The following is a 55826-nucleotide window of genomic DNA, read 5'->3' on the forward strand; positions in this document are numbered from 1 at the left end:
TTCTTCGATACCACGGCCTGATCCCTTCAATCTGTGAAACTCGGTCAGACCGTGACACACAAATTGAGGATGACCCCATTTAAGGGCTACGCGACACCTCGCTGACCTTCGGATACTTCTTCCTTGGTCTCGACGCGATTCTGGGGTTCTGGCTGGCCTATATCTTCACACGGCTGCTCGGCGCATCGTTTGGTGATTTTCTGTCGCAGCCAACCCAGTATGGCGGCCTTGGCCTTGGCACAATTATCACCAGCGCCCTGTTTCTAAGCGCGATCATTGCAATCGTGGTCTGGATCAGCGCAACCCGGCGCGCTGAAGATCGGCTAGCGATGAATTAGCTAATCTGCTGCTGCCTTTTGTCCTTCAGTGAGGCAGCAGCAGTTCCGCATTTGAGTGATCTCGCATCGGCGAGTTTCAAGAGGATTGAAGAGATCATTTTTACGGCCTTTGAATTTGGTCCCCCTAGCGTTTGGACGCCGATGTTGCCAATCTGGGATCAAACAAGCAAATCAGGTGTTTTCTTCTGCACAGTGGCGGGGATCGTCAGGAATCGCTGCTCGGTCTTTGACAGTGTGCGTTCCCTGTGGCGCAGAACATGGAATGCGCGGTGCGGCAGATCAAATGGTACTTCAACCAGCGCACCAGCACGTAGCGCCTCTTGCACCACCAATACCGACAACAGGCTTGCCCCGGCACCCGCTGTCACGGCGGCCCGCACGGCCTCGTTGGATGGCAGTTCCAACGACATGACAATCTTGCCGATCGGCACGCCTGCACGCTGCACCACGTCTTCGAACAAAGCACGTGTGCCCGATCCGGGTTCGCGCAAAACCCACGGGCTCGCTGAGATCTCGCGCCCTAATGGCGGGCGTTGCGTCCAGGGATGTCCTGGCGCCACGACCAAGGCCAGACGGTCGCCGGGTATGGTGCTAGAGGACAAGGCAAAGTTGTCGACGGAGCCTTCCACAAATCCCAGATCAGCGGACAGATTTGCCACCGCTGCCGTAACCTGTGCCGTGTTGCCGATGGTCAATGTCAATGTGATGCCTGGGTAATCCTCGCGAAAGCGTTGCATGAGGGGCGGCAACCAATAGTTTCCCACGGTCTGGCTGGCCGCCAGCCGCAACGTGCCGCGCGTGGCACCGGCGAGATCATTCAGGACGCGCACCGCCGTATCGGCGCGGGCCAGCACGGCGCGCGCCTCGGCCAGAAATTCCCGTCCTGTAGGGGTCAGCACGATCCGGCGACCGATCCTGTCGAACAGGTGCACAACGTGCCGATCCTCAAGTGCTGCGATGGCCGCTGACGCCGCACTTTGCGTCAGGTTCAGGGCCACCGCCGCCCGGGTCATATGTTCGCGCTCGGCTACGGCCACAAAGATGCGCAACTGATCCAGCGTCATCATCTACACCCCCGCCAGCGTCACTAGCGCCAGACTGAACAGCGTGATGAACAGCCACGATCCGGCCCCCAGCAGCGCCGGGCGGATGCCCTCGGCGGCCAGTTTGCGCATGTCGGTCGAAAGCCCCATCGCAGCCAGCGCCACCGCGAGCAGGAACTGAGTACCGGTGGCCACGGGCGACAGTACCGCTTGCGACACCCAACCAGTGCTGGCCACGCCCACCATGCCGACAAAGCCCAGCACGAACCACGGGACCGGCGGAGCTGACCGGGCTGCGGATTTGCCGGGATGATGCCGCGCCTTGCGCACGGCCAGTGCCCCCAGCATCAGCACCATCGGGGCCAGCATCATTACCCGGGTCAGTTTGGCGATGGTGCCGAAATGGCCAGCTTCGGTACCACGCTGATAGGCAGCGGCAACCACCTGCGCCACTTCATGGATCGATGCTCCGGCCCAAAGACCGAAGGCATGAGGGCCCATGTTCAGCATCCCGGCCAACACGGGATAAAGCACCATCGAGGCCGATCCAAACACCGTGACACAAGCAACAGCATAAGCCACATCCTCATCTCGCCCGCGTGTCACGGTATTGGTTGCGATTACCGCTGAAGCCCCGCAGATCGATGTGCCCGCCGCGATCAACTCGGTCAGTTTGGCATCAACGCCCAGAAACCGCCCCAGCCAGATGGTGAAGGCAAACGTCGAAACCAGCGTTGCCACGATGATCAGCACGCCCATGCCACCCACCGCCATCACCTGTTCGATGGTCAGTTGCAGCCCAAGCAAAACGATCCCCGCCCGCAAGACCCGCTTGAGGCTGAACGCAACGCCGGCCCGCGCACGCATCGATGTGCCGATCAGGTTGTGAAACGCCATGCCAATCAGGATCGACAAGATGAGCGGACTGAGAATGCCAACCCCGGGCAGCAGTCGCAAGGCAAAGGCCGCGCAGGCGATCAGGGTGGTCAGAAGCAACCCCGGCAGAACCGGGTGTGCGATAGGAGCGGATTTGGGCGGATGGGTCAGCGTGCTGTCGGTCAAGGTCGGATACTCCTGTGCTGACATCGCAATACCGCGCACCAAACAAACAATCCAACTGATTGATATGATGATTTCCATCGAGATTACTTGTTGAAGTAAAAGCTGGCGCAAAGAACAGCGCCGCCAAGGTGGCCCCGGCGGCGCTTCTTTATCAATACTGTGCAGCCAGATAGGCGGTAATTGCCGCAGCGTCGCTCTCGGTTATCGGTGCGCCATACACCACAACCATCTTGTGCACCTCGGCCTCCCAGAACTTGGCACCTTTGCCGGGTGGCTGGTAATTGATGTAATCGGCGGAATGGCAGGTACCGCAATTCGCCTCGGCCACCTCCAGCCCGTCACCAGGTCGAAGAATAGCAGTTTCATTCTCATAGGGGATTTCATAATTGACGGGTTCCGCGTTGGCAGCACCACACAGCGCCAGTCCGGCAAACACAACGACTTGAAGCGTTTTCATCATCATCTCCTAAGCTGCCGTGACATGGGTGGTTTCCACGACATTTCGCATGTAGCCAGACGGGTTCCAAAGCGCATCCAGAGGTTGCGACTGACCGATGCGGTTGGTAGCGCGCACCATCAGGGCCACGTCACCTGCGCCAACGGGCAGCGCAATCGTCCATTCGCGGAACGAATACTTGCCCAGATCCTCACCCAGTTTGGCGCGGTTCCAGGTCTGCCCGCCATCAGCCGACAGGCTGACATCGCTGACCCCGTAGCCGCCATCGAACGCAATGCCGCGCAGGGCCAGCGGGGCATTTGCCGCGACCTTTGCCCCATTCACCACGTTGGTGATGAACGACCGCACGTTGAACCGCGCGATCGGCAACGTATGGGCGGCAATGGTACCGGGTTCAATACAGGCGCAGGTATTGGCCGGAATGCGGTAGGCCTTTGCCATCCAGAACGAGTCGAGTGCTGTGTCACGGACTGTGATCTGGTTCAGATGTTTGACCCAATAGGTGCCGTAATGCCCCGGTACCACCAGCCGCAGCGGAAAACCGTTCAGCCAGGGCAAGTCTTCGCCGTTCATCGCCCAGGCCAGCATCACTTCGCCGTCCAAAGCGTGCTCCAGTTCCAAAGCCTTGGTGAAATCCGGTGTCTCCACCAGAACCGGGCCATCCAGTCCATCAAAGGCGACCTCGATCGCACCGTCTTGAACGCCCGCCTTCTCCAATACAGATTTCAGCGAAACTCCGGTCCAGCGGGCATTGCCCATCAGCCCGTTGCCTGCCTGCCCACCCGCCACGCGCGGCATGGTGAAGCCACGGCTGTTGCCAGAACATTGATGCACCGCCACCAGATCAACCGTGTCGAACTGTGATTTCAGGTCAGACAGAGACAGTGAAAGCGAGGTTTCAACTTTACCACCAACTGCCAGCCGGAAGGTTTCCGGGTCGATCTCGGTTGGGATGTCTGCCAAATGATAGCGCACGAAGAAGGCATCGTTTGGTGTCAGCAAGCTCTCGTTGAAGACCGCGAAGGGCGTCTCCAGCTGCGGTGGGCGCGCCGACAAGCCCAACAACGGACGCTTGCCCGGATAAGTTACAAGCTGGCGATCCCCGTTCTCGAACCCCAAGGACACGGTTTCGGCCAACGACTGCGTGCCTCCAAGCATGGCAAAGCCAGCGGCGGCTCCGGCGGATGCGATGATCTGTCGTCTGTTGAACATGGTTTTCCTCCTCTGTGACACGGCGCTTTAGTTGCGGAGTTGGCCCCCGATTTTGGCGCTTAAGGTGAAAAGACGATTGTCAGGCCCAGTTTATTCCTTGCCACGCAGAATTATTTTGGCGCGGTCAGCCAAGACAGGGTTGCCGCGCCTCGGTCAGCGCCAGCAAAAGATCGGGATGTGTCTGATCCGGCGCACCCGTCGCACGACGCAGGGCCAGCGCGAGCGTGGCAAAACGGGCCGGATCCATCGACCGCGACACAAGCGTATACCGCGACCCGGTATCGGCCCATTGTGCCAGTAGGGTCTGGCCGTTATCGATGATCTGCATCGTTGGCGGCTGGCCTGCGACGTTGGTCCGGATGTAGAGACCAATGTGACAGCCTGAAGCGCCGGCGAACTTCCGCGCTACGGCTATTTCACCCGAGGGCAGCGTCATGCGGGTCACGGCGATTTGCCGCAGTCCATTGGACTTCATCAGTGGTGCAATCGGATCGGTCTGTTCGACCTGCTTAGGGTCAGAGCCAGCGGTCGGTACAACGGCAACACCCAAAGTAGCGTCGAAATCTGCGACCATCGCGGCGATGTCTAACTCTTGTATCGCTGCCATCTGCACCGAAGCTGCGCCGATACCCGGGCGCAAAGCATCCGCCCACCACATACCGCCGACCGTCAAAGCCACCATAGTTGCGGCAAGGGCTGCCCCAAGGCCAGCCCGCAAGTACCACGGGGCGGCGCGGTCGCGAATGGTGTCGGGAAGAGTGATGACCACAGTCTCAGATCCGATGGCCGCGACCTGCGCCCGCATCGCCTGATACTGCGCCACAGTCCGGGCCAGAACGGGGTCGCGCGCGATCTCGGCGGCAATGTCTGCCGCGTCGTGCGGCGACATCTCACCATCGACATAGGCGCTGATCCTGTCGGCACCGGACAAAGGTTCAGCCATGTCGCACTCCCTTGTCTTGCCCCGGAAAGGCCACCACATTCACATCCGACAACTGTACCTCCAATGCAGCGCGGGCGCGGCTGACCCGGCTCATCACAGTGCCACGGTTGATCCCAAGCATGATCGCCGTTTCGTCATAGCTAAAGCCGCCGATATCCACCAGCGCCAGCACGTCGCGGTGGTCGGGCGATAAATGGAAGAACGCTTCTCGCACAGCAAGACGCGCAACGGTGGCATCTATGCGCGCAGCGGCGGCATTGTTTGCCTCATCAATTGCGCCGAGCAGCGCCCGCTGACGCCGGGACGACCGAAGCTGATCGATCCAGACGTTACGCGCAATCGTGAACAACCAGGCCCGAAAGCTGCGTTCATTTTCTGGGCCGCCGGCGCTTGACAATGCGCGCACCACGCAATCTTGCACCAGATCTCTTGCCTGATCCCGATTGCGCGTGAGGGCCAGCGCATATCCGAACAGTCTGCTGCCCGCAGTGGTCAGCATCCGGCGTTGATCGGCGTTCAGCACAGTTGGCTCCTCCTCCGACCAACCCTAGAGCCCATCTGCGTCAAACGCACGAATTTTAGGACCGTCGCTGTTAAGGCGTAAAAAACCACCCTCATGCAAATTTATTTTGCGGCGTCGGGATTATTCTCTGAACGCCTGCGTCATTCCTTGCAGATGCCGCGAAAATCGCCGCATCCCTTAAACGGGAGTGACCATCATGAACCGCCTTTTGACCTCTGCCTTCGCGCTGATCCTCGCTGCTGGCAGTGCGCTTGCCGCGCCGACCATGACCGCCGAAAACGCTGGTGGCGCGATGCTGACCAATGCCGATGGGATGACGCTATACACCTTTGACAAGGACGCCGAGGGTGTTTCGAACTGCGCAGGCGAGTGTGCGGCGATCTGGCCGATGTTGGCCGCCACTGCGGATGACAAGGCCGAGGGCGACTATGCCGTGATTGACCGCGCCGACGGCACCAAACAGTGGACCTACAAAGGCAAACCGCTTTACACCTTTGCCAAGGACGCCGCCGCTGGCGACGTGATGGGCGACGGCGTAAAGGGTGTCTGGCATATCGCCCGGCCCTGATCTTTGAACGCCCACCTTCATCCCTGACAGAAAGCCCACCGCATGACGGTCCTGGACGACATCGAGGCCTCGATCCCGGCGCTGCGGCGCTATGCACGGGCCTTGGTGCGCGACCGCGACCGGGCGGATGACCTTGTGCAGGATTGTCTGGAACGGGCCGTTGCCAAACGCCATCTGTGGCGCGGTGACGGCCCGGTTCAGGCCTGGCTGTTCCGTATTCTGATCAACAGATACCGCGATCTGCAACGCCAGAACCCAAGCCCCGGCCATCTGGTCGCCATCGAGGATCTGACGCATGAGCCAGCACAGGGCGGCAGTCAGGAATCTAGCCTCGCCCTGCGCGAGGTGCGCGATGCAATGGCCCGCCTGCCGGGTGATCAGCGTGAGGCACTGCTGATCGTCGCGCTGGAAGGCAAAAGCTTTGATCAGGCGGCCAGCCTGCTGGATATTCCGAAGGGCACGCTGATGTCGCGGCTGGCCCGCGCACGCGCCACATTGCGCCTGTTGACCGGGCGAAATGTCGGACCGACACAAACAAAGGGGCCAAGCCAAGGGGCCAGACCATGAGTGACCAGACTGCCCTTACTGAAGCCGAATTGCTGGATTTTGCGGCCGGCCAGCTGCCGGCCGATGCGATGTCGGCCCTGGTAGCTCGGTTGGCTGATGATCCCGCTGCTCGGGCCACTCTGGCAGAATGGCAGCGCCAGGACGCAGCCATTGAGGCACTTTATCAACCTGTCGCGCGCGAACCCGTGCCGTACCGGCTGACCGATGTGATACGCCGAGCAGAGGCGGAAGATAGTGCCAAAGCCAATGGCCGACCGCAAACCAGACTTTGGCTGGTCGCCGCAACAATTGCCGCGCTGGCCGTAGGCACCGGGGCAGGCTGGTTCGCCCGCGATCTGACGTCGCCTGCCCCCATGTCCCAAACGCTCGCAGCCAACGCCATGCGGGCCTATGACACATATGTGGTCGAGGTAGCCCACCCTGTTGAAGTTGCGGCGTCCGATGCTGATCATCTGAACGCCTGGATGTCGAAACGCCTGGGGCATGAAACCCGACCCCCTGATTTTGCCGCTGCAGGATTTACCCTGATGGGGGGGCGGATTGTGCCCTCCGAACAGGGTGCGGCGGCGCTGTACATGTACGACAATGCGCAGGGCGAGCGCATCACGCTCTACATCGCGCCGCAAGGGGCCAGCAGTACGACGGCTTTTCAGTTTGCACAGGAAGGCGCCACCAGCAGCTTTTACTGGATGGACCGTGATCTGAGCTATGCGGTCGTCGGCACCGTCCCGCGAGAGGTTCTGCGAAGCATCGCCTTGGCCGCTTACGATCAGTTGATCTGACAGACCTTAAACACCCCGCAAAATTCTGCGGTCCCGGCCGGGGCTTCAGATATCCATCTAAGACAAAGGAACATCCCATGCAGATGAAACCATTCATTCTGACGACCCTGCTGCTTTCTGCTCCGGCATATGCTCAGGGAACGGCCCTTTACGATCCAACCATTGAGCACATGCCAAAAGACGGCATCGTTACCCTTTACGGGGCGGGCGGGCCGAATACGGCGTTTCAGAAGGTTGCCGATGTCTGGCAGGCCAAAAACGGAAAAGCGATCAAGATCATCGCCGGTCCTGAGGCCACATGGTCAAAGGACGCACAGGCCAACGCCGATATTCTGTGGGGCACCTCGGAGCAGTCGATGACGGCGTTTCTGGAAACCTACCTGACCTTCAAATCGTCAGAGGTCGAGCCGATCTACATCCGTCCGACGATCATTGCGGTCAAGGCGGGCAATCCCAAGGCAATAGCCGGATTTGACGATCTGCTGAAGCCGGGCATCAAAATCGTTGTCACCGAAGGCGCCGGCGTGTCCAACACCTCAGGCACAGGGACGTGGGAAGATATCGCAGGCAGGCTCGGCAAACTCTCAGATGTCACAGCCTTTCGCCAGAATATTGTGGTGTACGCCAAGGGCTCGGGCGCAAGTTTCAAGGCGTTTCAGGAAATGGACGCCGATGCCTGGATCACCTGGCCAGATTGGCCCATTACCCATGACGATGTCCTCGACCAGGTCAATATCGCGGCAGACCGGACAATCTGGCGGGACGTCAACGTCGCGTTGTCGCCGGATGCCGATCCGGAAGCCAAGGAATTTCTGACATTTCTTGTCAGCAACGAAGCGCAAGAAATCATGTTGACCGAAGGATGGGTGCGGTGATCAGCACTCGCACGCCACGAATGCGTTGCAAGACCGTATTGCAATACGGCAGACTTGATCGCTGACATCAGAGATTTTTTGGCTGTCGCCAGCAAAAGGAGTAACATGAGTGACCTATCCAACACGAAGAACGTTTCTGCTTACCCTCTTCGCGCTCACACTGACGTCCCCTGTGTTTGCCCAAGAAAATCTGCCCATTTATGTGGTTAAGGATCCGGGCTGTCCTTGCTGCAATGCCTGGATCGGTTACCTTCGTGAAAACGGTTTTGTGGTCAGCTTCGAAGAGCGCAGCACTGAAGAGCTTGCGGCGTTTAAGCGGCAGCAAGGTATCCCGGACGCGCTTGTGTCCTGCCACACCGCGACGGTCGGCGGCTACACTATCGAAGGGCACGTTCCTGCCGTTGATATCCGCAGACTTCTGGCGGACGCGCCGGATGCTATCGGGCTTACGGTCCCCGGCATGCCTTACGGCTCGCCCGGCATGGGATCCGAGGCTGAGCGAGAGGCGTATGACGTCATTCTGATCGGACGGGACGGTTCTGCATCGACCTTCTCGCGGTATGAGGCCGCCTGACACTTTGCATGGCTTTTTGCCGCGTTGGCACGGGCAGGTGAGAAACACACCCGCCCGTGTGGATGATGCTACATGCCTTTGGCGGCAAGCCAGGCGTTCATCTGAGCGATTTCGGTTTCCTGCGCGGCAATCACAGCTTCAGCCAGAGCGCGCATTTCGGGATCTTTCCCGAACTCCAACTGTACTTTTGCCATCGCTACCGCCGCCTTATGGTGCGGTATCATGCCCTTTACGAAATCAACATCGGCGTCCCCACTGTAGGGGATCATCATGTCTGTCATCATCTTGTCCATAGCCGCAGCGTAGGCCTTTGTGGCTGGATCATTCGCAAGTTCTGGCGGGATAAAGGAGGCGTGGCTCATCATCTCCATGCCCTCCATCCCGGCCATACCGGAATGGTCCATCTTGGTGTCGCGTTGTCCTTTAATCTAGCACACTGCGCGTTGGCCAGCATTTGTTGCCCTTAAATATGACATTCAGGCGCCCGCTAGTCGGAGTCTTTCCCTGTTTCGCAGTACGATCCGGTCAACTGCGTCAAGAAGGCGGGGCTCTTTTTCAAACGCACGAAGCAAGGCAACTCTTGCGTACCCATCGAGGCCAGTGCTGAACAGTGCCGCCTTGACCAGTGGACGTGACTGAGCTTCAACGATGGTGGCAAGGCAGAAGAGTCTCACGTCGGGTCTGGGACTTTGAAGGGCAAAGGCCGTATCGGCGCGAACGGACTTGAGCGCCTTGGCATAGGAGGCCGCCCGCATGGCGCGTCTAAGTTTGTTGGCGCAGTTGGACGTCACCGCACTTTCGAGCAGCCCTGCCCCGCTTCGAGCACGACGCACCAGCTGTTCGGATATTCGGCTGCGATCAGGCTTGATGAGGATAGAAATGAGTCGGTTGCCGCAGATCTGGCAGTCGAATGCCCATAATTTCCGCCATTGTTTGAGCGCTATGCCACGCCGAGAGCAGTCGGGACACGACTGGAACGCGACCTGCGCCGTCATCAGGGCTTCGGTTTCGGTCACCCGTTGCGGGCACCGCGCGTAACACCGAACATGACTTTCTTTTCACCCAGACCCTGATCGAGGCCATCACCACCGACCCGGGCTTCAAGAACGGCCGCTATGCTACCTCTGCTGATGTGGCCGCCGGGCTGCGCCGTCATGCGATGCTTTGGACGGTGATGGGCTGGTCAACCGAGTTCTTCCAGCAGGGCCGCCACAAGGCGCTTAGCTTCACCGACATGGACCATTTTGTCGATGCCTTCATGTGCGGGTATTTCGGGTCAATGGACCCTAACAACCTGCTTCGGATGGCATGGAAATGGCAGCGGGGCGATGTATCACGCGACACCGGCGGTGATCTGGCCGCTGCCTTGGCGCGAGTCACTGCAAAGATGTTGGTGATGCCGATCACCCACGAAATGTTCTTCCCACCGTCCGATTGCGCCCGAGAAGCTGCACTGGTGATCGGCTTTCCATTGGTGACATTGGCCGCGCCGGGATTATTCCCTGACACCCAAATCAGTCCCCACGACCTCGATCCTGCACTTTGTCTGGCCCTGGGAAACCGGCCCTGGAAGTTCAGCCGGAATGGTGAAGAGCTCCGCTTGCAGCCCCAAGGCAGGCTGCGGTCAAACAGCGGCACGTTTTTGGCTCAAAGCGCGGTGGCCGGTGCAGGTGCCATTCAGGTACCGTCATATTATGGCTCTCAGGATTGCGCTAAACGTCGCTTAATCCAACTATTTCCTGACTGAGTTGCATCAGAAGAGTTCGAGTTTTTCATCGTTTACCCGCAACAGAGATATGTACTGTCACGCCTGCGCGCACTAATAGACTATGTAGTTTCCTCCAGTCACTAATGTAACGATTCCGTTGGGTTAGAGCCAAAGTCTACGGGAATCAAACTGCTGCGCGCCACATCCGGTAGCGGCCTTGCCCTGTCACTTCACGGATCAACCCCCGCGCTTCCATCCAAGCAAGGTTTCGCTGGACGGCCGCACGACTTGCACCAGTCAGGGCTTCAGCCATCGGGGCAGAGACGAACGGCCATTCGGCCAGTACAGCGCTCAAAGCCAAGGGCGTGCGGCCCGAAAGCGGTGACGTCTCGGCTTCCGCCCTCGCCGACCACGCCTCGGTATCGTCCAGATGCCGCATTGCTGTCAGGCATGCCGTCTCCATTCCATCGAGCCAACGCGCAAGGCGGTCAGCCGGTAGGCCACCAGCGCGCAGCCCCCCTGCCCCGCCCATGGCTAGAGGCGCAAAGACCGCACCCTTTCCCTCACTGGCCGCGATCCGCGCGGCAGTGACGGCCGCTTCCATCCGGTCGCCGTGTTGCCCAAGGCCCGCCAAGCTCCACAGGTGAAAGCCGATGCAGGCGCGGGTGATCGGGTGCAGATCGGTGGCTTGCGAAATGAAATCAACCCAACCGCTTGCGCGATCCGCAAAGGGCTCCGCCTCATCCGCCAAGTTCGCGGTGTCACGGCGGTCGAGGAAGGCTGACAGGTCCTGCTCCGGTCCCGGCCCACCCATTAGTCGCCGCACCGCCCATCCGATACGCGCGAGGGCCGCAGTGTCGTCGTGTAAGCCAGACAGGCGCAGGGAAATCCAGAGCACTAGCCGATCCGGCCCGATGCGGTCGCCTGCGAACCAGCTCAGGTCGGCCGCTTCGATCAGGGCGAGCCTGTGGCGCCAACCCTCCGGCCCGCGCTTCAGCCGCTCGTCCAGCGCGCCAAGCCGACTCGCGACACGGGCGAGGCGTGCGGCATGCCCCGCCTCGGCCTTCCGCCAGTGGTCGAGAACCGCCGTCTCGCGAGATTCCGCGCCTGGCCCGGGCGGCAGATCGTCGGGCTCCTCTTCGATCGGACCGGGCAGGAACCACTGTCGCATTTGCTTCACGATTTCACTGCGTCCTTTTCACATTATTTCCGCATGGTAGGGGGAAAACAGGGGCCAACTTGTGCTTTGCGATTTCAATTTCATCACTGATTTCAATAGCGAGGCGAGGGCACAGAGGGATGACAGCTTCCTTCGACGATCGACCGCTGAACAGCAACAGCCAGGCGGCGTCCGATGAGGCTTGGAACAAGGCCGTCCGGATCGCGCGAGAACTGGATCAGGCCCTCGATGGGGTCGTGCCGATGCGGGAGGCCGTCACACGTGCGGCAACAGAGCTGCGCCTTTCCACCCGTCAGGTCTACAATCATCTTGCCCGGTATCGCGGGGATCGTCGTGTCTCATCGCTATTGCCCAGGACGAACGGATCGCGGCGCACGCGGATCGCCTCCGAGGTCGAAACCATCATTGTTGCAACACTGCGGGAGATGTGGCTCCGGCCGGAACAACCCGATCTCGCGCCGATCGTCGACGAAATCCGCGCGCGCTGTGCCAGTGAAGGTTTAAAGCCCCCGGCCTATGTCACCGTGGCCAAAAGGATCCCGCGCGTGTTCTCCCCCGAAGAGATTGCGCGGCGACGGCTTTCCGGTGGCAAACACTTGCACCGCCTGAAGCCGCGTCCGGGGTACATCCGCGCGACCCATGCCCTTGACGTCGTCCAGATCGATCACACGCCGGCCGATATCCAGTTCGTCGAGGTGATCGACGACCACGGCGTTTTCGTGGGCAGACCCTATCTGACCATCGCCGCCGATGTCGCGACCAGTGCAATCATCGGCTTTTGCCTCACCCTCGAGCGCCCTTCCCGACTATCAGTCGCACTTTGCCTTGCGCACGCGATGTGCCGAAAGGATGACTGGCTGGCCGAACGCGGGATTGCGCACCCATGGACAATGTATGGCCGCCCGAAGCAGATCGTTGTCGACTCAGCCAAGGAATTCCAGAGCAGTACCTTCACGACGGGATGTGCCGACTTCGGCATCGCCGTCCGCACCCGGAACAAGGGGACGGTACATCGGGGTGGCATTGTCGAGCGGCTTCTGGGCAAGGTGAACACGGTGCTTCGCTCTCTTCCCGGCAAGACCGGGCGGTCCATCGCGGACCGCGGAGATTATTCGTCCGACAAGCGGGCAAGCCTGACCTTCGCGGCCCTTGAGCGCTGCATTGCCCTGGCAATCATCGATCACAACCAGACACAGAACGCACGCAAGCTGACCGTGCCTCGCCTCGAATGGGAACGGCGGCTTCCACCGATTGACCGACAGATCGACGATCCCACCGATGTCCTGCTCAACTTCCTGCCTCGCAAGACGCGCCGCATCTCTCCCCAAGGCGTCAGCCTGTTCGCCATCGACTACTTTGAACACTGGCTTGGGCCGCTCGTAGCCCGGCGTGACCGCCTTGCAGCTCTGGATCTGTGCTATGACCCCCGGGACATCAGCCAGATCTACATCGCCGATCCCGACACGCGTGTCTGGCGCCCGGTAAGGCGACGGGACGGGGTCACTATGTCGGTCACCCTCTGGCACCATGAAGCCGACCGAGCGCGCCAGCGCCAGAACCAGCAACGCCCCGTGCAGGACAAGACGCTCCTGCGCCGAGAAATCGCTGCAACGGTCGCGGGGGCCAAATCCGCAAAGGCTCAACTGAGAGAGATGACCCGAGCCCGACACGCCGCAGGCGCGACAAAACCATATCAAGCTGCAGGAGCCGTTTCAGAGGCGACGAATCCTGGACCGGCGCCTGACCGACCCCGTCGCGTCTTTCCTATCGAGACCTGGTGACGTGGCCGACCATCTCCTGCCATCAACCTCAGCGTTGCTGGATGCGGATGCTGCCGCCCGCATGGCGCATATTCGGGCGCCACGCTGGATCGGCCATCCCGGTGCCTCTAGGGCACATGATGCGATGCGGCAGCTGCTGGAACGCCCGCCATCACTCCGCCCTCGCGGATTGCTGCTCGCCGGCCCCTATCACAACGGCAAGACCATGATCGCCGAACGCTTCGCCGTCGAACATCTGCGCCGTGCCGACCGGCAAAGGGTCTGGATGATCCAGACTCGGGAGGGGGCTGGCCTGTCGCATTTCTACGCCAGCATCCTGTCCGGGCTGCGCGCCCCGCAGGCTGTCGGCTGGCGCAGCCTGTCCCGCGCCAGCGAACAGGTCGATCATCTTCTCGACAGCCTGAAGCCGCGCCTGCTCATCTTCGACGAATTCCACAGTGCGCTGCGCGGACGCCGACAGGATGTGAAGGCAATCTTCTCATTTCTGCGGCGGATCGCACGCGTGCATGACATCTCGCCCGTGCTTGTCGGCGAAATCGCCGTCTACGATGCGCTGCACGACACCGAAGAAATGGGCTCGCGGTTCGATACGGTCGCGGTGCCACGGTGGGGTTTCGACGAAGTGTCGCGTTGCCGTTAAATATGAGACGCGGTGCGTTGGGCGACATTTCTTGCCCTTAATTGTGAGATTCTGCTGCCAGTGGGGAGGTCCGTTGTCGGGTGCGTTCCACGATCCGATCAACGGCGACTAACAGGCGCGGTTCCTTTTCGAATGCCGCCAGCAACGCAACCCTTGCAAAACCGTCGATGCCGGCGCTGAACATCACCGCCTTAACCAGCGGGCGCTTCCGGGCCACGGCGATCGCAGCGAGGCAGAACAGTCTCACGTCCGGTCTGGGGCCCTGAAGTGCGAAGGCCGGATCCCCGCGGACCTTCTTGAGACCCATTGCAAAACGGGCGGCCCGCATCGCGCGACGGAGATCGACGCTGCCGCTGGACGTGGCTGCTTGCTCGAGCAGCCCTGCCCCGCTCCGGGCACGACGCAGCAACTTTTCTGGCTGGACCTCGACTTCGGATCTACCAAGGATCGGAAGGAGCCTCTCTCCGCACTTCTGGCAGTCGAATGCCCAAGCCCGCCGCCAATGCTTCAGCGCGAGGCCAAGTCGTGAGCACCTGGGACAACGCTGGAACGGAACCTGCGCCGTCAGTAGCGCTTCGTTCTGGGGCAGTGCCGGAAAGATCAGCGACTGGACAAGCGCGGGAGAGACGCGCGCCGCCGCGGCGATCCGTCCAGCGGCTTCGGCGTTGAGTTCGAAGTTAAGCGTGTCGGCATGTCGGCTGTCCAGACCGACATGCGCCAGAAGTTCGCTGATTTCACAATAATTACTGGCCGCCAGCCGCGCCAGCCAACCGGAGAGGAGCTCATCCCGGAGTGGCGCGACGGTCTTCGGGAGCGGGCGCAGCGTTACGCTCCCGACTGCTCGAGCCGCCGCTGAGCGGTTGCGTGGCGCGACCAGACCGGGGTCCACTTCGTGATTGCGTCATCGGTGATGCATTCCTCGCCGGAGAGAATGGCATCGATAGACAGATCTTTGACCAGAGCGAAGATCCGCGAGGTCACCCCGCCGGTCAGTGCAAGGATCTGCTTGAGCGATTTAACCTTCAGATTGGATTTCTTCCCTAGCGGCATCGCCGCGATAAGGGTCTGGATCATGTCCGAGAACTCGGCGTCATCGCGCCAGTTCGGCAGGTGGTGCTCGTCCAGCCGCCGGGCAAGCTGCACGTCGCAACGGATTGCATCCACTGCTTCGCTGACCCCGAAGCAGACCAGAGACGCCTCGAGTTCGTTGCTGAGATAGCGCAGGACATTGAGGAAGCGGCGCTGCTCGCGGTGGGTTCCGGCCAACAGGTTGTGGACCTCGTCGATCATGATCATGCGAAGCCCGAGATCACGCAGCAGGGCAATCACTCGGACTTCGAGGGCGGCAACGCTCTGTGCGCGGACGCCCAGCGTCGTTGCCGGCGCGCCGACCGCCGCGAGGATATGCAGATAGAACCGCCGTTCGTCAGGAGCGGGCGGCGCCTGCAGCAAGAGCAGTGGGGTGTGGGTTATGCCCACGGCCGGGTCATATTCCGGCGCGTATCTGCGCGAGAGGTTCCGGGCGATCATCGTCTTGCCGATGCCCGAAGCACCATGGACGAGAAGGCCTGGCATCCGGGTTTGCCGCGGCGCGTCGATCAGGCTCTGCAACCTGTCCAGCACCCGCTCTGCGCGGGGAAAGCCGATCCAGATGTCCGATTGAATGAGGGCGATACGACCGTCTTGCCCAGTTCCCCCTGCCCTCACGTTACCATCGCTCCACCTTGAACAACGGGCGCGACGTATCACCGGTGTCGACCGGGCGCAGCCCCTCGGACGAGAAATCTGCTGGGGTTGGCCCTTTCGACGCACTGCGTCTTTCGCGGGATCGGCGTTCGGCCTTGGTCAGGATCCGGCTTTCCCCCTCGATCTGCCGTTGCTGTCGGATCAACTCTGCCAGGACCAGCTCATTAGACCCCGTCTTGCCTAAGGTCCGCGCCATCCTCATGGCCTCGCGATACTCCCACAACGACACCGGCGGGATTTCCAGGTTTCGGTAGCGCGCCTCCACGCACCGTCCGCCGTCGAGCTCGACCCAGATCGCGGAGATGTCACGCGGATCGTAGCGCACGACCACCTTCCCGTCCTTTCGGGCAGCCCGCCCCGCCAGGGCATCCGACCAGTAGCGGATGTCGAACAGATGAATGCCATCCCGCCGAATCTGGCGCTTCTCGCTTGGCAGGAAGCTCACCCGGAACGCCTCCATGTCGAAGGGAATGTCGCTCGACATTTCCGCGGCCAGCGCCTCCCATTTGGCGACGGGCGTGCAGCCAAGGCTCGAGTGAACGCTGTTGTTGTAGCGACAGATTTCCAGAACGAACCAGCTGTCAAACTCACTCAGACTCATCGCGGCCTTGGCTTCGGCATCATAGCTGCCCTTGGCGGCAATGGAGGACTCGGTCGTTCCAGGCAGCAGGTGCACGGCCCCCATCATCGTGCCGATCAGCCGCTCGATGTGACCGCCGAAGTGCGGGCGCGCCAGGGGCCGGTACGTGAGATCGATCCCCCATTCGGCACAGGCCCCTTGGAAGGTGTTCGACCGGAAATCGCTGCCGTTGTCGACGTGAATGCTGCGCGGCCGGCCCTGTGCGGGCCAGGGTGCACTACTGCCCAGATCGGCCAGAAGCGCCGCCTTCGGCGCGACGGCCCGGGTCAGACAAAGCGCCACCGAGAGGCGAGACGGCGCCTCAAGGCTAACGTAGTATCCGGTCACCATCCGCGTGGCGATGTCGATCGTGAGCGTCACCCAGGGTCGGCCGATGGGTTTGCGCTCGAAACTGTCGACAAGAATGATGTCAGCCAGCGTGTGGTCGACCTGCACGACATCGAGGGGAAGGCCCACCTTCTTCCTGCCGGGCACCGGGCCAAACCTCTGGCGCGCCGCCTTTGCGCCCTCCCTTGCCCTCATGAGTTCGCGTTCGTCCAGCGCGTCCAGTCGCCGCTGCACCGTCCGGCGCGTTGGCGACTGAAGGCCACGTTCACGACAAGCGATGCCGATCTCCTTGACTACGCGCGCCAGGCTGGCTCGCTCCCGCCGCAAATAGTACCGGCGCAGATGGCCTTCGATGAGCGCCTCGACATCGCCGGAGATAACCGTCGTGCCCGAGCGCCGACCGCGCTTTCGTGCGGCCAGCGCGCTGGTCCGCCCACCATCCTCTGCCAGCCGCCTGATCCAGCGCCACACCGTCGCCCGGCTGACGCCGAGCTCCCAGACAGCATCCCGAACACCACTTTCCAGACTGCCGGCGCCCGCAAGATAGGCTTCCACGAGCGGGCGCAGGACCGTGGCCCTGCGATGGGTTTCGGCGCCAACCGCTTCGCCAGGATCCCCGTCCTCCATCTTCTCCGACCGCTGCTTGCCCGCTTGAACGTTGTCTCAGCTTTAGGGGCAAGAATGTCGGAGTTAAAGGCAAAATCTCACATTTAACAGCAAAGCATCGCCATTGATTTTGTTGGGTTTGTCATCTCGCCTTTAAGGGCAACGCGACAGTTCAAGGGGCAGATGGTCGGGCAAGGGCGAGGGCCGCTTCGAAGATCCGCTGGTCAACCTCGATCCCGCCATCGGCGCTGCGACGACGGTTGGCAAAGCGCCTTTCGCCGGGCAGGCGAGTTCCTGTGCTTTGGTCGAAAGCCAGGACCAGGGTTGCCAGCCTTTCGGCGAAATGCCCGCCGGAGGTCTTGCGCGGATCGACAGCGATGAAGAACTGCCCAACGCCGGGTGGTCCGCCGGCCGGGCCGGAGAAGGGCGCAGCCTCGACACCGGGAAGCGATCCGGTCAGCAGTGCCGCGAAGGTCTCCACCAGCAGCGCGCTGCCGACGCCCTTGTAGCCGCCCGCCGGGGCCATGCTGCCCTTCAGCGCGACATTCGGGTCGGTGGTCGGCACGCCCTCGGCGTCCAGCGCCCAGGTGTCCGGGATCGTCCGGCCCTCCCGCTGGTGCTTCATCACCTCGCTCTTCGCGACGACGCTGGCACTCTGGTCGATCAGGAACGCCACGCCGCCCGACGCATCCGGCACGGCAAGGGACCAAGGGTTTGTCCCGAGGACCGGCTTGCGCCCGCCCCAGCCTGCAATCGAGGCCGGGGCATTGGTGAACCCCAGTCCGACAAGTCCGGCACGCGCCAGGCGTTCGGTGTGGAAGCTGAGCACACCGCAGTTGTACGATCTGGTGATCGCCAGGGCGGCAATGCCGTGTTCCCGCGCAAGCGGCACCAGCGCGTCGAAGCCGACGTCAATGGCCGGATGGGCAAAGCCGTGCGCCGCATCGACCCGGACGACGGAATGGTTGCTTTCGACCCGCGGGATCGCCGCCGGATCAACCTTGCCGCAGGTCAGGTGAAGGCAATAGGTCGGCAGATAGGCCAGCCCGTGCGAGGGGATGCCGTCACGTTCTGCGGCGGCAATGGCATCCGACAGCGACCGTGCCGACGTCCGGCTTGCCCCAGCCCTTTCCAGGGCCTCGGACGCAAGGTTGGCGATTTCCGTCTCGGTCAGGGTGATCGTCTTCATCCGTTCACCCTTGCAAGTTTATCGACCAGCCCCTGTCCAGCCGCGACAGCGACGGACCGGGGCAGCGTCCGATCGTCCGGCTGCATCGCCGAGGACAGGAACCGGACCCAGTTCCCGCCCATGATGCCGGCGATTTCCTGCTCGGCGAAGCCGATCTGCCGTAAGCCTTCGGCGATGTTGGGGAAATCAAGGTTCGAGCTGAACCAGCTCACGGGCGACGGGAAATCGGTCGATTCAGCCGTAGGGTTGGGAAAGCGCCACCGTCCTTCGCGCATCCAGTGCAGGGACGACGCCGGACGGTCCTGGCACAGGTCCGAGCCGATGCCGATGCGGCCCGCGCCGATCATGTCGGCCAGCCGCGCCGCCATCTCGCAGAAACCGCGCAGCGACGTGCCGGAGCCGGCGGGCATGTGGCGGGGATAAAGCGACAGGCCCACCAGGCCGCCGGTCCGTGCCAGCCTGCGCAACACCTCGTCGCTGACATTCCGCCGCGTCGGATGCCACGAATAGGGGTTGGCATGGCTGATCACCACGGGGCGCGCGGAATAGTCGATGACATCCAGCGTCGAGCGCTCCCCCGCGTGCGACATGTCGATTACCATGCCCAGCCGGTTCATCTCATTCACGACCTCGCGGCCCATCAGGGTCAGCCCGCTGTCGTGCTCTTCGGTCCAGCCACTGCAAAGCAGGGACTGGTTGTTGTAGCTTAGCTGCATGATGCGAATGCCAAGCCGAAACAGCATCTCGACCAGCCCGATTTCGGCCTCGATCGGAGATGGGTTCTGCAGCGCCAGGAAGATGGCCGTGCGCCCGCTGGCGTTGATCGCACGCATTTCATCGATGTTCTGTGCAAGCGCGATCAGATCGGCGTTCTCGCGGAAAAGGCGGTTCCATTCCATCAGCAAGTTGACGGTGCTGCGGAAATTCTCGTGATAGGCGACGGTCACGTCGACCGCTTCCACGCCGCCGGCGCGCATCTGTTCGAAGATCTTGCGCGACCATTGTGCATATTGCGCACCGTCGAACACCGGGAATGGCATCGCTTCAGGTTTCACAGCGGCCCCCCTGGCGAGACGTAGGAGGTCTTGATGACCGTGTAGAAATCGATCGCATAGCGGCCCTGCTCTCGCGGGCCGTAGCTTGACTGTCCCGTGCCACCGAAGGGAACATGGTAGTCCGTCCCGGCGGTGGGAAGGTTCACCATCACGCAACCCGATTTCGAGCGGGACTGGAAGGCACGCGCGCGCGCCAGCGACTTCGTCATGATACCCGCCGTAAGACCGAAAGGCGTCCCGTTCGCTACCGCCACCGCCTCGTCGAAATCGGAGACCTTCAGCACACAGGTGATCGGTGCGAACATTTCTTCCTGGTTAATCCGCATGTCCACGCGGGTATTGGCGAAGACGCCCGGCGACATGTAGTAGCCCTCTGTCCGGGCCTCGACCCGTTCCCCGCCGGTCAGCAGTTCCGCACCCTCGGTCTTGCCAAGCGCGACGTAGTCCAGGTTGCCGCGCAGCTGCCCTTCACTGACCACCGGGCCGATGTTCGTCCCTTCGTCCAACGCATGACCGACCCGCAGCGCCCGTGTTGCCCGGACGAGCCGGTCGACGAAATCATCGTGGATCGTCTCATGTACCACCAGCCGGGACGAGGCCGTACATTTCTGACCGCTACCGCCGAAAGCGCCGTTGACCGCCGTCGAGACGGCTAGGTCGATGTCGGCATCGTCCATCACGACCAGCGCGTTCTTGGACCCCATCTCCAGTTGAACACGGGTGAAATTCGCTGCAGCGGCAGCCCCGACACCCCGGCCTACCGGGACCGAGCCGGTGAAGGAGACGGCATTGACCCCCGGGTGGGAAACCAGCGCCTCCCCCGCCGTCGCGCCCGAGCCGACGACCAGGTTGAACAGGCCTTTCGGAATGTCCTGCTTGGCAATGACTCCGGTCAGCGCAACGGCGCAGGCCGGGGTCAGGTTCGCGGGCTTGAACACCACGGCATTGCCGAAGGCCAGCGCCGGAGCGATCTTCCAACTGGCAGTTGCGATGGGAAAATTCCACGGCGAGACGATCGCAACCACGCCCACCGGCTCGCGGCGAACGTCGATCTCCACCCCGGGCCGAACGGACTGAAGGAAGTCGCCCTCTTGACGCAGGATCTCGCCCGCATAATAGGTGAAGAATTGCCCGGCGCGATAGACTTCGCCCACGCCCTCAGGCAGGGGTTTTCCCTCTTCGCGTGAAACGAGTTCCCCCAATTCCTTCGAGCGCGCCATGAGTTCACGCCCGATGCTGTCAAGCACCGCGGCCCGCTTTTCAAGCCCGGTGGCCGACCAGGCCGGTTGCGCCAGCCGGGCAGCCGAAACCGCGTCCGCGACCTGTGCCGCGTCGGCCTGCGCATAGTCTCCGATGATGTCCCGGACGTCGGACGGATTGACACTGGGGACACCCGTTGCGGATCCACACCATTCTCCGGCGATGTAATTCGTAAGAATCAGACTTCTCCCTGGCTCGTCGCACGTCCAGAAAAGCTTGCTTCGCTCTTGAAGTTCAGACAAACTAATAAAATTCAACATAACTTCAGGAAAACTGAAAATGCGGAGCATATTCAGCCTCTGGCAGTACACCGTCTTTGTCACAGTGGCCGATCAGGGAGGCATCCGCGGGGCGGCCGAGCAGCTTGGGCGCACCACGTCCGCGATCTCGATGATGTTGAAACAGATGGAGCAGGAGGCCGGAGCCCCGCTGTTCGAGGGCGAGCGTAAAACTACTCTGACCCGCTTCGGCAAATTTGCCTATGATCAGGCCCGCAGTCTGCTCGAACACAGCGACCGGGTTTCGCGGTCCCTCGGGGCTCATGCCCAGAACGGGGAAGGACAGATCGAAACGGCACTGCTTCCGTCGGTGGCGGCGGCATTTCTTCCCAAGACGCTTCTTCGGCTGAGCGTGGAGGCACCCACCATCAGCGTCCGGGTGCGCGACCTCGATACCCAGGGCATCCAGCAGGCCGTCAGCCATGAACATGTGGAAATCGGGATTGCCAGCTACTCTTCGGCTGTGGCGATCAGATATGAAGCTTTGTTTTCCGAGCCGCTTGCCGTCGTGTGCAAGTGCGATGATCCCCTGTCCCGGCTCGGTCGCCCGGTCGAGTGGACCGATCTTGCAGATCACGATCTCATAGCAAACAATTCGTATATGCGCACCGCCATCCCCGACATCCTCTCAAGGGAAAGCAAGGCGCCGAAGCTGGAAATCCTGAACATCATCTCGCTGTTGGCTGTCGTCCGGGCCGGAGTCGGCATCACCATCCTGCCTGCCCTTTCCCGACATCAGGACAAGTCGGGCCTGGCCTTCCTGCGGATCGCCGACCCGACCGCCCGGCGCACCGTCTACATGCTGACCCACGCCGACCGCAGCCTGTCCCCGGCCGCGCAACGCTTTGCCGATGTGTTGAAGTCCGTCATCTCGGAACATGCAGAAGAGTATCAGCTCAGCTTCGATCATGGCGTGCCGCACGGCCGGCCGGGCGCCTGATCGCAATCAGCGCGCCCGGCGCGGAAAGCGGCTGGCGCAGCTTTCCAGCCATCAGCCGCCTTCCACCGTCTCAGGACTGGCCCGGCACCGAAACCGAAACCAGGTCTGAGGGTGCGGCAAGATCGGGCAGCTTCCAGGCCAGGTCCAGGGCCGCGCGGCTTTGCGCCTCGCCGATGACCCGCGCGGACTGGCGCAGGAACTTTTCATTCACCTCATCATTGGTCAGGGGCCGCTCGATGCTGCCGATGGCGTGATCGACGTGGAGATCGACGTGGCCGCCGTCCTTCATCAGCAGCCGGATATGCACCTCATCCTCGGCGATGTTTCCGGCCGTCGCGGTCACCCTGTCGCGCAGGGCAATGACGGCTGGATCGCGGGCGAGTGCATCGGTGAAGGCGGTTGGCGAACCGTCGCCATGCAGCAGCGCGACGGCGGCGGCGTGATAGACGCTGAATTTTGTCTCCAGACCGGTCTGGGGCGTCCGCTTGCCGGTCAGTTCCAGAACCAGCGGATGGGTCGTCAGTTCGACCGCGGCAATGTCGGCGACCTTTTCCCCCAACTTGCCGCGAAGCTGGGAGCAGCCGTCGATCGTGGGATGGATGACGATGCCGCAGGCATAGGGCTTGTAGCTGTTCAGCGCGGCTTCCCAACGCGTGCCAATGTCGCCGAGGATTTCGGTGTAATCCTGTTTGTCGGACATCACCCGTGCAAAGCCGCGCGGCGCCTCGATGCCCCGCGTCGAGCTGTCGAAGCCGGCTTCGGCCAGGAATGCCGCTGCGGCGCCGTTCTGCGCCGCCCTGCCGGGATGGAAGCTCTTGCACATGGTGCCGAACATCTCGCGCAGGCCCGAGGATTGCGTGGCCGCGATGCCAAGCGCCCAGACGGTCTGTTCGACAGTGAGGCCCAGCACCTTGGACACCGCCGCTGCCGCGCCGAAGACACCCGCCGTGCCGGTGATGTGCCAGCCCCGGTCATAATGGTGAGGATAGACCGCATTGCCGATGCGGCATTCGACCTCAACCCCGACGATCAGCGCATCCAGCAGGACCGCGCCCGACAGGGGCCTGTATCCCGCGACAGCCATCAGCGCCGAGGCGACCGGACCCGCCGGGTGGATGATAGTCTTCAGATGGGTGTCGTCATAATCTAGAACATGCGAGGTGATGCCGTTGAAAAGCGCCGCATGAAGGACGTCGGTGCGCTCCTGCCGGCCGATCACTCCGGCTTGGGGCGCACCGGCGAAGGGCGAAAGCGCCGCAATCGCGCGGTCGGCCGTCATATGATCGGCCCCGCCGATCGCGCATCCGAACCAGTTGACGAAGGTCCGCAAGCCTTCGGCACGAACCGTATCGGGAATATCCTTGGCGCGGAGTGCAACAATCCATTCCGCAAGATTGCGGGTTACGGGCAGGTCGGTCATTTCTTGGCCTTTCAGTTTTCAAATTGCTTGGAACCAACCGTGTCGAATTGACGGCGGTTCGGTTCCGCTTCATCCGGTACGGGGCGTTCCCGCCTTTCCAGTCGGGGCACCTTCCAGCAGACGGCGCTGCTCCAATATTCGGGCATAGCCGTTCATCACATGCCCCCGCGCGGCATCGAAGGCCGCCTGCGGGTTGCTTTCGGCGATCGCCTCGACAATCTCGCCGTGTTCGCGGTTTGAAAGCTCCAGGCTTGCCGGGGCCGACAGCCCGCGGAAGCGCTGGACATGCAGTTCACGCGCAAACCCCTGATATGTCGCTGCAAGACGACGGTTGCCGCACATGTCGCAAAGGGCCTGATGGAAGGAGACGTTCAGCGGGTAATAGGCACCCACACTTCCGCTGCGGACCACCTCTTCCATGCGCAGGATATGTCCGCGCAACTCGTGGACCTGCATTGCACTTGCGTTCTCGGCCAGGCTCCAGGCCACGGCACCGAAGGCAAAGCCGCGCGCGATATCCACCTCACGCAGTTCGGCCTCGTCCATCTGCCGCACGAAGAGACCGCGGTTCGGGATGTATTCCAGCAATCCGATCGCCGCGAGGGCGCGGCAAGCCTCACGGACAGGCGCGCGGCTCACGCCGCATTGCGTTGCAAGGCTCAGCTCGTTTATCCGCTCATTCGGGGCGAAATGACCGGCGATGATCATTGCCTCGATTTCCTTCCGGACAAGCTCGCTCAGCGAGGTGCCCTTCAGGAAGCGGATGCCTGACATGCCGGGTTGTCCGGTATCTTCGGCATCCTGCGCGATTATCCGTGCCATGCGTTTGCCCGTGCCTGTTCCGTCCATATCAAGCCACCCTAGCCACGAAACGCGGCAAGTGGCAGCATATTCTCCTGCGAGAACAACCCTTCGGCGACCCGGAGCAGCGCGTCGATGCGGGCCTCATCCCAGCCACCGAAGCGGCAGTTCGCCCGGAACTTTGCCAGAACCTCGCCCCGGGGCAGCCTTTCGCGACGACCGCCGCGCAAATGCGGTTGGTGGGCGGTGCGGGTACTTCCGTCCTTCAGCGTTGCGATCACCGTGCCCGTGTAGTTGCGCGGATATTCATCCAAGGGGTCGATTTCGTAGCGGATGCGCCCGGCCAGATCGAGAAGCGCCGCATCCCGGATACGCTCGTCCGTGAACTGTCGCAGGCCGGCTTCGCGGTCAAGGAAGCCGACCGCGACACCATAGGGAACGCTGAACTTGGCCGAATAAGGCGTGCTTGGCTGGCGCTTTTCGGACAGGGGCTCCCAAAGCCGATGAACGGTGCCTTCGCCGACCTTGCACGTCACCGAGTCAATCTGGGCCGGGTCCAGACCCTCGCGTGCCAGGGTGATGGCACAGTCGATGAACGGCTGCACCATGGTGCCGCAGGCATAGGGCTTGAAGGCGACGTCGGCAAAATGCCATTGGTCGCCGAGATCCGCCGTCAGTCGACTGACATCGGGCGGGATGTCGGCCGTGCCGAAGGCGTAGAAGAAGCCATGTTCACCTTCGAAGACCGTGCGCGGACCCTTGAAGCCACCACGCGCGAAATGCGCAGCGCGGATGCCGCTTTGCGCCGCCCAGCCCGGATGCAGGCGCTTGGTCCAGGTGCCTTCCGCCAGATACTCGATGATCCCCGACGCCATGCTGCCCGCGATCCCCAGCGCATCGGTGGTCTGCTGCGCCGTCAGACCCAGGACAACCGAGACGCCCGCAGCCGCGCCCATGGCGCCTGCCACCGCCGTCGGATGGAAGCCGGCCCGATGCTGCGCCATCGGCGCCACGATGGCCATGCGGCACATGAGTTCCGCCCCGGCGACGATCCCGCAGAGCACGGCCTCGCCACTCGCGCCCGAGTGTTCGGCAGCCGCCAGAACCGCCGGGATGATCGCGGCACTGGGATGCATGGGCGTGCCTTCGAACGTGTCGTCATAGTCCTCGCCATGGGCCGCGGTGCCGTTCAGAAGCGCGGCCCCCGCCATGTCGAAGCCGCCCTTCTGCCCGAAGGCAGTGCAATCGCCCCGGCTGTCCAGCCCCGCCAGGATCGCCGCCACATAGGGCGCGCGCCGAGCGGACACGACCAGCCCCAGATGGTCGATCAGGGCTTCTTCAGCGCGGGCGCGCAGTCCGGCGGGAAGCTCTGCCACCTTCAGGCCGACCGCCCAGGCGGCGACCTGTTCAGCGATGGCCTGACCTGCCGGAGCAAGGAAGTGTTTCACCATAACGTCGTCTTTCTTTGAGACCAGGGATCGCCCGACGGGCGATCCCGTTGCTGTTATTCCTGTGTCGCCCGTCGACCGTGCCGAAGCCGCCGGATTTCGCTGACGACCGCAAGACCGATGATCAGGCCAGCACAGAGCAGCAGGCCCAGGCTGAGGGGGTTCTCGAAGAACACCCGGTGCTCGCCATTGGTCAAGAGCAGAGACCGGCGATAGTTCGCCTCGATCATGTAGCCCAACACGACCCCGAGGATCAGCGGCAGGACCGGAAACTTCAGCAGTTTCATGCCGTAGCCCAGAACCCCGGACAGCAGCACGACCCAGAAGTCGAAGAGGCTTTGATTGATCGAATAGACCCCGGACAGCACGATCATGAAAATGCTCGCGGTTAGGTAGGGCTTGGGCCGGTTCACCAGCCAGACCGCAGGCCCCAGCAGCAGAAGGCCGAAGATAAGCATGAACATGTTCGACAGGAACAGGCCGCCGAAGAGGCCGTAGACCAGATCCGGGCGTGTGCTGAGCAGCATGGGCCCCGGCTGGATGCCATGGATCAGAAGCCCGCCCAGAAGGACCGCCATCGAATTCGACCCCGGGATCCCGAAGGTCAATGTCGGGATCAACGCCGACGAGGTCACGGCGTTGTTCGCTGCCTCGGGCGCGACGACACCCTCCTCGGCCCCATGGCCGAACTGTTCGGGCGTCTTCGACCAGCGCTTGGCCTCGTTGTAGGACAGGAAGGCCGCGACGGTGCCCCCGGCCCCGGGGATAGGACCTTCGATGATGCCGACGCCCGTGCCGATGCCCAGGGCGCCGCGCAGGGCCCACAGCTTCTTCACGCCGGGCAGCTTCACACGGGCCACGGACTTCGTGATGCCCTCTTCATCATCGCCTTCGGCCATCTTGGACATCAGTTCTGCCACGGCAAAGACGCCCAGCATGACAAAGATATACTCGATGCCGCCCAGCAGTTCCGCCCCGCCGAAGGTGAATCGGGTCACCCCGGACAGGGGATCGGTGCCGATCGTCGAGATCATCAAGCCGATGATCCCCATGATCAGGCCCTTGACCAGCGATCCCTCGGACAGAGCGGCGATGACGCTGAGCCCCATGATCGCCAGTGCAAAATAGGCTGGCGGCGTGAAGTAGAGTGCAAGCGCCGACAGGGGCGCGGTCAGCAGCACAAGGCAGATCAGGCCGACCAGCCCGGCAATCGTCCCCGCGACCAGCGACAGGCCAAGCGCCTCGCCGCCCCGTCCCTGTTGATGCATGGCATAGCCGTCGATGACGGTCGCGGCGGCTGCGTTGGTGCCGGGCGTTCGGATCAGGATGGCCGGGATCGACCCGCCGTATTCCGCCCCGATATAGATGCCGGTCAGCATGACGATGGCGGCCAGCGGGGTCATGTCGAAGGTGAATGGCAGCAGCAGGGCCATCGCGATCGAGGGCGAAAGCCCCGGCAGGGCGCCACCGAGGATGCCCCACAGAACACCACCCGCAGCGGCCAACAGGACCGAGGGCGTCGTAACCGCGGTCAGCGCATAAGAGATACCGTCCATCTTCGTCTCCGGTCTGGCGGTGGAAGGGGCTGCTTAGTTCACGAGACCGGGCCAAAACCCGGCGGGCAGCGGAATTTGCAGAAGTTTCACGAAGATCAGGTAGAAACAGAGCCCACCGCAAACCGCGAACAGCAGCGTGGCCAGCGATGGCCGAAGCCCGGCATAGGTCGCGACCGCGCCCAGCATCAGTCCGCCCGCCACCATGTATCCAAGGTAGGGCAGCAGCAGCACATAGGCGATACCGATGGCGATCAGGCCAAAGGCACGCAGGTGCCCCCGCCAGGCAGAGGATGCGTCTTGGGCCTCTTCCTGGACAGGAGCCTTGTCGCGGGCCGGAACGATGTAGCTTTCGAACAGCGTCTGGCCCGCAAGGATCAGGGAAAGCACACCAAGGGCGACACCAAGCACCTTCGGAAACCCGTCGGCGCCGACGGCGCCTGCCAGACGGCTTTCCGATATGGAGTCGGCGGAGATCCAGTATCCCACCGCCAGAGCGAACAAAGCCGCAGATACGACCAGCGTCACGTTGCGCATGTGTGCCTCCCCTGCCTGATTCACTTGATGTCGAATTTCTCGAAGAACGCCTTCAGAGATGTCACGAATTCATCGCGGGCGACCCGAGCTTCGGCTTGTGTCATGTAGGCGTTTTCCAGTCCTTCGGCTTCGTACCATTTGCGGAATTCGGGGTCCTCCATCAGCTTGGCGACGCCGTCTTCCCAGGCGGCAATCACCTCGGGCGGCAGGTCCTTCGCGCCCACGAGGCCGCGGAACTTGGACACGACGAGATCAATACCCTGCTCGCGTGCGGTCGGAACATCGCCGATGCCGGGCACACGATTTTCGGTGTAGGTTGCCAGGATCCGGACGGCTTTGGCGTCGAGCTGACCGCGAAGTTCGGCAATCTCGCTGACGCCGACCTGCGCTGTGCCGTTCAGGACGCTGAGGACCGCATCGCCGCCGCCATCATGGGTCAGGACGACCATCGACGTACCGGTGACGGCCTGGAATTCCTCCATCACCTGACGGTCCAGCGAACCCGGGGTCGAAACCGCGACCACGACGCCGCCGGGATTGGCCTTGGCCGCGTCGACCACGTCATTCAACGTGTTGTAGGGGCTGTCGGCCAGCACATAGACGGTCTGCGGATCGTTGAAGAAGTTCACCACCGGATCCAGATCTTCATACGTCACCGGAGGAGCGCTGAGCAGCGAGGTGATGATATGCGTCGGGGTCGCGCCATAGAAAACGCTGCCATCCTTGGCTCCGTTGACGACCTCGGCCATCGCCGCGGCACCGCCGCTGCCCGTGACGTTCTCGACCACGAAATTGACGCCCATGATCGGCCCAAGATGCTTGCCGATCTCGCGCAGGAAGACGTCCATCCCGCCGCCGGGGCTGGAATGCGTGATCAGGCGGACGGTCTCGACCGGATACTCGGCCAGCGCCGGTGTCGCCCCCGCCGTCATCGTCGCCAGTGCTGCGGCCCCCAACAGGGCGCGGATTCCGTAATGCTTCATTTTTTCCTCCCTCGGGCGCCTCCCAGCAACCCCTTGGCTATTGTCGTCTGTCGACAATTTAATGTTTGTTGATCCTTGTCCTATGTCAAGAACAATCCGCCGTTCACATGCAAGGATTGGCCGGTGATGTAGCTGCCGGCCGAACCGCAGAGTGTCATCACCATTGCGGCGACGTCCTCCGGTCGCCCCTCCCGGCCCACAATGGGGCGGACCTCGCGGTCATGGATCCCGAACGATTCGCCGGACGTTGCCGAGCGCTTGCCGCCGATCTTGCCCGGCACCACGCAATTCGCCGTGACGCCCGATGCCGCAAACTCGACCGCCAGCGCGCGGGTGAAGCCCTCGATCCCGGCCTTGGCCGCAGCGACATGGGCGCGCTGGCTGGCCCCGGTATGGGCGCTGACGCCGCCGATGTTGACGATCCGGCCGTAGCCTTGTGCAACCATCGCCGGCAGGAAGGCCCTGCTCGTCAGGAAGGCCCCATCCAGAATAACCGAAAGCACGCTGCGCCACTCGTGCAAGCTCATTTCCGTCAGAGCCGCCTGCTGCCGGATCGCGGCATTGTTGACAAGGACATCAAGTCGGCCGAACCGGCCCAGCACATGGTCCCGCATCCGTTCGACATCGTCCTCTCTGGTGACATCGGCGAGATGGACTTCCGCCCTTGCCCCCAGTGCCCTCGCGGCACGGCAGACGTCCTCGGCTTCATCGGCAGAACTGCGGGCATTGATGACGATATCCGCACCGGCCTCGGCCAGTGCCAGGGCGATGGCGCGCCCGATCCGGCGCACCCCACCTGTCACCAAAGCGACCTGTCCCGTCAACGGGCGGCCGGGTAGCGCAGTCAGATCGGTGGGCATGTCTGTTCTCCTTGGTTGATCATGTCCGTCCTTCGTTTCCGCCATGGCCGGTCAGATGAGCCCGATGCGCCGGAAGAACCGGAAGAACTGCAATGCCCAAGCATTGACCATGAGCGATCGGGTAAAGTGAAACGCGGTGATCAGCATGACGTCCAGGTGCAAGGCCGCAGCGGTCAAAGCCATTTCCGCCATCCCGCCGGGGGATGAAACCAGGATCGTCGTGGAAAACCCCAGCGTCGTGAACCGGGTCAGCAACACGCCATATCCGGCAAGCAACAGCGCCATGACCAGCACCATTGCCACGCTCACGGCCAGAACCGGAAGGATCCTCTGCAACCTCTCACGCTCGAACCGGGCCCCGATCGAAATACCGATGAGATACTGCCCAAGGGCAAACGGCACGGCGGGCGTCTTGCCCTCGACCAGCCCCGATCCGGACAGGACGGCCGCCGTCAGCAGGCCGCCGATCATCCATGGGTTGTTCGCGCCGCTGCGCCGGACCAGTTGCACGGCGACCAGTCCAAGGGCCAGAACCCCCAGATAGAGCCTGATCGGCAGGACCTCCAGGCTTGCCAGAACGGAAAGCCCGCCATCCACGCCGAAGTTCCGCAAGAGCAGCGGCAGGATCGTCACCAGCATAGCCACTCGCACCGCCTGCGACAGGGCGACCACCTCGGACCGCGCCCCTTCCGAAGCGCCGACGCGGGCCATCTCCGAAAGGCCTCCCGGTGTCAGCGAGAAGAAGGCTGTCGCAACGTCCTGCCCGGTCAGGCGCGCGAAGGGTCGGGTCAGAACAGCCGTCACAAGGATCGCGACCAGCGCCGTCAGCACCATCAGCGGCGCCCAGGCAAGGAGAAGTCCAGCCGCGCCCGGCGTCAGCGTCAGACCGATGGCCGACCCGACAAACAGCTGGCCGATTTTGCGGCCGGGCTGCATCTTGGGCATTTTCAGGCCGGCGATCGAGGCGAAGGCCGTCACCAGCATCGGCGCCAGCACCCATGCGAGCGGCAGCCCCAGGTGCGACGCGCACCACCCGGCCAGCAGCGCCACAGCAAGAACCGAAAGGGAAGGCAGAGAAGCCCGCATACAAGTCCATCGCAGAATGAGCCCTTCTCCAGCTAAAACCGGCCCCCGGCAAAAGCAATTCATTTCTGCCGACTGTCGACAATTCTTTCGGCCAAGCGCCCCTTTCACAAAGCTGCGGCCGCAGCGCGGTAGCGGACGGACAGCCAGTCCAGAAACACCCGAAGCCGGGGCGAAAGCTGGTGTGTGCGCAGATAAAGCGCATGGATCGGCAGCGGCGAGGGCGGGTGGCCGGGAAGGACCTCGACCAGCTTGCCGCCCACCACCTCGGCCTCGACGCGGTAGCGCGGAACCTGGATCAATCCCAACCCCGCACAGGCCGCCGCCACATTGGTGTCTGCCCCGGTGACCGTGATGCAGGTCGGCAAGGTCAGCGCCCGCCCGCCCGCTGCCCCGGTAAAGGACAAGGGCACGACAGCCGCACTGTCCGGGGACAAAAGGCCCACCATCCGATGCCTTTGCGACAAGTCTTCGACCCGCGCGGGCGTCCCGAAGCGCGCCAGATAGGCGGGGCTTGCGAAGGTGCCGCGACGCAGCTCCGCAAGCTTCCGGCTGATCAGCGCCGAATCCGCCAGCTGCCCGGCCCGCACGATGCAGTCATATCCCTCGCGCAAGAGATCCAGCGGCTCATGCCTTTCGGTGATGTGCAACTGAAGCTCGGGATAGCGGTCAAGAAACTCCGAAAGGCCCGGGATCAGGAAATGCCGGGCTTCCGTTCCGTGCAGGTCAACCCGCAACCGGCCCGACGGTGTCCTGCCGCTGAAACCGGCCTCCGCATCCTCCAGGTCCGACAGGATCTGGACGCAGCGATTGTAATAGGCCTCTCCATCCAGGGTGGGGCGCACGACCCGGGTGGTGCGTTCCAGCAGGCGCACTCCCAGGCGTTTCTCCAGATCGCGCACCGCATCGGTCGCGGTCGACCGTGGCAGGCCCAGGTCCCCGGCCGCCAGAGTGAAGCTGCATCTTTCCGTCACGCGGGCGAAAACCCGCATAGCCTCGAAACGGTCCATTATTCGCCTTTTCCGGTCAATGCTGCCGAAAGTTGCCAGATTATCTGGGTCACGAAAAGTGCCATCTGGTCCGTATTGGCTGTTGTCGCCAGATCGAAGGGATCGGGAAGAAATGAAAAGGGTTGCCCTTGTCACGGGAGCGTCGCGCGGGATCGGTGCGGCCATCTCTGAGCGTCTGGGCCAGGATGGCTTCACCGTCATCGTGACCTATTCCGGCAGTGCCGCCGCCGCGCAGGCGCTGGCCGCGAAGATCGAGGCCGCAGGCGGAACCGCCCGCTCGGTGCAGGCGGATGTGGCGGACGCAGCCGCTGTGGCGCGGCTGTTCGACACGGCGGAAGCGGCCTTTGGCGGCGTCGACGTGCTGGTGAACAGCGCCGGGATCATGAAGCTGTCGCCGCTGGCCGACACGGACGACGGGCTGGTCGACAGCCTGATCGACGTGAACCTGAAAGGTACGGTCCACACCCTGCGCGAGGCGGCGAAACGCCTTCGCAACGGCGGGCGGATCGTCAATCTCTCGACCTCGGTCGTCGGGCTGAAACTGGAAACCTACGGCATCTATGCGGCGACCAAGGCGGCGGTCGAAACCCTGACCGGCATCCTGTCGAAGGAACTCCGGGGCCGCAACATCACCGTCAACGCCGTGGCTCCCGGTCCGACGGCGACGGCACTGTTCCTGGATGGCAAGTCGCCCGAGTTGATCGAACGCATGGCGAAGATGAACCCGCTGGAGCGCCTTGGCACGCCAGAGGACATCGCGGCGGCGGTCTCGTTCCTGGTCGGTCCTGACGGCGGCTGGATCAACGGCCAGGTGTTGCGCGCGAATGGCGGCATGGTCTGAACGCGCGGGACGGAATCGGACCGGACTGTTCAGCAGCGCTGACCAGCCCAAGGTCTTGGGAGCCCGCGCCGCGGGACCGCGTCTCCATCGACAGGCTCAAGCCATCAAGGGCAGATGGCATGGTGTTCCAACACCATGCACGCCCGCCGGGCATCGGATGAAACTGCCATTCGCCCCGGAATTGATAAGTGCAGCTTACGCACCGGGTCACTTTTTCCCAAGTTGTCCGCTTGTCGGGAGACCTCTAGCAATTCTCTCGTAAGTCCAAATGCGGCCATACGGGAGCTACTAGCGACAATGACCGGCACAGCTGTCTCTCGACGTGAAACCCGACGCGGCCGTCGCGGCGCGCAAGACTGGGTTGCAACATCGCCCCAGATCAGCAGCCAAATCCCCGAACGGCAGATTCCGGTCTACGACCTGATCTCGAATGACGGGGTCGAGTTGATCCACGAAGCCTCGATGCGGTTGCTGGAAGAGCAAGGCATCGAGTTCCGTGACCCCGTGGCGCTAGACACCTGGCGGCAGGCGGGTGCCGAGGTGGATCTGGCCACGTCGAACGTGAAGATCGACCGCAACCTCTTGCTGGAACTCATCGCGCGGGCCCCGTCAGACTATGTCCACAACGCCCGCAACCCGGAACGCTCGGTCAGGATCGGCGGCAGGTCGATGGGCTTTGCCCCGATCTACGGCTCGCCCTATGTCCGCGACCTGGAGGGGCAAAGACGGTATGCCCGGCTGGAGGACTTCGAGAACTTCGTCCGCCTCGCCTACATGGCGCCCTCGCTGAACATCTCGGGCGGGACGGTCTGCGAGCCGACGGACGTTCCGGTGGCCAAGCGCCATCTCGACATGCTTTACGGCCATATCCGCCTGTCCGACAAGCCGTTCATGGGCGGCGTCACCCATGCCTCCCGCGCCGAGGATTGCCTGGAGATGTGCCGCATCCTGTTCGGCGCGGATTTCGTGCAGGACAACACGGTCATGACCTCGCTGACCAACTGCAACTCGCCCCTCGTCTGGGACGAGACGATGCTGTCGGTGATCCGGGTCTATGCGGCCTCGAAACAGGCCTGCATCATCAGCCCGTTCATCATGCAGGGGGCGAACACCCCGATCACCACTGCCGGGGCGTTTTCGCAACTGAATGCCGAGGCGCTGGCCGGGGTCGCCTATGCCCAGCTTGTCCGCGCCGGGGCGCCGGTGATCTACGGCGCAACGCTCTCGACCGTTTCGATGAAAAGCGGGGCGCCGATGTATGGCACCTCGGAAACGCAGGTGCTGACCTTCCTGACCGGGCAGATGGCGCGACGCTACAAGCTGCCGATGCGGACGGGCGGGATGCGGCACGGCGCCAAGGCGCTGGACGTGCAGGCCGGGTTCGAATCCCTCCAGACCATGCTTCCCGCCATCCTTGCGGGGGGCAACTTCTTCCTGAATTCGGCAGGTTGGATGGAAAGCGGGCTCTCCGCATCGTTCGCCAAGTTCATGCTGGATGTCGAGCAGCTGTCTATCCTGCAACGCCTGACGCAGGGGATTTCGCTGACGCCGGCGGATTTCGCGGCGGATGCCATCGCCGAGGTGGGGCCGGGCGGCCACTTCCTTGGCTGCCAGCACACGATAGACCGCTACCAGACCGCCTTCTTCGTGCCGCGCACCTCGGACGTGAACACCTACGAGCAATGGCACGAGGAAGGCGCCAAGGATTCCGCCGTTCTGGCGACCGAGCTTGCGGCAAGGTCCCTGGCCGAATACGCCCCGCCGCCGCTGGACGAAGCGAAAGACGAGGCGCTGCGGGACTTCATGCGCAGGCGCAAATCTGAATTGCCCGACGGGATCGAATAGGCCCGTCCGCAACGCCCCAGCAGGGGGCAATCGAACGAAAGTACTCGCCGGGTCGCATCCAGGCGGGGCCAACAAGAAAGACAAGCCAACCATCAGGGAGTAAACACGATGTCCTTTCTCAAAAGCAGCCTGGCGGTCATCGCGACCACCGGCAGCATCATGCTCTCGCTACCAGCTTTCGCCGAAGGCCTGCCCGGCGAAGGCAAATCCATCCAGCCCATCGCCACCGGCCAGACCGGGCACATCTTCCAGCACGCCATCGTCCAGATCGGGCTGGAGCGTCTGGGCTACGAAGTGGAGGACTCGCTTGAAGCCCAGTATCCCCCCATGCACCTGGCCATCGCCGAGGGTGATGCCGACTATACCGCGATCCACTGGGACCGGCTGCACATTCCAATCTACGAACAGGCCGGCGGCGATGAAAAGCTGATCCGCATCGGCACTTTGACGCCGAACGGGACCCAGGGCTACTTCATCGACAAGGCGACCTCCGAGAAATACGGCATCACCAATCTTGGCCAGTTCACTGACCCGGCGGTAAGGGCGATCTTCGATACCGACGGCGATGGCAAGGCCGACCTGACCGGCTGCGAATCCGGCTGGGGCTGCGAACTGGTGATCGAGCATCAGCTTGACGCCTTCAAGCTTCGCGACAGCATCAGCCACAACCAGGGCAGCTATTACGCGCTGATCGCCGACACGATCACCCGCTACAAGGCCGGCAATCCGATCTTCTATTTCACCTGGTCTCCGCTCTGGGTCGGCTCGGTGCTGAAGACCGGCAAGGACGTGGTTCAGTTGAACGTGCCGTTCTCGTCACTGCCCGGCAACGAAACCGCCAATACCGAACAGCCGGACGGCAGCAATTCGGGTTTCGAGCTGAACAACATCCGCATCGTCGCCAACCGGAAATTCGCGGAAGAAAACCCCGCGGCCGCACGCTTCTTCGAACTGGTAACGGTGCCGATCGAGGACGTGAACGCGGAACTTCTGACCGAGTACGAAAGCGAAGCCGACCGCGCGCAGATCTACGAGAATGCCGAAGCATGGATCGCCGCGCATCAGGAACAATTCGACTCCTGGATCGCAGAGGCGACCAAGGCGGGCCAGTAATCCGGTCGGCAGACGTGACACGGTGGGGCGGTTCGCATCGCCCCACCCGACTCCTCATTCTGACATTTCCGCACATCGACCGGGACCCGATCCGTCATGACCAGCCCGACCAACAGCTTGGCCGAAGCCGACGTTCACTCCACGCGCCGCGATCCCTTGCTTGAACCCCTGAAGATCAGGCACCTGACCCTGCGCAACCGGATCATGAGTACCAGCCACGCCTGCGGGCTGGAAGAAGGCGGGATGCCCGCCGAACGCTACCAGCGCTACCACGAGGAAAAGGCAGCCGGCGGGATCAGCCTCAGCATGTTCGGCGGGTCCTCCAACGTCGCGCCGGATTCGCCCTCGGTCTTCCAGCAGCTTTACGTCGGGGATGACCGGATCATCCCCTACTTCCAACAATTCTCGCAGCGGATGCACAGCCAGGGCGCAGCGCTGATGTGTCAGATCACCCATCTTGGGCGGCGTGGCGAACCCTATGCCGGAAACTGGCTGCCGACCATCGGGCCCTCACCCATCCGCGAAACCCTGCACCGCAGCTTTCCAAAGGAAATGGACGACCATGACATCGCCCGCGTCGTAAAGGCGTTCGGCGCGGCGGCGCGGCGCTGCAAGGAAGGCGGGCTTGACGGTCTGGAGACCTTGGCCGCGGGCCACCTGATCGGGCAGTTCATGTCGCCCGCCATGAACAAGCGGACCGACCGTTTCGGCGGCTCGCTGGAAAACCGGATGCGCTTTCCGATCCTGGTACATCAGGAAATCCGCCGCCAGACCGGCGACGATTTCATCGTGGGGATGCGCCTGACGGTCGAAGAGGGCGGCGAGGGATGGCTGTCGCTCGACGATTGCATCGCCGCCGCGCAGCTCTTGCAGGCCGAAGCCGGGATCGACTTTTTTAACGCTACCTACGGGCGGGCCGATACCGAACGCGGACAGGCCCGCGACAGTATGCCGGGGATGGATTCCCCGATTGCCCCCTGGGTGACACAAGTGGGCGCATTCAAACGCGAGGTCGGGCTGCCGGTCTTTCACGCCGCGCGCGTGCTGGACGTGGCCTCGGCACGCTATGCCATCCGCCAGGGGCTGCTTGACATGGTCGGCATGACCCGCGCCCATATCGCCGACCCGCATCTGGTCCGCAAACTTGCGGCGGGGCAGGAGGACCGGATCCGCCCCTGCATCGGCGCCACCCATTGCATGTCGGGCTACAGGCCCGCCTGCCTGCACAATGCAGCCACGGGACGCGAGGCGAAACTGCCCCATCACGCAGCCCAGGCAGAAGCGCCGGGGCGCCGGGTGGTGATCATCGGCGGCGGCCCCGCCGGGCTGGAGGCGGCGCGCATTTCGGCCGAACGCGGCCACCATGTCGTCCTGTTCGAAGCGGCCCGCGAACTGGGCGGCCAAATCCTGCTGGGCGCCAAGGGATCGTGGCGCAAGGATCTGCTCGGCATCGTCCAGTGGCGCGAGGCCGAACTGGAACGCCTTGGCGTCGAGGTCCGCCTCAACCGTTATGTCGAACCCGACGAAGTCCGCGCCGAAAATCCCGATGTGGTGATCATCGCGACCGGCGGGATGCCCGACCTCGGCTGGCTTCCGGGGGCAGAGCTTTGCACCAGCGTCTGGGACATCCTGACCAAGGACGTGGCGCTCCGCGACAACTCGATCATCTATGACGGCACGGGTCGCCATCCCGCCCTTCTGTGCGCCGAAATGGCAGGCGACCAGGACAAGGCGACGACGCTGGTTTCGCTCGATGTCCAGATGGGCCAGGATCTGGTCTACGGCGAAAGGTTCGGCTGGAAGCGCCGGATGCACCAGCTTCACACGCCGATGCTGATGGAACACCATCTGCGCCGCGTCCAGCGCGCAGGCAACGAACTTGAAGCTGTCTTCGTCAACGAGGTCACGCTGGAAGAAAAGGTGCTGCGCGCCTCGCAGGTGATCGTGGAATGCGGCACCCTGCCCCTTGACGGGCTGTACCGCGACCTGCGCTCGGCCTCGGTCAACGATGGCGTGACCGATCTCGACGCCCTGATCGCCAGCGCGCCGCAGCCGATCCGTGCCGGGAAGGGCCAGTTCGAACTATACCGGGTGGGCGATGCCATCGCCAGCCGCAACATCCACGCGGCCATTCTGGATTCGCTGCGCCTCTGCGCGACCCTTTGACTCCTGCCGGACAAACACCAGCATGGACTACGCCGACCCAATGCCGGACAGACCAATGACAGGCGAATGGAGGACCCCGATGTCAAGACCACCTTTCGCCTGCCCGAGATCGGAGACTGCCAGTGTCTGACCCGCAGATTGAATGCCGCGCCCTGTGGAAGATCTACGGCAAACGCCAGGTCGAGGCGATGCGGGCGGTGCAGGAGCGCAGCCTCTCCAAGGAAGAGGTCCGCGACGAATACGGCTGCGTGCTCGGAGTGCGCAATGTCAGCTTCAGCGTCGAACGCGGCGAAATCTTCTGCATCATGGGCCTCTCGGGGTCGGGCAAGTCGACGCTCGTGCGCCACATCAACCGGCTGATCGACCCCACCTCGGGCGAAATTCATGTGGCGGGGGCAAGGGTCGACCGGATGGGCGAAACCGAGCTTCGCCAGCTGCGTGCCGAGAAGATCGGCATGGTGTTCCAGCACATGGCGCTCTGGCCCCATCGTACGCTGGCGGAAAACGCGGCCTTCGGCCTTGAAGTGCGCGACCTCTCACCCCCGAAACGCCGCGCCGCCGCGGAAAAGGCGCTGGCCGCGACGGGTCTGGAGGGCTGGGCGGACCACTACCCGGACCAGCTTTCCGGCGGCATGCAGCAGCGGGTCGGCCTGGCCCGCGCGCTGGCCGCCGATCCGGAAATCCTTCTGATGGACGAACCCTTCTCGGCGCTTGATCCCCTTATCAGGCGGCAGTTGCAGGATCAGTTTCTGGACCTTTCGACCAAGCTGAAGAAGACGACCGTATTCATCACGCACGATTTGGACGAAGCGATCCGCATGGGTGGACACATCGCGATCATGAATGATGGCGAGATCGTCCAGATCGGCACGCCCGAGGAAATCGTCACCCGCCCCAGCGACGACTATGTGCGGGAATTCGTCAAGGGTATCTCCCGCATCGGGCTGGTGCGGGCGGAAACCATCATGACACCACTTGACGGTCGCCAGGCCACGCCAAAAACCATTTCCACCGGCTCCCGGCTCGACGCGGTCATTGACCTCTTCCTGCCCGACCAGCAGCCGCTGACCGTGATTGACCCGCTCGGCTCTGCGGTTGGGCAGATCACCATCACCGATGCGCTGCGCGCGCTGCGAGGGTAATCGCATGAAAACGGACCTCTACAACATCTTCGACACAGAATGGGTGCCGGTTGGCGACTGGATTGAGGCGACGCTGAAATACGTCGTGGAGAACTTCCGCTACATCTTTCAGGCGATCAAGGTGCCCTTCGATCTGGTCCTTCGCGGGTTCGAAGGCGCCCTGACCGGCGCGCCCGACCTGCTGATCTACGCGATCATCCTGCTGGTCGCCTGGCAGGCCGGCGGCCGCAGGATCGCTCTGATCGCCGGGGCCTCGATGCTGGCCATCGGGCTGATGGGCGCATGGGAACCGGCGATGACGTCGCTGTCGATCGTGCTGACCTGCGTGATCTTCTGCGCCCTCATCGGCATCCCGCTCGGAATCTATGCCGCGCGAAGCGATCGGTTCTGGCTGATCCTGCGCCCGATCCTTGACCTGATGCAGACGATTCCGTCCTTCGTGTACCTCGTCCCCGTCGTGATGCTGTTCTCGATCGGCAACGTGTCGGGGGTCATCGTCACCTTCATCTATGCGCTTCCCCCGGTGGTGCGCCTGACCAATCTCGGCATCCGCCAGGTGAGGCCCGACATGGTCGAGGCCGCGCGCGCCTTCGGCGCAAGCCGCCGACAGACCCTGCTGAAGATCGAGCTGCCGCTCGCAGCGCCGACCATCATGGCCGGGTTGAACCAGACCATCATGATGGCACTGGCGATGAGTGTGGTCTCCTCGATGATTTCGGTCACGGGTCTGGGCCGGATGGTCCTGCGGGGTATCGGTCGTCTGGACATGGGCATCGCCACTGTCGGGGGGCTTGGCATTGTCTGCTTGGCCGTCATGATCGACCGGGTCTCGCAAAGCTTTGGAGTATCTGCCCGAGACCGGGGTCATCGGAAATGGTATGAGACCGGGCCCGTCGGTGCCTTTTATCGACCACTCGCCAAGTTTCGTCATGCTGCAAAATAACCCGACCTGTAAAGCCGATCCCATTGGCGCTCGAGTATTCCCTTCAATGGAAGGTTTCCTTGTATGACCCTCCTTCGAACAAGAGAGTTCAATTCGCGCCCCGAAGAAAACGAGCCGTCGCATTTCGTGTTTTTGCTCTTGCCGCAGTTTTCGCACCTGGCTTTTTGCTGCGCCGTCGAACCCCTCCGCCTGGCGAACCTGGTGAGCGGCGAGACTCTCTTTCGCTGGACTGTTGCCAGCGAGAATGGCCAGCCAGTCATGGCGTCCAACGGCTGCAGGCTGGATGTGGACTGCGGGCTTGAGCGTACACGAGGCGCCGAGCGTCTAATGCTGATCACCGGCAATGACGTACGAAAGGTGTTGCCGCCGGCGGTTCAGGCCTATCTCAGGCGCGAACGCGCCGCTGGTACGCCGTTGGCAGGGCTTGGGGCCGGGGCCTATGCCCTTGCGAAATGCGGTTTCCTCGACGGGATGGACGTGGCGGTGCACTGGGCGTACCACGACATCTTTGCTGAAACTTTCCCTGAGGTTCGGCCAGTGCGCACTGTCTTCGTCGCGCATGAGAGAATCCTGACCGCAGCCGGCGGCACAGCCGTGGCCGATCTGATGCTGCACTTGATTCGGCAGACGCATGGAGAAGACCTTGCCACATTGGTGGCAGACCAGATGGTCTACAACGCGGTGCGCGAAGAAAGTGCAGCTCAGCGTGTCTCTATCCAGTCGCGCCACGGCATGCGCAGCGGGCCGCTGGTGAAGGCAATCGCCATCATGGAAAAGCACATCGAAGAGCCGGTTTCGCCTGTTACGATTGCCCAAGAACTTGGGATCTCGACGCGCCAACTGGAGAGATTGTTCAAGAAGTTCCTGTCTTCCACCCCGAAGACCTATTTCAATGCGATGCGGCTCGATCGCGCTCGCAACCTCCTCGTGCAGACCGAACTTTCAGTCACCGAAGTCGCGGTTGCCACTGGTTTTGCCTCCCCTTCGCATTTTTGCAGACTGTTTCGTGCCCATTTCGGCCGATCGCCGCACGCGCATCGCACGACCTTGAACTAACGCCTCGCCGGTCTGGTGGCGAACCCGTGACCTGCAGCATAACTCCGTGGAAATGATGGCCCGGGACGGCTATGAGCGTGGTATGCACAGGCTTCGCTTCATCTTGCCGCCGCCAAACCTCCTCGTCACCTTCGAGGCGGCAGGTCGACTGATGAGTTTCACAAGAGCTGCTGAGGAACTGAACGTGACGCGTGTCGCCGTAAGTCAGCAGATCAAGGCCTTGGAAACCTATCTTGGAGTGTTGTTGTTCCACCGCGAGAATAGGTCACTGTCGTTCACCCATGTCGGAAAGCGTTATCATGACGAGATCGTGGCATCCCTGGAGAGAGCAGTTCGCGCCACCGCTGACATTGTCGGCAAGCCTGACAGCAATATCCTCGTTGTCACGGCGACCACTGGCTTTGCCACCTACTGGCTGATGCCGCGGATCGGGACCTTCCGCCATCAGTACCCGGAAATCGACCTGCGCTTTGTCGTCTCGGATCGGTATCTGGATATCGCCGAGGAAAGCATTGATATCGCGATCAGATATGGTGCGCCGCCCACCATGGATGTAAACTATGAGTATCTTCAGCAGGAAATCATCGCGCCCACCTGCTCGATCGACTTCATTGCGCCAGGCCGAACACTGCGCCCTGAGGACCTGGAAACCCTCCCGCTGATCCATCTTGACGGTCCCTACGACCAGCAGACCCGCTGGCAGAACTGGTTCGAAATTCATGGACGAAAGGATTTCCGCCTGAAGGGGGGGATCACCGTCAACACCTACACGAACCTGGTCCAAGCCGTGCTGGTTGGTCAGGGTTTTGCCCTGATCGGCACGCCGTTGATGGAGGCGTTCCTTGCATCCGGGAAATTGATTCAACCTGTCCTGGCCGAACCGATCAAGCGCAGATCATTCTACCTTGCAACCCCGGCTACAAGACGGCCAACACTTGCCGGAGAAGCGTTCATCAGTTGGATCCGAGAGGCATTCAAACTCTCGGTCTAATGGGCCACCTCTTGTATTTCCGACAAGCGCAACTGGCGCGACGTCCGGGTTGGCGCGTGATGCGCCCGATGGTCAACGATTTGCACGACTGGATGCGGCCGAGCCGCCGGACTTCCACAAACCCGACGGCCTCCCCATGGCGCTCCCGACCGGCTGCCAATTAAGACCTTCCATGCAAATCTTAACGCGACGGCGCATCGCAGCTTTGGATTTCAGCAAGAAGGTGGAGTCAGGACGGCGCTTACACCAGTGCTGCCAAACTATCGACCGATCGGAGTCTCAGCCTGGAAGGCTGAGCTTGCTCATTCGTCCGCCGTCGACAGTCCAGACCTGGCCCGTCACAAACCCGGCCTCTTCCGAGGCCAGCCAAACTACGAGGCTTGCCACTTCTTCGGGCGTTCCAGTCCGTCCGACAGGATGAATCCTGCCCAGCCCTGCCTTGAACGAAGTCGGGTCCGGCATGCTCTCGATGAAATCTATGTTCAAGTCCGTATCGATCCAGCCGGGTGCTACAGCATTGCACCGGACACCTTCCGGGCTGTGATCTATGGCGATTGCGCGGGTCAGCCCATGCAGGCCGGCTTTGGATGCGCAATATGCTGCATGTTTGGGGTTTGAACCCAGGCCTTCCGTGGATCCGATGTTCACGATGGATCCACCGACGGTGCGCAGATAGGGTAGCGCGGCTTTGATCAGCATGAATGGTGTGGTCAGGTTGACGGTAATATTCCGCTCCCACTCTTCCAATGACATGTCTTCGGCGAGCACCTCCTGCATCATTCCGGCATTGTTGACAAGTACGTCAATTCTGCCCGCACGCCCTGCGACCTCTTCAACCAGCGCAGCCGCGGAACTCGGATCCGCAAAATCCACCGAAATGCTCTCGAACTCATCGTCTTTGCCGCGTTGAGCCGTGAACACCTTGGCTCCTTCGCTTTCCAGGCGGCGGGCGATCGCTCGCCCAATGCCACTGCGCCCACCCGTTACCAAGGCAACCTTATTGCGAAAGCGTTCCATCACGTTGTCCTTTTCGATGTGTCTTTACCTGGCATGCCGCCATGGCGGTGGTTTCCGCGCCGTTGGCTTGCTTTGGAGTCAACATAGGGCGAGACAAACTGTTCGACTAGATGCTATAATGTGATAGGCTTGATAAGGGCATCTTATAAATGTCGAAGCATCATCTGGACGATCTGGCCACCTTTATCGTCGTCGCGGAGGAGAAGAATTTTACCAGGGCCGCCAAACGCCTGGGCATATCCCAGTCAGCCCTGAGCCAGACCATTCTTGCATTGGAAGCCCGTCTTGGCCTGCGTTTGCTCACGCGAACCACCAGACGGGTCTCGCTTACTCCCGCTGGCGAGCGCATGTTGCATGTGATCGCTCCGCGGATTGAAGAGATTCAATTGGAATTGAAGGCACTGGGCGACCTTCGAGATAAGCCGTCCGGGTCCATCAGGATCAGTGCAACAGAATATACGGCGGAAGCCATTCTTTGGCCTGCTGTTTCCGGGCTCATTAAATTATATCCCGATATCGATGTCGAGGTATCGAGTGATTATGGCTTCGTGGATATCGTTCAGGATCGCTTCGATGCGGGGATCAGGCCTGGCGATACTGTCGAGAAGGACATGATTGCAGTTCGCGTTGGACCCGATATCAGAATGGCTGTTGCCGGGTCTCCGGACTATTTTTCATCCTTTCCCGCACCACATACTCCAAACGAACTTACCGAACACAATTGCATCAATCTCAGGCTTCCGCGCCATGGCGGTATGTACGCCTGGGAATTCGAGAAAGGCGGGCAGAGGGTCAACGTCCGTGTCAAAGGACAATTGGTGTTCAATTCGGGGAGGATGGTTGTAAATGCAGCCTTAGGCGGCCACGGGCTCATCTACCTGCCGGAAAGCCAGCTCGCGCCTTATCTGAATGAGGGTCAGCTTGTTCGCGTACTCGATGACTGGTGCCGTGTCTACACGGGCTATCATCTCTACTACCCGCGCAATCGTCAGCCAACTCAGGCCTTCTCCTTGCTCGTCGAAGCGCTGCGTCACAACGGAAAGTCATGATTTTCTGGCTCTGTAGGTCGACCGCCTGAAAGAATCGATCCACGCAAGCCGATAATTGCGTCGATCCTCCCCTGGAACCGTCGATCCTCCAGACAAATCGGTCCAGACCCAAATCTTGCGACAGACCCCATCCGCTTCCAGCGGCTGCAAGGCGTCCTGGGCGGGTTGTTGCGGTCCGGCGGGCGGGCCGCATGCTCTCTAGGAAAAGCGCGCGATGTATTCCCTGGCCAGTTTCGCGGTTCCGGATGCGAAATGCGGCGCCATCGCCTGCGGTTCAGGAGCCTCGATATGGCTGCCGATCCAGGCGAGGAGTGCCATGCGGCGCAGCATGATGAAGGTGTCGATCTCGGCCTCTTCCTCGTCAGACAGCGGGCGGACCGAACGGTAGCCCTGAACCCAGGCATGCCGCAGCGCGGGAACCTGGGGATGATCCTCCATGAAGCTGATGCCGGTTGCGAAGTCGTAAAGGAACCAGCCCAAGCCGCAGTCGTCGAAGTCGATCAGCCGCGTGGTCTCGCCCTCGATCAGCAGGTTCGCCAGCCGCATGTCGGCGTGGATCAGGCCGAAGCGCTCGGGCCCCTTTCCAAAGGCCGCGAGGCGATCGCAGATCAGGGCCTGGGCATCTTCCAGCACCGCACGGATCTCGGGAGTGACATTCGGCGCGTCGCGCCAGTCGCCCCAGTTTGCCTGCGGGCCGAAGACGGCGTCGGCATCCCAGTGCAGCCGCTCCAGGGGGGCAGGTTTCTGCCAACCCTGCGAGTGCATATGGGTCCGCGCGGCGATGGCCCCGAGACGTTCGAAGGGGCCGGCGAGATCCTCGTTTTCATCGGGCTGGCGGCCGGGGGCGAAGGCGAACATCACCATGAAACGCGGCGCGGACAGGGCGGGGTGATGCCCTTCCTGCACAAGAGCGCCGTTCCTTCCGGCGATGGGCGGCGGGGTAAGGACCATATTGTCGGTCGCCAGCGCCTGCGACCAAGCCAATTCCTGCTGGATCCCCCGGCGGCTGTGATAGGCTGGCCGGTGAATGCGCAGGATCGAGCGGAACTCCCCGGCCTCGACCAGATAGGTGGCGTTTTCCGAGACGTTGATCAGCCGCGCCTTTGCCCCTTCGGGCACCGGCCAGAGCGGCAGGGAGGCATTCGCCATTTGGTCCAGGTGGCGCAGAAGATCCTGCAAAGGTATGGTGTCGGCCGGCATGGAACCCCCTCAGATCGACGCCAGAGCTTCCAGCGATTCCGGCAGGATCTGGCCGCCGTCCACGACGATCTGCTGGCCGGTGATGTAGCCCGCCTCGTCCGAGGCGAAGAACAGCGCCGCATTGCCGATGTCCTCGACCACGCCCAGCCGCTTGAGCGGGATCGAATTGGCCATGGTCTTGAGGTAGTCCTCGCCAAGGCCCTGCAGCCCTTCGGTGATGATGTTGCCCGGCATCACCGCGTTGATCGTGGTGTTGTAGCGCGCAAGCTCCATCGCGGCGGTCTTGATGAAGCCCAGTTGCCCGGCCTTCGACGCACCGTAATGCGACCAGCCGGGATAGCCGGTGACCGGCCCGGTGATCGAGGAGGTGACGACGACGCGGCCCTTGCCGGCCTTCTCGAAATGCGGGATCGCGGCCTTGACCGTGAAGAAGGTCGAACGAAGGTTGGTGGCCATCACATGGTCCCAGTCCTCGGGCGACATGTCGACCATCTTGACCTGCGGGAAGATGCCGGCGTTGACGCAAAGCACATCCAGCCCGCCCTGCGCCGCCGCGGCCTCGTCCACCATGCGGCGAACGCTGTCGTAATCGGTCACGTCGCAGATCGCCCCGCGCGCGGTGGCGCCGAGCGCGTTCATCTCGGCCACCGCATCGTCGATCTCGGCCTTGTGGCGGGCGGCGATCGTCAGCTTGACCCCGGCGCGCGCAAAGCAGCGGGCAATGCCCCGGCCGATGCCCTTGGAGCCCCCGGTGACGATGACGCTCCGGCCCTTCAGTGATGTCAGCATGGTATCCTCCCTTTTTCTTCTTTGTTTCAGTCGCGCGGCCGCATCCAGCGCATCAGCACCAGCCCGACCGCGACAAGCAGCGTGGATCCGATCACCGAGAGCACGCCCAGTGCCGGAATTTGCGGCGTATAGCCCGAGACCATCCGCGAATAGAGCCATTTCGGCAGGGTCGCATCGACGCCCGTGGTGAACAGCGACAACGGGAAGTTGCCCCAGGACAGCAGGAAGGCGAACAGCCCGGCCGAGACGATCCCCGGCATCAGGAGCGGCAGCGTGATCTCGCGCAGCACGGTCAGGGTCGAGGCTCCCATGTCGCGCGCGGCCTCCTCCAGCGCGGGATCGAAGGCATAGGCGCGGATGGCGATGATCAGCGTGGTGATCGGCGCGATCCAGACCAGATGCGCGACGACCGCCGTCTTCCAGCTGGGCGTGATCCCCAGGGCCGAGAACCAGATCAGGAGGGCAAGGCCCAGCACCGTCTGCGGAAAGAAGATCGGCAGCAGGATGATCTTCTGGAACAGCCCGCGATAGCGCCACTGGAACCGGGCAAAGGCCAGCGCGCCGAAGAAGCCGATCACCATCGACAGGATTGTGACCGACACCGCGATTTTCAGCGAGGTGAGAACCAGTTCGTGCACTGTCGGGCTGGTGACGGCGGCGGTCATCCATTCGCTGGTATAGCGCTTGATCGGAAAGCTCAGGTAGCGCGCCTTCGAAACCGAGGCGAAGCCCACCGAGACCAGCGGCAGATAGAGCAGGGAGAGGATCACGGCACCGTAGAGATAGAGCGCGATCCGGGTCGATCGGGAAACCTGCCTCATCTCTTGCGCCCCATGATCGCGTCCAGGTCGATCCGGCTGATCGGCACCAGGGCCAGCAGCGCGACGATGACGATCAGCGTCAGCGACAGGGCCGAGCCGAGCGGCCAGTTCTGGCCGAAGGTAAAGGCGCTTTCGACGTCATCGGTCAGCACGATCACCGACCGGCCGCCCAGCAGCTTGGCCTCGGCCACCGCGCCGGCGGACAGGACAAAGGTCAAGAGGCAACCCACCATGATCCCCGGTGCGGCCAGCGGCATCTCGATCTCGAACAGGATGCGCGCCGGGCTGGCCCCCAGATCCGAGGCCGCCAGCCGCGCATCGTCGGGCACCAGCGAGATGCCCTGCGCCAGCGGGAACAGCATGAAGGGAAAATAGACATAGCACATGCCGAAGACGATCACCGGCCAGTCGTACAGCGGCGTCTCGAAGCTGAAGCCGAACCACGCCCGCAGATAGCCTTCAAGCAGGCCCCCCTTCATCAGCGACAGGCTCCAGCCGAACAGGCGGATGTTTTCGGACACGAACAGGATCAGGACGACCAGGATGGTGATGACCAGTGTGAACCGGCCAAAGACCTTGGCCATGCCATAGGCGAGCGGCCAGCTGACCAGGAACAGGATCACCGTGGTCAGAAAGGCCAACCCCAGCGAGCGGAGGAGGGATTTGTAATATCCCTGCTCCCAGATCACCGCGAAGGAGGAAAAGTCCGGCAGATGCGCCAGTTCGAACACTTTTTGCGGCATCGCCGCAAAGCCTGCGACCAGAAGCAGCGGCATCACGAAGCTCAGCAGCAGCAGGATGCCGATCGGCAGGGCCGACAGCAGGCCCAGGCGACGCTCAAGCCGTTCCATCGGCGGCCTCCGCGATCAGATGCACGGCGGCACGATCCCAGCCCAGCGTGACCGGGGTGCCGACCGGCGCGGTCAGGCGGGTTTCGAAGGGACGCTCGACGGTCACCAGACCGGCGGCCGTGTCGACCGAATACTGGATACGGGACCCCAGGGCATATTCGGCGGTCAGCGTGCCGGACAGGGTGAAATCCGCGGCCTGCCCCGCGTCCAGGAAACGGACCAGCTCGGGACGCGCCATCAGCACGCCGGTCCAGCCCGGGGCCACCGCCAGTGCGCCGGGCCGGGCGCTGATCGCTCCGGCCGGCCAGTCCGGCGTGCCATCGGCCCGGCCTATCACCGGGAACAGGTTCACCTCGCCCATGAAGCTGGCGACAAAGCGGCTGATGGGGCGGGAATAGATTTCCTCGGCGGTGGCGATCTGTTCGAACCGGCCCGACCGCATGATGGCGATCCGGTCCGACATCACCATGGCCTCTTCCAGCGAATGGGTGATGTAGACAAAGGTCTTGCCGGTGCGGGCGTGCAGGTCCTTCAACTCCTTCTCCAGCGTCTTGCGCAGGCGGTAGTCCAGGGCCGACAGCGGTTCGTCGAAGACGATGATCTGCGGGTCGAAGGCCAGCGCCCGGGCCAGCGCCACGCGCTGCCGCTCGCCGCCCGAACATTGCGAGATGCGCTTGCCGTAATAGCTTTCCGGCAGCCGCAGCAGCGCCAGCAGTTCGATCGCGCGGGTGCGGCGGTCGGCGGGCGCGACGCCCCTGAGCTTCAGCGGGAATTCGATGTTCTGCCCCACGGTCATGTGCGGGAACAGCGCCAGCGACTGAAAGACCATGCAGGTCGGTCGCTTGTTGGCGGGCATCGTGTCTATGCGGGTGCCGTTCAGGCTGATCGTGCCCTCGGTCACGTCGTCGATCCCGACCAGCAGCCGGATCAGCGTCGACTTGCCGCTGCCCGATGGGCCGACGATGGTCAGAAACTCACCTTCCGAGATGTCCAGGTTGATCCGGTCCAGGGCGGTAAAGCGCCCGAAACGTTTGGTGACGTTCTCGATCTGCACGAAAGGTTTCGCGGCCATCCGGGTCTACTCTTGGCGTTGAAGGAAAGGGCAGCCCGCCGGACCAGCCGGCGGGCCGGGACATGTCAGCCCCGACGGGCGGCGACGTAGACCGCCAGCAGTTCGTCGTAGGACGGCACCACGTCGAATTCGAGGCAGCGCGACATTTCCTCTTCCAGCGTATCGAACTGGATCGCTTCCAGCTTCTCGTCGTCGAAGCGCGCCATCACCTCGGGATTGCCCATCTGGGCCACCGGGTTGTAGGTGCCTTCGGCAAAGGCCACGACCTCGGCGATCTCGGGCTTCTGGACGAATTCCAGGAATTCCTCGGCCAGATCGGACGGATCGGGGTTGTTCACCGCCGAGGTCAGCTCGACCCAGGATGCGCCGCCCTTGCCGTCGATCGGGCCGCTGCGGGGCGTGATGCCACGCACGAACAGCGCGCCGTCATAACGGGCGGGCGAAGCGGTATAGGTCCCGCCGGTGAAGTAGCAGTCGATCTCGCCATTGATCAGCGCGGTGTTCATCGCCACCAGATCGTCGGTCATCAGCTTGGCGCCCGCCACGATCTGCTTGGCCGTGTCGGTGAATTTCTGCAGCGCGTCACCTTCGACCGGCTGGAACGGATGGATGCCGGCCGCAAGGCACAGGTGGATCACGTTCCAGTTGTCATAGGTCAGAAGCCCGTAGCGCCCCTGCATCGCCGGATCGAGGAACAGGTTCCAGCCCTGGTCCTCGGCCATGTCCTGGCTGATCTTGTCGGTGTTCACGACAAACGAGAACGGCCCATAGCGCTGCGGCATGCCGAGCAGGTCGCCGTTATCCGCAAAGGCGAGCGGATAGGGCTTCGAGAATTCGGGCGTCATCTTCTCGAAATAGGGCAGGAACCGATCCTTGTTCAGCGGACGGATCAGGTTGTCGCGCAGCATCTCGCCCCGCGCCCAGGGCTGGTTGACGTTGATCAGGTCCCAGGTGCCGATCTCGCCCGCGCGCAGGCGGTTGATCATCTCGGGGTCCGAGGTGCCGCTTTCTGCCCGCACGGTCGCACCGGGGTGCAACTCGCGGAACGGGTTCAGAACCTGGTCCGAATTGTAACCCTCCCAGCAGAGGATGTTCAGTCGATCGGCGCGCCCGGCCCGCGCCATGCGGGGCAGAGACATGGCCGAAAGCCCGGCCAGACCGGCCGCGCCCAAGGTAAATTGGCGTCTGTTGATCATCTTCTTCTCCCTGTTTTGATTGGTGACCCTGGCGGTTGATCCGCTCTGTCTGGGCACGCCGCCCCTTGCGGAGCGGCGGCAGGCTTATCGTCCCTGGATCGCCTCCAGTTTTGCCGTGATCGTGTCGCGGGCGATCCGCATGTCGTCCAGCGTGCCGGACATGAACAGCCGGCCCGTCGCGCCCATCATCTGCACGTCGTTGATGACAGCATTCGGGGCGGCCTTCTCGGCCTCGTTCGCGGCCACGCAGGCGAACAGCGCGGGCGCCATCTCGTAGATCAGCAGCGCAACCCCCGGCACGAGGATCGACGCATCGCGGGAACGGTTCAGGATGATCGCATGCTGGTCCGACAGGTCCTCGATGATGTCGTGATAGAGGATCTGCGGTTTCAGCTGGTCTTCCGGTTTCGCCCCGATTCCCTCCAGAATCGCCGTGCCGGCCGAATCCAGATCTTCCATCCGGTCCGAGTGCAGTTCGAGAAGCCCGAACTGCCGTTCGGTATAAAGGATCCCCGGTTCCATCTCGGGCGCTGATTTCAGCGCGAGGTCGGTGATGCGGTGGATCGCCAGCGCCGGTGCGACCTCGATGATCAGCGAATGCTGCCCGGCGAAGGGCGGGTATCCCCTCGCCCGGGTGGGCGAGGAAAGATAGGCCGCAAACTGGGGCTGGAGATCCTCGATGGGGAGATAGACGCGAAGCTCTGTCATGCCTCAGTCCTTGGTTTGGGATGCGGCCGGGCTCAGGCCTTGATGGCTTCGAAGTGCTTGGCCAGGTCGGGGTGCGGGCGCGGAATGACGTGGACGGCGGTGACTTCGCCGACCTGCGCGGCCGCCTCGGCCCCGGCTTCGGTCGCGGCCTTCACCGCGCCCACATCGCCGCGCACCACCACCGACACCAGACCGCCGCCGACTTCATTGCGGGCGATGATTTCGACATTGGCCGCCTTGACCATGGCGTCTGCCGCCGACAGGGCGGGGACATAGCCCTTGGTTTCGATCATTCCGATTGCGAGATTTGCCATGTTGAGAACTCCCTTACTTGCGTTTCGTGTCTTGCTCGTCGATCGAGCCGATGATCAATGCGTCGATCGGCGCCGATCTTTCCGGAAAATAGGCAGCTGCGACCGACCCTTGCGTGATCAGCACCGCCTCGCCCTCGGCACAGCCGAGCGGATCGAAGGCGACCAGCTTCGCCCCGGTTTCCGTCTCGACTTCCAGAAGCGCCCCGGTGGGAAGCGTGCCGATATGCCGGGTAGACCACAGCCTGCCGCTGACGCGTGCCCGTATCATGCCAGTGTCCTTTCGATCCTGATGCCGCGCCGGCGGGCTTCGTCGCCGGCCAGCGGGGTAAGCCGCGCGGATTTCGTGAGGCGCAGGCGGGTTTCACCCTCTGCGATCCCGGCAATATCGCGCTCGGTGATCAGCCCCTTGCGCAGCTCCGGCACCGCAGCCGGAACCGTCGTCACCAGGGCCATGGGCTGCGCCGCCACGGGAATCCGTGCAGCCGCCGGGGCGGGTGCGGGCGCGCTGTAGCCAGGCCCGTCCAGTTCAAAGCGCAGGCGTCCATCCCGCAGGGCGGCGGCAAAGGCCGGGTCCTGGGCGCGGCGCGCGACCGACTGCGCAAAGTCCGTCAGATCGGCGCCCGAGTTGACCCGGACCCGCTCCACCTGCAAGCCACCCAGAAGCTCGGCGCGGATCGCGGCGATCTCCTCGGACAGCAGCTCGCGGACAAGGGCGCGGAGATCGGTCATCCGGTGGCCCCCGCATCGCGCAGGGCGCGTTCCGCCGCGTCACGGGCATTGCGCACGTCGGCCTCGGTCCCGGCCAGGTAAAGCCGGCCGTTCGCACCGATCATCCGCATGTCGATGACCTTGATGTCGGCCTCTTTCTCGGCCTCGTTGCAGGCCAGGATCGCATAGGCCGCCGGCTGGCATTCCAGCAGATAGATGCTTTCCCCGCCCAGGACCATCGAGCCGGTCTTGTTCCGGTTCATCAGGAAGGCGTGCTGGTCGTCGACCCGGGTGACGATCTTCGACGCCATGATCTTGGGCTTTTCCGCCTCGTCCCTGCGCTTTCCCATGGCATGCAGCGCGGCCTCGGCCCCGGCCTGCACCTCGGCCGTGGAATAGGCATGGAACTGCAGCGTGCCGAACTGGCGTTCGACCACCAGAAAGCCCGCCCGCACGTCGGCGCTTTTCAGCACCGTGTCGGTCAGCGCCTCGATGTCGAGGCCGGGCGCGATCTCGATGATCTGGGCCGCCATGCGGGCCCGCGGCAAGGTGCCGCGCATCCAGGTTGCGGTATAGGCCAGGGTCTGCGGCTGCAACTGGTCGATGAAGATGAAAGCGCGAAGATCGGTCACGACTGGCCTCGGGTCAGTTCACGGAGTTCCTGAAGGATGAGCTGGCGCAGCATGTCGCGATCCATCCCGCCGGCCTCGGCTAGGGGGGCCGCTGCCGGGGCGGGCGCCGGACGCGGCGCGGGAGCCTGTCCCTCGAAGGGAGCGCGCACCGCGCCGAAATCGCCCATCTGCACCGAGGCGTCCGAATTCCAGGCCAGCCGCGTCCAGTGCACCAGATGCTGCGGCCCGATGTTCTCGCCCACCGACGAGCGGCCGAAATAGCCGGTGCCGATCATGAAGGACGGCGCGAGATGCGTGGCAAAGCCCGCCGCGCCCTGCGAACAGGGGGCGTTCACCACCACCCGGTAGACCGAAAGTGCGGCGGCGAAATCCATCGCCTTCTGCGGGTCCTCGCAGTGGATCGCCGCCGAATGGCCCGCGCCAGTCATCCGCAGGATCATCTGCGCCATGCCCGTCGCCCGCTCGAAAGTCTCGGCCGTGGCCCAGGCCAGGACCGGGCACAGCTTTTCGCGGGTCAGCGGCTCGTCCAGGCCGACCTGCGCGACCGGAGCGATCAGCACCCTGGTCGAGGGCACGACCCGCAGGCCCGCCTGCTGCGCGATCCAGACCGCGCTTTTTCCCACGGCCGCCGTGTTCAGATGGCCATGCGGGAAGAGCCAGGCCCGCAGCTTGCCGACCTCTGGCTCCGACAGGATATGCGCCCCGGCCGCGCGCAGGCCGCGTTCCAGCCGGTTGGCGTTCTCGGCCAGAGAGATCAGCACGCTTTCGTTGGTGCACAGCACCGAATTGTCGAAGGCCTTGCTGTCGACGATGCGCTGCGCGGCAAGGGTCTGGTCGGCCGTGGGATCGACATAGACCGGCGCATTGCCCGGCCCCACGCCGATCGCCGGGTTGCCCGACGAATAGGCCGCCCGCACCATCGGACCACCACCCGTAGCCAGGATCACCTGCACCTTGGGCGAGGCCATCAGCGCCTGCACCAGCGGAACCGAGGGCTCCTCGATACACTGGATCAACCCCGCCGGGGCCCCCGCCGCTACCGCCGCCGCCTCAAGCCGGGCCGCGGCATGGGCGCAGCAGGCCCTGGCCAACGGATGGGGGCTGAAGATCACCGCATTGCGGCTGAGCAGTGCCAGGATCGCCTTGTAATACAGCGTCGAGACGGGATTGGTCGCCGGAGTCAGCGCCAGGACCACCCCTGCGGGCTTCGGGATCTCCACCATCTTGCGGCCAGCATCGACACGCGGGTTCACCAGATCGGTATTCTCGTAGAAATCTACCAGCGGATGGGCCGAGAGTTCGTTCTTCAGCCGCTTGTGCTCGACCACGCCCATGCCGGTTTCGCGGACCGCCCATTCGGCATATTCCTGCGCCGCCTTGTGAGCCGCCTCGGCCACGGCGCGGGTGACGCGCATGACTGCGGCCCGGTCGAAGCGGGCATAGGACCTGACCGCCCAACCGGCCCGGTCGATCTTCATCCGCGCAGTGGCCTCGGCCCGGTCGGGCACGACAAGGCGTGGCGCGTCCTCGTGAAGCTGCATCTGCATCCCCCTTCTCCCGGATCAGGCGGCCCGCCGCGGGCTGCGCAACAGCGCCCGCACGCGCGGCATGGCCGCTTCCATCCGGTCGACGATTTCCTGACAGGTTGCGACGTCCAGAAGGACGCCCGGCTTGAACTGCAACACCCGCTTGTCGAGCGACGAGAAGATCGCCCAGACCCCGTTTTCATACAGCGCGCGAGACACGGCGACCGCACCCTCGGGGTGGTCGAACTCCAGCCCAAGGATCACCCCGCGCTGGCGGATGCCGACGAAGACATCGCTGTGGGCGGCCATCATCTGGTTCAGGCTGCGGTGGAAGAAATCCGCGACGAAATGGACATTCGAGATGACCTCGGGGCGCTGCAGGATGTCGATGACCTGATGGCCCACCACGCAGCCCAGCTCCGACCCGCCCGAGGTGCTGATATGCGCAGCCCCGTCCTCATGCAGCCAGCCACCACATTTCTCGGTCACGACGCAGGCCGAGATCGGGTAGATCCCGCCGCCCAGGCCCTTGCCGGTGACGAACATGTCCGGCTCCAGCCCATAGGACTGCCAGCCCCACATCATCCCGGTGCGCATCAGCCCGGTCTGCACCTCGTCGGCGATGTAAAGCGTGCCATAGCGGCGGCACAGCTCCTGGCAGGCCTTCAGATAGCCGTCGTTGGGCATCGGGAAGCCGTAGGTGGCCGGGATCGTCTCGATGATGAAGGCCGCCACGTCGCGACCGCGCAGCGCGCGCTCCAGCGCGTCGATGTCGTTGAACGGGACCTGGACGAATTCCTCGGGCCGGTCGGCCAGGAAGATCTTCGAGAAACGGTCGTCGCCGGTCGCCACCGACAGGCCCGAATGGCCATGGTAGCCCTTGATGATCGACACGATCTTGCGGCGTTTTGTGGCATATCGGGCAGTCTTCAGTGCGATTTCCACAGCCTCGGCGCCGCCTGCGCCGAAGATCGCGTATTTCATCCCCGGCGCGGTCTTGACCAGCTTTTCCGCAAAGGCCGCCCGTGCGACCGACGGAAACCAATGGTTGCCCATGTCGAAATAGTCCAGCGCCGACTTCAGCGTGGCGACCAGCTCGGGGTTGCGATGGCCAAAATTGTAAGTCCCGCCATTGAGATGCAGGTCGATCAGCCGGCGACCGGACATGTCGTAAAGGAAGTAGCCCTCGCGCCGGTCGATCACCAGATCGATGCCCGCATCCTGCCAGAACTTGGTCTTGCCGGGGTTCCAGTATTCGATCGCCTTGTCGAGCAGCTCGGCCTTCGAATCGAAGTTGAAGAATCCGTAGTTGAACACGAGCGTACCTCCGTTTGACCGAAGACTGTCATCGTAATGTGTGACTGGCAACACTAAATGTTGGCAATCGGGCAAAAAAATGATTGAAGCCGGCGAACGGCTTCGGCAAAACCTTGGCAGGCGCAGCAGCTCCGGGGGGTCCGCTTGAAACCGACGAGATCGCGCAAGGAAATGCGCCACGCCCGAATCCTGGCGGCGCTGGAGGCCAACCCGACTCTTCGGGTCAACCAGTTGGCAGACCAGCTTGAAGTCTCGACCGAGACCATCCGCCGCGACCTGGCCGAGTTGGACCAGATCGGCCGGCTGAGCCGCACCTATGGCGGCGCGGTCAGCGCAGGCAGCCGATTCGAGCCGGCGCTGACGGAGCGTCTGGCCCTGCATGTGGCGGAACGGCGGGCCATCGCCGAGACGGCCGTGGACCGCTTTGGCGATTCCGAAACGCTGGTTCTGGGCGGCGGGGCAACCATGCTGACCTTTGCCCGAGCCCTGCGCGATACCCAGCAGCGCCGCACTGTCATCACCCCCGCCTACCCCATTGCG

Annotated in this window: 58 protein-coding genes (1 of these 58 running past the window's edge); 20 read left to right on the forward strand and 38 right to left on the reverse strand. The window is 62.9% G+C overall.

The window, feature by feature from the left end:
- Positions 1-152: 152 nt before the first annotated feature.
- Positions 153-338: a COG4705 family protein gene (locus N5I32_RS18710; protein WP_261497586.1), complete on the forward strand. Its 186-nt coding sequence runs from the start codon at positions 153-155 to the stop codon at positions 336-338.
- A 158-nt stretch (positions 339-496) separates the two neighbouring features.
- Here N5I32_RS18710 and N5I32_RS18715 read toward each other — a convergent pair whose 3' ends face one another.
- From N5I32_RS18715 to N5I32_RS18740, 6 genes are all read right to left on the reverse strand, one after another.
- Positions 497-1405: a LysR family transcriptional regulator gene (locus N5I32_RS18715; RefSeq protein WP_261497473.1), complete on the reverse strand. Its 909-nt coding sequence runs from the start codon at positions 1403-1405 to the stop codon at positions 497-499.
- A complete protein-coding gene (locus N5I32_RS18720; RefSeq protein WP_261497474.1) occupies positions 1406-2521 on the reverse strand; it encodes a YeiH family protein in 1116 nt (371 codons plus the stop codon).
- A gap of 73 nt (positions 2522-2594) precedes the next feature.
- On the reverse strand, positions 2595-2900 hold the full coding sequence (sorB, locus tag N5I32_RS18725) for a SorB family sulfite dehydrogenase c-type cytochrome subunit (protein ID WP_261497475.1): 306 nt from the start codon (positions 2898-2900) through the stop codon (positions 2595-2597).
- A 9-nt stretch (positions 2901-2909) separates the two neighbouring features.
- Complete coding sequence (gene sorA, locus N5I32_RS18730; RefSeq protein ID WP_261497476.1) at positions 2910-4112, reverse strand: SorA family sulfite dehydrogenase catalytic subunit; 1203 nt, start codon at positions 4110-4112, stop codon at positions 2910-2912.
- A gap of 124 nt (positions 4113-4236) precedes the next feature.
- The gene (locus N5I32_RS18735) at positions 4237-5055 is read right to left on the reverse strand and encodes a hypothetical protein (RefSeq protein ID WP_261497477.1); all 819 of its coding nucleotides are present in this window, start codon (positions 5053-5055) and stop codon (positions 4237-4239) included.
- Positions 5048-5578, reverse strand: coding sequence for an RNA polymerase sigma factor (locus N5I32_RS18740; RefSeq protein ID WP_261497479.1), 531 nt, complete (start codon positions 5576-5578; stop codon positions 5048-5050). The genes N5I32_RS18735 and N5I32_RS18740 overlap by 8 nt, the downstream gene beginning before the upstream one ends.
- A 196-nt stretch (positions 5579-5774) precedes the next feature.
- On the opposite strand from N5I32_RS18740, the gene N5I32_RS18745 reads away from it, so the two are divergent.
- The 5 genes from N5I32_RS18745 (at position 5775) to N5I32_RS18765 (ending at position 8944) form a co-directional block, all read left to right on the forward strand.
- Positions 5775-6146: a COG4315 family predicted lipoprotein gene (locus N5I32_RS18745; protein WP_261497481.1), complete on the forward strand. Its 372-nt coding sequence runs from the start codon at positions 5775-5777 to the stop codon at positions 6144-6146.
- Positions 6147-6188: 42 nt separating this feature from the next.
- On the forward strand, positions 6189-6713 hold the full coding sequence (locus tag N5I32_RS18750) for a sigma-70 family RNA polymerase sigma factor (protein ID WP_261497482.1): 525 nt from the start codon (positions 6189-6191) through the stop codon (positions 6711-6713).
- A complete protein-coding gene (locus N5I32_RS18755; RefSeq protein ID WP_261497483.1) occupies positions 6710-7495 on the forward strand; it encodes an anti-sigma factor family protein in 786 nt (261 codons plus the stop codon). The genes N5I32_RS18750 and N5I32_RS18755 overlap by 4 nt, the downstream gene beginning before the upstream one ends.
- Before the next feature lie 77 nt (positions 7496-7572).
- Positions 7573-8370 carry a substrate-binding domain-containing protein gene (locus N5I32_RS18760; RefSeq protein WP_261497484.1) on the forward strand — a complete coding sequence of 266 codons (798 nt, stop codon included), beginning with the start codon at positions 7573-7575 and terminating at the stop codon, positions 8368-8370.
- Between the two features lie 109 nt (positions 8371-8479).
- Positions 8480-8944 carry a DUF411 domain-containing protein gene (locus N5I32_RS18765; RefSeq protein WP_261497485.1) on the forward strand — a complete coding sequence of 155 codons (465 nt, stop codon included), beginning with the start codon at positions 8480-8482 and terminating at the stop codon, positions 8942-8944.
- Positions 8945-9012: 68 nt separating this feature from the next.
- On the opposite strand, the gene copM is transcribed toward N5I32_RS18765, so the two are convergent.
- Together copM and N5I32_RS18775 are read right to left on the reverse strand one after the other, a co-directional pair.
- Positions 9013-9315, reverse strand: a complete 303-nt coding sequence (copM, locus tag N5I32_RS18770) for a CopM family metallochaperone (RefSeq protein ID WP_261497486.1) — start codon at positions 9313-9315, stop codon at positions 9013-9015.
- Between the two features lie 105 nt (positions 9316-9420).
- A complete protein-coding gene (locus N5I32_RS18775) occupies positions 9421-9960 on the reverse strand; it encodes a hypothetical protein (protein ID WP_261497487.1) in 540 nt (179 codons plus the stop codon).
- Between the two features lie 158 nt (positions 9961-10118).
- On the opposite strand from N5I32_RS18775, the gene N5I32_RS21270 reads away from it, so the two are divergent.
- Positions 10119-10691 (forward strand): LysR substrate-binding domain-containing protein, encoded by a 573-nt coding sequence (locus N5I32_RS21270; RefSeq protein ID WP_304504967.1) that lies wholly within the window; start codon positions 10119-10121, stop codon positions 10689-10691.
- 145 nt (positions 10692-10836) lie between these two features.
- Here the strand turns inward: N5I32_RS21270 and N5I32_RS18785 are convergent, their stop codons facing one another.
- Positions 10837-11823, reverse strand: coding sequence for a hypothetical protein (locus N5I32_RS18785; protein ID WP_261497488.1), 987 nt, complete (start codon positions 11821-11823; stop codon positions 10837-10839).
- Positions 11824-11951: 128 nt separating this feature from the next.
- On the opposite strand from N5I32_RS18785, the gene N5I32_RS18790 reads away from it, so the two are divergent.
- Both N5I32_RS18790 and N5I32_RS18795 read left to right on the forward strand, forming a co-directional pair.
- Positions 11952-13613, forward strand: coding sequence for a TnsB C-terminal domain-containing protein (locus tag N5I32_RS18790; RefSeq protein WP_168775687.1), 1662 nt, complete (start codon positions 11952-11954; stop codon positions 13611-13613).
- Position 13614: 1 nt separating this feature from the next.
- Complete coding sequence (locus N5I32_RS18795) at positions 13615-14253, forward strand: TniB family NTP-binding protein (protein WP_261497489.1); 639 nt, start codon at positions 13615-13617, stop codon at positions 14251-14253.
- 37 nt (positions 14254-14290) lie between these two features.
- Here the strand turns inward: N5I32_RS18795 and N5I32_RS18800 are convergent, their stop codons facing one another.
- The 6 genes from N5I32_RS18800 to N5I32_RS18825 form a co-directional block, all read right to left on the reverse strand.
- Complete coding sequence (locus N5I32_RS18800; protein WP_261497490.1) at positions 14291-15142, reverse strand: TniQ family protein; 852 nt, start codon at positions 15140-15142, stop codon at positions 14291-14293.
- Entirely contained in the window at positions 15079-16002 is a 924-nt protein-coding gene (locus N5I32_RS18805; protein ID WP_369414360.1) for a TniB family NTP-binding protein, read from the reverse strand. Before N5I32_RS18805 ends, N5I32_RS18800 begins: the two co-directional genes overlap by 64 nt.
- Positions 15962-17593 carry a TnsB C-terminal domain-containing protein gene (locus N5I32_RS18810; protein WP_261497492.1) on the reverse strand — a complete coding sequence of 544 codons (1632 nt, stop codon included), beginning with the start codon at positions 17591-17593 and terminating at the stop codon, positions 15962-15964. Before N5I32_RS18810 ends, N5I32_RS18805 begins: the two co-directional genes overlap by 41 nt.
- Positions 17594-17744: 151 nt before the next feature.
- Positions 17745-18761 carry an Ldh family oxidoreductase gene (locus N5I32_RS18815; RefSeq protein ID WP_261497493.1) on the reverse strand — a complete coding sequence of 339 codons (1017 nt, stop codon included), beginning with the start codon at positions 18759-18761 and terminating at the stop codon, positions 17745-17747.
- Positions 18758-19816: a membrane dipeptidase gene (locus tag N5I32_RS18820; RefSeq protein ID WP_261497494.1), complete on the reverse strand. Its 1059-nt coding sequence runs from the start codon at positions 19814-19816 to the stop codon at positions 18758-18760. Before N5I32_RS18820 ends, N5I32_RS18815 begins: the two co-directional genes overlap by 4 nt.
- Complete coding sequence (locus N5I32_RS18825) at positions 19813-21366, reverse strand: aldehyde dehydrogenase family protein (protein ID WP_261497495.1); 1554 nt, start codon at positions 21364-21366, stop codon at positions 19813-19815. Before N5I32_RS18825 ends, N5I32_RS18820 begins: the two co-directional genes overlap by 4 nt.
- On the opposite strand from N5I32_RS18825, the gene N5I32_RS18830 reads away from it, so the two are divergent.
- Positions 21356-22294, forward strand: coding sequence for a LysR family transcriptional regulator (locus tag N5I32_RS18830; RefSeq protein ID WP_261497496.1), 939 nt, complete (start codon positions 21356-21358; stop codon positions 22292-22294). The genes N5I32_RS18825 and N5I32_RS18830 overlap by 11 nt on opposite strands.
- Before the next feature lie 70 nt (positions 22295-22364).
- Here the strand turns inward: N5I32_RS18830 and N5I32_RS18835 are convergent, their stop codons facing one another.
- The 9 genes from N5I32_RS18835 to N5I32_RS18875 form a co-directional block, all read right to left on the reverse strand.
- Positions 22365-23714, reverse strand: coding sequence for an MmgE/PrpD family protein (locus N5I32_RS18835; RefSeq protein ID WP_261497497.1), 1350 nt, complete (start codon positions 23712-23714; stop codon positions 22365-22367).
- A gap of 69 nt (positions 23715-23783) precedes the next feature.
- Entirely contained in the window at positions 23784-24536 is a 753-nt protein-coding gene (locus tag N5I32_RS18840; protein WP_261497498.1) for a GntR family transcriptional regulator, read from the reverse strand.
- Positions 24537-24574: 38 nt separating this feature from the next.
- The gene (locus tag N5I32_RS18845; protein ID WP_261497499.1) at positions 24575-25966 is read right to left on the reverse strand and encodes an MmgE/PrpD family protein; all 1392 of its coding nucleotides are present in this window, start codon (positions 25964-25966) and stop codon (positions 24575-24577) included.
- Between the two features lie 53 nt (positions 25967-26019).
- On the reverse strand, positions 26020-27519 hold the full coding sequence (locus N5I32_RS18850) for a tripartite tricarboxylate transporter permease (RefSeq protein ID WP_261497500.1): 1500 nt from the start codon (positions 27517-27519) through the stop codon (positions 26020-26022).
- Between the two features lie 33 nt (positions 27520-27552).
- Positions 27553-28053, reverse strand: a complete 501-nt coding sequence (locus N5I32_RS18855) for a tripartite tricarboxylate transporter TctB family protein (RefSeq protein WP_261497502.1) — start codon at positions 28051-28053, stop codon at positions 27553-27555.
- 20 nt (positions 28054-28073) lie between these two features.
- On the reverse strand, positions 28074-29036 hold the full coding sequence (locus N5I32_RS18860; RefSeq protein WP_261497503.1) for a tripartite tricarboxylate transporter substrate binding protein: 963 nt from the start codon (positions 29034-29036) through the stop codon (positions 28074-28076).
- 80 nt (positions 29037-29116) lie between these two features.
- Entirely contained in the window at positions 29117-29896 is a 780-nt protein-coding gene (locus tag N5I32_RS18865; protein WP_261497504.1) for an SDR family NAD(P)-dependent oxidoreductase, read from the reverse strand.
- 51 nt (positions 29897-29947) lie between these two features.
- The gene (locus N5I32_RS18870; RefSeq protein ID WP_261497505.1) at positions 29948-30946 is read right to left on the reverse strand and encodes an AbrB family transcriptional regulator; all 999 of its coding nucleotides are present in this window, start codon (positions 30944-30946) and stop codon (positions 29948-29950) included.
- A 140-nt stretch (positions 30947-31086) separates the two neighbouring features.
- The gene (locus N5I32_RS18875; protein ID WP_261497506.1) at positions 31087-31989 is read right to left on the reverse strand and encodes a LysR family transcriptional regulator; all 903 of its coding nucleotides are present in this window, start codon (positions 31987-31989) and stop codon (positions 31087-31089) included.
- Between the two features lie 112 nt (positions 31990-32101).
- On the opposite strand from N5I32_RS18875, the gene N5I32_RS18880 reads away from it, so the two are divergent.
- The 8 genes from N5I32_RS18880 (at position 32102) to N5I32_RS18915 (ending at position 42086) form a co-directional block, all read left to right on the forward strand.
- Positions 32102-32830, forward strand: coding sequence for an SDR family oxidoreductase (locus N5I32_RS18880; protein WP_261497507.1), 729 nt, complete (start codon positions 32102-32104; stop codon positions 32828-32830).
- A gap of 297 nt (positions 32831-33127) precedes the next feature.
- Positions 33128-34675 (forward strand): trimethylamine methyltransferase family protein, encoded by a 1548-nt coding sequence (locus N5I32_RS18885; protein WP_261497508.1) that lies wholly within the window; start codon positions 33128-33130, stop codon positions 34673-34675.
- Positions 34676-34783: 108 nt separating this feature from the next.
- Positions 34784-35788, forward strand: a complete 1005-nt coding sequence (gene proX, locus N5I32_RS18890) for a glycine betaine/L-proline ABC transporter substrate-binding protein ProX (RefSeq protein ID WP_261497509.1) — start codon at positions 34784-34786, stop codon at positions 35786-35788.
- 96 nt (positions 35789-35884) lie between these two features.
- Positions 35885-37954 (forward strand): oxidoreductase, encoded by a 2070-nt coding sequence (locus tag N5I32_RS18895; RefSeq protein ID WP_261497510.1) that lies wholly within the window; start codon positions 35885-35887, stop codon positions 37952-37954.
- A 122-nt stretch (positions 37955-38076) separates the two neighbouring features.
- Positions 38077-39096 (forward strand): quaternary amine ABC transporter ATP-binding protein, encoded by a 1020-nt coding sequence (locus tag N5I32_RS18900; protein ID WP_261497511.1) that lies wholly within the window; start codon positions 38077-38079, stop codon positions 39094-39096.
- A gap of 4 nt (positions 39097-39100) precedes the next feature.
- A complete protein-coding gene (locus tag N5I32_RS18905; RefSeq protein ID WP_261497512.1) occupies positions 39101-40039 on the forward strand; it encodes an ABC transporter permease in 939 nt (312 codons plus the stop codon).
- 63 nt (positions 40040-40102) lie between these two features.
- Complete coding sequence (locus N5I32_RS18910; RefSeq protein ID WP_197647551.1) at positions 40103-41095, forward strand: GlxA family transcriptional regulator; 993 nt, start codon at positions 40103-40105, stop codon at positions 41093-41095.
- A 52-nt stretch (positions 41096-41147) separates the two neighbouring features.
- Positions 41148-42086, forward strand: a complete 939-nt coding sequence (locus N5I32_RS18915) for a LysR substrate-binding domain-containing protein (RefSeq protein ID WP_261497587.1) — start codon at positions 41148-41150, stop codon at positions 42084-42086.
- 279 nt (positions 42087-42365) lie between these two features.
- On the opposite strand, the gene N5I32_RS18920 is transcribed toward N5I32_RS18915, so the two are convergent.
- Positions 42366-43103 (reverse strand): SDR family NAD(P)-dependent oxidoreductase, encoded by a 738-nt coding sequence (locus N5I32_RS18920; RefSeq protein WP_261497513.1) that lies wholly within the window; start codon positions 43101-43103, stop codon positions 42366-42368.
- A 149-nt stretch (positions 43104-43252) separates the two neighbouring features.
- Here N5I32_RS18920 and N5I32_RS18925 point away from each other — a divergent pair, with 149 nt between their 5' ends.
- Complete coding sequence (locus tag N5I32_RS18925; RefSeq protein WP_261497514.1) at positions 43253-44152, forward strand: LysR family transcriptional regulator; 900 nt, start codon at positions 43253-43255, stop codon at positions 44150-44152.
- A 198-nt stretch (positions 44153-44350) separates the two neighbouring features.
- On the opposite strand, the gene N5I32_RS18930 is transcribed toward N5I32_RS18925, so the two are convergent.
- The 13 genes from N5I32_RS18930 to N5I32_RS18990 form a co-directional block, all read right to left on the reverse strand.
- Positions 44351-45352, reverse strand: coding sequence for a phosphotransferase enzyme family protein (locus tag N5I32_RS18930; RefSeq protein ID WP_261497515.1), 1002 nt, complete (start codon positions 45350-45352; stop codon positions 44351-44353).
- Between the two features lie 9 nt (positions 45353-45361).
- On the reverse strand, positions 45362-46141 hold the full coding sequence (fabG, locus tag N5I32_RS18935; RefSeq protein ID WP_261497516.1) for a 3-oxoacyl-ACP reductase FabG: 780 nt from the start codon (positions 46139-46141) through the stop codon (positions 45362-45364).
- A 26-nt stretch (positions 46142-46167) separates the two neighbouring features.
- Positions 46168-46962 (reverse strand): ABC transporter permease, encoded by a 795-nt coding sequence (locus N5I32_RS18940; protein ID WP_197647703.1) that lies wholly within the window; start codon positions 46960-46962, stop codon positions 46168-46170.
- Entirely contained in the window at positions 46959-47813 is an 855-nt protein-coding gene (locus N5I32_RS18945) for an ABC transporter permease (protein WP_261497517.1), read from the reverse strand. Before N5I32_RS18945 ends, N5I32_RS18940 begins: the two co-directional genes overlap by 4 nt.
- Positions 47800-48885 carry an ABC transporter ATP-binding protein gene (locus tag N5I32_RS18950; protein WP_261497518.1) on the reverse strand — a complete coding sequence of 362 codons (1086 nt, stop codon included), beginning with the start codon at positions 48883-48885 and terminating at the stop codon, positions 47800-47802. Before N5I32_RS18950 ends, N5I32_RS18945 begins: the two co-directional genes overlap by 14 nt.
- A gap of 65 nt (positions 48886-48950) precedes the next feature.
- The gene (locus tag N5I32_RS18955) at positions 48951-50081 is read right to left on the reverse strand and encodes an ABC transporter substrate-binding protein (RefSeq protein ID WP_261497520.1); all 1131 of its coding nucleotides are present in this window, start codon (positions 50079-50081) and stop codon (positions 48951-48953) included.
- A gap of 84 nt (positions 50082-50165) precedes the next feature.
- Entirely contained in the window at positions 50166-50789 is a 624-nt protein-coding gene (locus tag N5I32_RS18960; protein ID WP_197647699.1) for a hypothetical protein, read from the reverse strand.
- Positions 50790-50821: 32 nt separating this feature from the next.
- Positions 50822-51103, reverse strand: a complete 282-nt coding sequence (locus N5I32_RS18965; protein WP_197647698.1) for a BMC domain-containing protein — start codon at positions 51101-51103, stop codon at positions 50822-50824.
- A 13-nt stretch (positions 51104-51116) separates the two neighbouring features.
- Positions 51117-51371, reverse strand: a complete 255-nt coding sequence (locus N5I32_RS18970) for a EutN/CcmL family microcompartment protein (protein ID WP_197647697.1) — start codon at positions 51369-51371, stop codon at positions 51117-51119.
- Positions 51368-51832: a hypothetical protein gene (locus N5I32_RS18975; RefSeq protein ID WP_261497521.1), complete on the reverse strand. Its 465-nt coding sequence runs from the start codon at positions 51830-51832 to the stop codon at positions 51368-51370. Before N5I32_RS18975 ends, N5I32_RS18970 begins: the two co-directional genes overlap by 4 nt.
- Positions 51829-52443 carry a BMC domain-containing protein gene (locus N5I32_RS18980; protein WP_197647695.1) on the reverse strand — a complete coding sequence of 205 codons (615 nt, stop codon included), beginning with the start codon at positions 52441-52443 and terminating at the stop codon, positions 51829-51831. Before N5I32_RS18980 ends, N5I32_RS18975 begins: the two co-directional genes overlap by 4 nt.
- A complete protein-coding gene (locus N5I32_RS18985) occupies positions 52440-53990 on the reverse strand; it encodes an aldehyde dehydrogenase family protein (RefSeq protein ID WP_261497522.1) in 1551 nt (516 codons plus the stop codon). Before N5I32_RS18985 ends, N5I32_RS18980 begins: the two co-directional genes overlap by 4 nt.
- A gap of 15 nt (positions 53991-54005) precedes the next feature.
- A complete protein-coding gene (locus tag N5I32_RS18990) occupies positions 54006-55286 on the reverse strand; it encodes a class-III pyridoxal-phosphate-dependent aminotransferase (protein ID WP_197647693.1) in 1281 nt (426 codons plus the stop codon).
- Between the two features lie 144 nt (positions 55287-55430).
- On the opposite strand from N5I32_RS18990, the gene N5I32_RS18995 reads away from it, so the two are divergent.
- Positions 55431-55826 carry the 5' end (the start) of a DeoR/GlpR family DNA-binding transcription regulator gene (locus N5I32_RS18995; protein ID WP_261497523.1) on the forward strand. It continues 408 nt past the right edge of the window, so 396 of the gene's 804 nt are visible here — the first part of the coding sequence; it begins with the start codon at positions 55431-55433; its stop codon lies beyond the right edge, outside the window.

Source organism: Albidovulum sediminis, assembly GCF_025380365.1.
Lineage (GTDB): Bacteria > Pseudomonadota > Alphaproteobacteria > Rhodobacterales > Rhodobacteraceae > Albidovulum > Albidovulum sediminis.

Excerpts from the sequence above, each read along its gene's own strand:
- N5I32_RS18865 (WP_261497504.1), bottom strand. The coding sequence starts at position 29,896 with ATGCCCACCGATCTGACTGCGCTACCCGGCCGCCCGTTGACGGGACAG.
- N5I32_RS18955 (WP_261497520.1), bottom strand. The coding sequence starts at position 50,081 with ATGATCAACAGACGCCAATTTACCTTGGGCGCGGCCGGTCTGGCCGGG.
- copM (WP_261497486.1), bottom strand. The coding sequence starts at position 9,315 with ATGGAGATGATGAGCCACGCCTCCTTTATCCCGCCAGAACTTGCGAAT.
- N5I32_RS18950 (WP_261497518.1), bottom strand. The coding sequence starts at position 48,885 with ATGGCCGCGAAACCTTTCGTGCAGATCGAGAACGTCACCAAACGTTTC.
- N5I32_RS18735 (WP_261497477.1), bottom strand. The coding sequence starts at position 5,055 with ATGGCTGAACCTTTGTCCGGTGCCGACAGGATCAGCGCCTATGTCGAT.
- N5I32_RS18755 (WP_261497483.1), top strand. The coding sequence starts at position 6,710 with ATGAGTGACCAGACTGCCCTTACTGAAGCCGAATTGCTGGATTTTGCG.
- N5I32_RS18860 (WP_261497503.1), bottom strand. The coding sequence starts at position 29,036 with ATGAAGCATTACGGAATCCGCGCCCTGTTGGGGGCCGCAGCACTGGCG.
- sorB (WP_261497475.1), bottom strand. The coding sequence starts at position 2,900 with ATGAAAACGCTTCAAGTCGTTGTGTTTGCCGGACTGGCGCTGTGTGGT.
- N5I32_RS21270 (WP_304504967.1), top strand. The coding sequence starts at position 10,119 with ATGGGCTGGTCAACCGAGTTCTTCCAGCAGGGCCGCCACAAGGCGCTT.
- N5I32_RS18930 (WP_261497515.1), bottom strand. The coding sequence starts at position 45,352 with ATGCCGGCCGACACCATACCTTTGCAGGATCTTCTGCGCCACCTGGAC.
- N5I32_RS18715 (WP_261497473.1), bottom strand. The coding sequence starts at position 1,405 with ATGATGACGCTGGATCAGTTGCGCATCTTTGTGGCCGTAGCCGAGCGC.
- N5I32_RS18945 (WP_261497517.1), bottom strand. The coding sequence starts at position 47,813 with ATGGAACGGCTTGAGCGTCGCCTGGGCCTGCTGTCGGCCCTGCCGATC.
- N5I32_RS18895 (WP_261497510.1), top strand. The coding sequence starts at position 35,885 with ATGACCAGCCCGACCAACAGCTTGGCCGAAGCCGACGTTCACTCCACG.
- N5I32_RS18850 (WP_261497500.1), bottom strand. The coding sequence starts at position 27,519 with ATGGACGGTATCTCTTATGCGCTGACCGCGGTTACGACGCCCTCGGTC.
- N5I32_RS18910 (WP_197647551.1), top strand. The coding sequence starts at position 40,103 with ATGACCCTCCTTCGAACAAGAGAGTTCAATTCGCGCCCCGAAGAAAAC.
- N5I32_RS18745 (WP_261497481.1), top strand. The coding sequence starts at position 5,775 with ATGAACCGCCTTTTGACCTCTGCCTTCGCGCTGATCCTCGCTGCTGGC.
- sorA (WP_261497476.1), bottom strand. The coding sequence starts at position 4,112 with ATGTTCAACAGACGACAGATCATCGCATCCGCCGGAGCCGCCGCTGGC.
- N5I32_RS18975 (WP_261497521.1), bottom strand. The coding sequence starts at position 51,832 with ATGACCGATCTCCGCGCCCTTGTCCGCGAGCTGCTGTCCGAGGAGATC.
- N5I32_RS18720 (WP_261497474.1), bottom strand. The coding sequence starts at position 2,521 with ATGGAAATCATCATATCAATCAGTTGGATTGTTTGTTTGGTGCGCGGT.
- N5I32_RS18815 (WP_261497493.1), bottom strand. The coding sequence starts at position 18,761 with ATGAAGACGATCACCCTGACCGAGACGGAAATCGCCAACCTTGCGTCC.
- N5I32_RS18880 (WP_261497507.1), top strand. The coding sequence starts at position 32,102 with ATGAAAAGGGTTGCCCTTGTCACGGGAGCGTCGCGCGGGATCGGTGCG.
- N5I32_RS18940 (WP_197647703.1), bottom strand. The coding sequence starts at position 46,962 with ATGAGGCAGGTTTCCCGATCGACCCGGATCGCGCTCTATCTCTACGGT.
- N5I32_RS18985 (WP_261497522.1), bottom strand. The coding sequence starts at position 53,990 with ATGCAGATGCAGCTTCACGAGGACGCGCCACGCCTTGTCGTGCCCGAC.
- N5I32_RS18960 (WP_197647699.1), bottom strand. The coding sequence starts at position 50,789 with ATGACAGAGCTTCGCGTCTATCTCCCCATCGAGGATCTCCAGCCCCAG.
- N5I32_RS18885 (WP_261497508.1), top strand. The coding sequence starts at position 33,128 with ATGACCGGCACAGCTGTCTCTCGACGTGAAACCCGACGCGGCCGTCGC.
- N5I32_RS18845 (WP_261497499.1), bottom strand. The coding sequence starts at position 25,966 with ATGGTGAAACACTTCCTTGCTCCGGCAGGTCAGGCCATCGCTGAACAG.
- N5I32_RS18965 (WP_197647698.1), bottom strand. The coding sequence starts at position 51,103 with ATGGCAAATCTCGCAATCGGAATGATCGAAACCAAGGGCTATGTCCCC.
- N5I32_RS18920 (WP_261497513.1), bottom strand. The coding sequence starts at position 43,103 with ATGGAACGCTTTCGCAATAAGGTTGCCTTGGTAACGGGTGGGCGCAGT.
- N5I32_RS18875 (WP_261497506.1), bottom strand. The coding sequence starts at position 31,989 with ATGGACCGTTTCGAGGCTATGCGGGTTTTCGCCCGCGTGACGGAAAGA.
- fabG (WP_261497516.1), bottom strand. The coding sequence starts at position 46,141 with ATGCTGACATCACTGAAGGGCCGGAGCGTCATCGTCACCGGGGGCTCC.
- N5I32_RS18835 (WP_261497497.1), bottom strand. The coding sequence starts at position 23,714 with ATGACCGACCTGCCCGTAACCCGCAATCTTGCGGAATGGATTGTTGCA.
- N5I32_RS18750 (WP_261497482.1), top strand. The coding sequence starts at position 6,189 with ATGACGGTCCTGGACGACATCGAGGCCTCGATCCCGGCGCTGCGGCGC.
- N5I32_RS18970 (WP_197647697.1), bottom strand. The coding sequence starts at position 51,371 with ATGATACGGGCACGCGTCAGCGGCAGGCTGTGGTCTACCCGGCATATC.
- N5I32_RS18830 (WP_261497496.1), top strand. The coding sequence starts at position 21,356 with ATGCGGAGCATATTCAGCCTCTGGCAGTACACCGTCTTTGTCACAGTG.
- N5I32_RS18825 (WP_261497495.1), bottom strand. The coding sequence starts at position 21,366 with ATGCTCCGCATTTTCAGTTTTCCTGAAGTTATGTTGAATTTTATTAGT.
- N5I32_RS18855 (WP_261497502.1), bottom strand. The coding sequence starts at position 28,053 with ATGCGCAACGTGACGCTGGTCGTATCTGCGGCTTTGTTCGCTCTGGCG.
- N5I32_RS18810 (WP_261497492.1), bottom strand. The coding sequence starts at position 17,593 with ATGGAGGACGGGGATCCTGGCGAAGCGGTTGGCGCCGAAACCCATCGC.
- N5I32_RS18790 (WP_168775687.1), top strand. The coding sequence starts at position 11,952 with ATGACAGCTTCCTTCGACGATCGACCGCTGAACAGCAACAGCCAGGCG.
- N5I32_RS18785 (WP_261497488.1), bottom strand. The coding sequence starts at position 11,823 with ATGCGACAGTGGTTCCTGCCCGGTCCGATCGAAGAGGAGCCCGACGAT.
- N5I32_RS18760 (WP_261497484.1), top strand. The coding sequence starts at position 7,573 with ATGCAGATGAAACCATTCATTCTGACGACCCTGCTGCTTTCTGCTCCG.
- proX (WP_261497509.1), top strand. The coding sequence starts at position 34,784 with ATGTCCTTTCTCAAAAGCAGCCTGGCGGTCATCGCGACCACCGGCAGC.
- N5I32_RS18915 (WP_261497587.1), top strand. The coding sequence starts at position 41,148 with ATGATGGCCCGGGACGGCTATGAGCGTGGTATGCACAGGCTTCGCTTC.
- N5I32_RS18840 (WP_261497498.1), bottom strand. The coding sequence starts at position 24,536 with ATGGCACGGATAATCGCGCAGGATGCCGAAGATACCGGACAACCCGGC.
- N5I32_RS18925 (WP_261497514.1), top strand. The coding sequence starts at position 43,253 with ATGTCGAAGCATCATCTGGACGATCTGGCCACCTTTATCGTCGTCGCG.
- N5I32_RS18905 (WP_261497512.1), top strand. The coding sequence starts at position 39,101 with ATGAAAACGGACCTCTACAACATCTTCGACACAGAATGGGTGCCGGTT.